Here is a 55,922-nt window from a genome sequence, read left to right on the forward strand (position 1 = left end):
CAGAAGCGCGCCGGACGCTTGAGCTACTTGATGGCAACGCGCCCGGCGCGCTTGCCAGACCTGAAACCGATGCCTATCAACCCCAAGGACTCTCGTTATGAACGAGGGACGACCGGGGGGCAGGTCAGCCATGCAACTCACCACGATCTCAGGAAAATCCCCGCTGGCTGGAGCAATCCGATACGCCCTCACCCGGATGGAACGCCTGCGCCCCTACCTCGACCACGGCATCCTTGAGTTGGACAACAACGCCGCCGAACGCGGCATGCGCGCTATTGCCTTGGGGCGGAAGAACTACCTCTTCGTTGGCTCCGAAGCAGGCGGCAAGGCCGCCGCCATCGCCTACACCCTGATCGAAACGGCCAAACTGAACGCCGTGGATCCACACGCCTGGCTCGCCGATACCCTCGCCCGCATCCCGGACTACAAGATCACCAAGGTCGACGACCTGCTGCCATGGCGCTGGAACGGGTAGCGGTCAGGCCGGACGCTTACGGCTCGTCTCTCCGGCATAGAAGTTAGGGGCGGGGTGGTCACGGCGATTAGGGCCTATCTTCGAAGGGGGGCCTCCCTAAACATTACCTTAACATGTAAATGGGGCCCGCCCGATGCCCTGCCGGTGTCCTCGTCAGTGAGCCCATGTCTACGCTCTCCCCGACCACCTCCCAAGGTAGCAGCCCCGTAGGTTGTTCTCAGGGAATGCCCCGACGAACCTGCACCCCGCCATGCACCCCAAGGCACTGTTCCAGATCACCTCTCCCATCCCCTGCGGTGCCCTGAACGGGGCCATAAGGGATGCCTAAAGTGCCCCGATACAGGCCCCATCGTCTACGCCTCTCCCTGAGGTCTCCCTCGTGGGGTCCGCCTAGGACCTCACCCCATCAAGGACCCCTCCATGAGCTACTTTCAGGACATGATCGCCCGCCAGCATGGCCCCCTTCAAGTCTATGGTCGGGATGCCCCCACGACCCCGGAAGGCTGGATCACCCCAAAGTGTTACAGCAGCCGTGCCTGTGAGCCGTCTTCGTTTCGAACTCCCGTGCCATTAATGCCCGAAATCAGCGTGAGGTAGTTGTCCCGCGATCCAAGCACCTCTTCCAGGAGGCCCCGACGTTTGAGCGACACATAAAGAGCCACCGAGCCCGCTTGGCAGTTGATGGATTTCTCAGGATTGAACGCAATGTCAGTAAATGCGTCATAGGCCATCACAGCCTCGGCCAGCTCACGCTGTAGATGTAGGGCGTTGATATAGACCCAGTCGTAGAAGGCGGTCAGGGGTTCCAGCGCCCAGTTCTGACCGGAGAAGCTGAATCGTATCAGGCGCCCAGAGCTTTGTAGCCTTGGATCACGTTTGGCATCCAACGGGCGCGCGTCCATCAGGTCCGTATAGGGACCGCCGTTCTCGAACACCTTTGATGCCTGAAACGCGCTTTCGACCGAGATTTCCCTTCCTCGACCGCGAGTGTGGAAGGTCAGGTTGAACGCGCTCAATTTCTCGCCTAGCGCATCTTCCGACGCACTCGATACCTCGAGAACCCGCGCGCCTGGCACTGCAATCCTGATTGCCTCATGCAGCGAGCGGATCGACATCTGCTTCCGTGATCTGGCCATTCCAGGGTGCCAGACGAAGTCCACGGGCATGACCCGAACCAGGACCGGTCCCTCCATAGTGCTTATGAATACTGGCCTTGTTGCCACTCTGCTCTCCAGCTCAATTCATACGAACATGTTTACGTGACGCAAAAAGACCCTTGCCGCGGCCCGCATGGAAGCTCTCGTGGTGCGCAAGATACGGCAGATGCCTAGCCTGTGCTTCCGCAGTCTCGAATGCGATCGCTTCGACAAGATCCGGTTCGATGGTCTCATAGACCATAACTTCAGCCTGAGGATCGGTGGGATCGTATGGACGCAGCCATGCATCACGGCCTCCTTCACCTGCGGCAAACATGTCGCGGAGAGCCTGAACGGATTTCATTTGCTCACGGGGTAGCCGGATCATTCGCGCATCGGCCGCGTTGTGGCTGTAGAACGCGCAATCCTTCTCCCACAGAACCCGGGGTGAGATCAGCAGGATTGCCCAATCTGCATCTGGCATGATCTGACGATACTTCCAAAACATGCGGTAGTTTGGGAAGGTAACCGATAAGGATGTTCCGTCAGTCTGTGCGTCGAAACGGTTGGTATCGTTACGGGTCGGGAGAAGCCCCTTCTTCTCGCAAGCGGTCATAGACATCAGGCCGTGCTGAAGGATGCCAAGCAGATTTTCGCATCGCGTGAAATGCACCAGGTGCGGAATGCGTAGCTCACGGGCAACGAGCTCAATTCTGGCCCGTTCGGTTGGCCGAACGGCATCGGTGACTTTATTAGAGCTGACCGCTCTGGGCTTCGCCGTGGGAGAATTTGCTTTCGATACGGAGCCGGTCACCTGCTCAAGGCTGTTGGAAGCTCCTGCCAATGCGCAGGAATCCGTCCGAACGGTAGTGGGGTGGGCTTCGTCCGCCATGCGGGTGACGGTGTCCAGAAGGGAGACGGTGGTGCGATTGGCAACGTGAAAAAGTCCCGATTTCCTGTTAGGTCCCTCGGAAGATCCTGTCGTAGGGCTGGCCGTGTGAGGGGCCTCCGGCGGCGAGAGCAATAAAAGGTGCTGGCTCAGAAGGTCGATCTGTGCCTTGATGAACGGCAGAAAGGGCTCGGAAGCTCGCTTATTGACTCCCTCCAGAAGTACAACGTCCTGACTGGCCCGTCGGTGAGTCTTTTCCAAGAAATCCAAGATATCCTTCAATTTCTGGATCCTGTCCTGGGCTACTAGCGGAGGCAGGCTGCTCCTTTGAACCGGCAGTAGTGACACACCAGAAAGTTCCAGCCCCTCCGGTTCACCCGATCCTATTATCTGCCTAACTTTTTCAAACTCTTCCGCAAATTCAGGATCAATCGCGATCCTCTTTTCCCTCTCGCCGCATTCCAGAACTACTTCAATGGAAATTCGAAGCCCATACAACTGGCGGCGGAAGTCTTCGTTCGTCTTTAGCTTTTCTATCTCCATCAATAACTTGGAGTTTGTTTCTTCCAGAAAACCTGGCTTTCTCATGGAAGGCTGCTGGATATCTCTACCGCCATCGTCTGGATGGGACAGAGATTTGGCCTCCAGAGCAACGCTGGCTGGTTTGGATGAGCTAATTGGAGCCCATGGAACCAAGGGCTGCTGCGTGGCCACAGGCACCTTTCCCGATCTTTCGGGATTCTTGCCGGTACTGCCCTGCTTGCCGAAAAGCGAAGACATGAGCCAAGCCGTACCCCAGGCGGTGGCTAGTTGGAGAAGGACCAGCCAGGTCGCCCAGGCGGCCAAGAAGGTGAATGCGGTCCAGACGAAGACAACTGCGGTCATAGCTTGTGCAGAATATATCCGCGCAACGATGATGGTGACGGCAACGAATATCTGCCAGCCAAGGACTGTCTCTATCATTATGATCTATGAAGATTTGATACCATTATCGTCGACCGGTCCCTTCTGTTCCTGGTTCACAACGCTAGCAATTTGCTTCGAGTTGGGCAAGCAAGCCGGCCGGCCAACGATGGGTGCAGCCGGATGCTCTTTCAGAAGGTGATGACGGGCACATTTCAGTACCCAGAAGTTAAAGGGCGGGCTGCCCCGTTGCCCCGGTTTCGGCATAGCTGACCCGTTGCGCGATGTTGACCGGCGCGACCCTGCCATGTTGCGCCAGGACGCGGGCGGCCTCTTCGGTGATCTTGGCTCGCGGGGGCTGTCACAGGGCGAAAGCAACGGGCCTTCGTGGCGAAGGTGAGGCAGGATCAGGCCGAGGTCGAAGCCGCGATAGCTGCCCGCAAGAATCGTTTTCCAGAAGTCCCTCCCAGCGCCCCCGGCAGTATAGGCTAAGACCTCGCGACAGGGTCGCTACGGGCCAACCCAAGCCCGCCGTGGGCCACCCACCCGAGACCTTAGAGGGCCGCTCCACGACTCTCTCCGGGCCTCTCAGGGGCATGCCCATCGTGCCCCGCCTCTCCCCGTCCCGATCTTTCCGAGAAGTCCCGCCAGCCTTGGCCGGGTCCCAGTTCCTTGATGCCCGCCCCTTGGTGGTTGTGGCGACCGGGCGGGGCTTCTCCGAGGGATCGTGCCGCAGACCTCGCCACAGAACGCGGCTTCACATCATCAAGGAATCCACCATGACCAACATCACCAACTACCTGCCCAACTCCGCCGACACCTCTCTCCTTCCGGTCCCGATCCCGGAGACGATCCCGGCAAGGTGTCGGAACGTGCCGTTCATGTCCTCGCTGGAACTTGCCGACATGACCGGCAAGCGCCACGACCACGTTCTACGGGACATTGAACGAGAACTGGAGAAGATCGGCGAAGCTCTCCCCAAATTTGGGGCCAGCTACCGCGACCGCAGCGGTAAGGTGAGTCCTTGCTACGTCCTGCCCGGAACCTATCTGCTGTTCATCGCATCGGCCTATGACGCCAAGTTGCGCTTTCAGATCATCCGCCACTGGGAAGCCCTGAACAACGGCACCGCACAGTCGGTCAAGGACGCCGCGAACCTCTATGCCAAGAAGTTGATCGAAGGGTCCCGCGCCGAGCGCCACGCCCGGATCGCCGCCGAGACAGCACGGTTTGTGGAGATGAACGACAGACTGCCGAACGCGGCAGAACGGTTCCTCCTCGGGAAGCCCTAAGCCCGCCAGACTCCACAGGACGCCCGCACAGGCCCCCTTCCACCTCTCGACGGGTTCGCCCATCAGGAACGGAAAGGTGCCATGTGCGGGGCTCTGATGAGTCCTGCGGGCCTTATCAGCCGAAGATGAAGGTGAACGGTTCGTTGCCGATTCTCCCGGTCCCGGTCCCCCGCGTCCCTGTGGAGACAAACTTGAAGGACCCACTCTGCCCATTGGTGCAGGTGAAGGTGCCTTCGCCGTTCCTGCTGGTCACATAGACGAAGTTACCCGAACACGAGCGCCCCTTGCTGCTAACAAGGGTCAGCGTCCCGCCGCCGTCTGCATAGCCTGTCGCCTGTCCGGTGAACGTCTCGGAGCCGGTTTCAGTCTGGCCCGTAACCGGGAGCGACATCGAGCAACCCGTCAGCACAAAACAGACCGCACCAAGGGCAAGAATAGGTTTCAGCAATTTCAAATCCTTCACTTTTTCGCTTTCGCCCATACAGTTAGAGGGACACGGGACTGCGAGTAAAGCCGGATTCGTTATGGCCGATACCTCTCTCAGTCGTCCTCGTCTTCGCTGACCGGCTTCGTGTCCGTCTCTGACAACGGAACGCCCAGCGCCTTCTTCATCGCCCGCGTGGTCATCCGCAGCTTTGCGACGCTGCCACCGTAGACCCGATCACCGACGCCACCGAGGGCATGGCCAAGGATCAGGTTCTGATCCAGTGACGACACCTCAGCCAGAATCAGGTTGTCCTTCATGTTGTGCCGCAGGGAGTGAACCACATGCTTGGGGTCCGTGGTCACAGCCCGGACATGCTTCATGATCGCCGCAGAGGCCGCATCTGCGCCCCGTGGGGTGCCATAGGCGGGGAGCAGCAGGTTGCCTTCGCGGGGCAGGGTCAGGGCTTCCTTGGCCGCCTCCAGCGCGTCTCCGACAAGCGGCACCGACCGCCGGGAACTCTCCGTCTTAAGCCGCCGGTTCTCGTGCCACGTCACGCGGATATGCGGGAACTCTCCGCCGGTCTCTACGTCCTCGACCCGAAGCCCCGACACCTCGGCTAGACGGCACCCCGTCCCCTCCAAGATACGCCAGATCAAGCCCAAGTCCCGCTTTGCATGGCCGACGATCCGCTGCCGCACCTGCCGCAGAATCTTTGGCGGGAAGGGGTCGCGCTTCTCCCCATCCGATGCCCGGCCCCGTTCGGTGCCCACCGACAGCTTGTTGAACGGGCTCTGGAAGGTGGCCGGTAACGGCATCTCGGTCGCGGCGAAGTTAATCACCGCCTTGAGGCCGTTCATGTCGCGCGCAACAGAGGCAGGGCTGATCTTCTGGCCGTTGTCCTTGATCCGGTCCAGCATGTGGTCGCGCACCTTGCGGGCGTCCTCTCGGGTCAGATCGACCAGCACGGGGTCGCAGCCCAGCGCGTCCTTCACATGTCCGATGATCCGGGCAATCTGCCCCTCGAATCTCTCGACCACCTCGGCAGGATCATCCCCCTTCGCCCTCTCGGCCAGATAGAGCCGCTTGGCGTCCTCCAGCGTGGCGGCAGGGGCGGGATACTTCTTCGGCCCGAGACGCAGCAGGTTGATCGCATGGGCCTCGACCGGCGGCACATCGACCGGCTGCCAATCGTCCTGCGGGTAGCTGTCCATCATGGCCTCACCCATCATGGCAAGTTCTTCCTCAGTCGCCCCGGCTGCGACCAGATCAGCACGACGACGCAGGGCCTCGGCATAGGCTTCCCTGTCCGATGCAACTGGGCTGACCGCACGGGCTGACCGGGCAATCGCGGCCTTAGCCTCGGCAATCTCCCTCTCCACCCGCGCATGATGCTTCGGCCACGCCACAAGGGCTTCCTTCTGGGAGTCGCCCAGCTTGGCCTTGAACTCGCGCTTGGTGATGACCGCCGCGACCTCTTTCGGGACCCTGCGCCGATACTGGTAGCTGCCCGATTTGGTGACTTCGACGTGCTTCAAGATGAGCCCCATGTGTGCCTCGCGTGTGCCGCTATGTGCACCGGAAGGGACAGCAAGTCACTCAACCTCTTGATATATTTCCAGTCTCTGGTGGGAAACTGGCTCCGGCGGTAGGGATCGAACCTACGACCAATTGATTAACAGTCAACTGCTCTACCGCTGAGCTACGCCGGAACACGGGGGGTCTATAGCAATGGGGTTTGGTGGCGGCAAGGGGGATTGCGACGGAAAGCGGGAAAAAACTTTTCGGCTGTCAGGGGGCGGTGAACCGGGTCTGCGCAGCGATGTCGCCTTCGGGGATGGCGAGCATTCTTTCTGACAGATCAATGAGATGGGCAAGGACGTTGCGGGCGGCGGCGGGCAAGAGGGCCGGTGCGGTGTCGGTATAGATCCGCGCCGCAAGCTCGGCGGCGGTGCCCGGCGCGCGGGCAAGTTCGGCGCGCACCTGTGCCTCGCGCGTGCGGCGGTGGGTGGCAAGCTCTGCCAGCCGCTGGCCCGGGTTTTCCACCGCCTCGCCATGGCCGGGCAGCATGCGCTGCCAGCGTCGCGCCGCCAGCTTGTCCAGCGAGGCCATATAGGCCCCCATGTCGCCATCGGGCGGTGAGACGAGCGAGGTGGCCCACCCCATCGCGTGATCGCCGGAAAACAGCAACCCCTCGCAGGCAAAGGCCAGATGCCCGCCCATATGGCCAGGGGTGTGCAGCGTCTCGATGGTGAAGCCGCCCAGCGTCAGGGCCTGCCCATCGGTAAGCCGGTGCTCGGGCGTGAAGCGGAGGTCCACCCCTTCGCCGCCGCCCTGCAGCCCCTCGGTTGCGAGACGCTGCATCAGGGGGGACCGGCCATCCCCGGCGGTGCCGAAGGCATGGACCGGCGCGCCGGTCAGCGCGGCAAGGCGCGGGACAAGGGCGGTGTGATCGAGATGGGCATGGCTGACAAGGATCGCCACGATCTCCTCGCCGGGGGCAAGCTGGCCCAGAAGGGCGGCCAGATGCGCCGGGTCGTCGGGGCCGGGGTCGATCACGGCCACCTGACCGCGCCCGACAAGCCAGCTGTTCGTTCCCGTTCCGGTCATGGGCGAGGCATTGGCCGCCCTGACATGCCGCAGCCAGTTCGCCATTGCCGGCCCTTTCGCTTCTTGCCTGTTGCCGCTAGTCTTAGCCCCATGCGCTTCAGGCTCAAGTCCCTTCTGCCTCGCGGCCTTTTCGGCCGGGCCGCCCTGATTCTGGTGGTGCCGGTGGTGGCGATCCAGCTGCTAGTCTCGGTGGTGTTCATCCAGCGCCATTTCGAAGGCGTGACGCGGCAGATGACGACCTCGATCCAGATCGAGATCAGCCATGTGCTGCGCATCGTGAACGAGGCCGCCGACATGGAAATGGCCCGGGGGCGGGCGGAGGAGCTGGGCAAGGCGCTGGAATTGCGCACGGTCCTGCCCGAGGGCAACGCCCCGCCGGCCGATATCCGGGGCTTCATCGACTGGTCGGGGCGCGAGGTGATCCTGACGCTGCGGGCCAAGATCCCCGAGCTGATGGCAGCCGACCTGATCTCGGGCGACAACGAGGTGCGGGCCTGGTTCCAGACCCGTCACGGCCCGATGCTGGTGGCGATCGACCGGCGCCGGTTGTCGGCGTCGAACCCGCATCAGCTGCTGGTGCTGATGGTCTTTGCCTCGGTGCTGATGACCGGTGTGGCCTATGTCTTCCTGCGCAACCAGCTGACGCCGATTGCCCGGATGGCGCGCGCCGCCGAGGCCTTTGGCAAGGGCGAAGTGCTGCCGTTCCGCCCGCGCGGGGCGACCGAGGTGCGGGCCGCGGGGCAGGCCTTCCTTGACATGCGGCTCAGGATCGAACGGCAGATCGAGGCGCGCACCCAGATGCTGTCGGGCGTCAGCCATGACCTGCGCACGCCTTTGACGCGGCTGAAGCTGGGGCTGTCCTTCCTGCCCGAAGATGACGAGGTCGAGGCGCTGAAGCGCGACGTGGCGCAGATGGAGCGGATGGTGGACGAGTTCCTGTCCTTCGCCCGCGGCGATGCGATGGAGGCGGCCGAAGAGGTGGACCCGGCGGCCTTTCTGGCGCAGGTGGTGGCTGATGCCGCGCGGGCCGGGCAGGTTGTGCAGCTCGGCGCGCTCGACTGGCCCGGAGGGCGGATGCGGCTCCGGCCGCAGGCGGTGCGGCGGGCGCTGGAGAACCTGCTTGGCAATGCCGCGCGCCATGGCGGCCGGGCGCTGGTCAGCCTGACCGCGAGCGAGCGGCTGGTGCGGATGGTGGTCGAGGATGACGGACCGGGCATCCCCGAGGCCGCGCGCGAGGCGGCGATGGAGCCATTCCGCCGGCTCGACGCGGCGCGCGACCCGAACCGGGGCGGCGGCGTGGGGCTGGGTCTGGCAATCGCCGCCGATGTGGCGCGCAGCCACGGAGGGGCCTTGCGGCTGGGCGAGAGCGAGGCCCTGGGCGGTCTGCGGGCGGAAGTGTCGCTGGCCCGCTGACGGCGTGCCGGGCTCGGCCAGCAGGCCGCCGGCGCAGGGGCGGGCGCCCTTGTGGGCCGGCCGGACAGGGATCGCCGGCAGCTCCCGTGCCAGCACAAGGGCAAGATCGCCGACTTGCTCCGGGTGAGCCTCGCCGTCGCGTGGCTTGCCTCCGGCGCCGGTCACGCCGGCGTCAAAGCGCCAGCGGACTGCCCATCGGATCCACGACCGGCCCGCCCGCGGCGCGGGCGTCCTCGGGGTCATGGGTGACAAGGATCACCGGCAGATCCTTTGCCAGCGCAAAGACCAGTTCGCGGATCTGCGCCCGCAGCGCCTGATCGAGCCGGGCAAAGGGCTCGTCGAGCAGGAGCGCCTCGGGTTCGGCCAGAAGCGTGCGCGCAAGCGCCACCCGCGCCCGCTGGCCGCCCGACAGCGTGGCCGGATCGCGCGGGCCATAGCCGGCAAGGCCGATGCGGGCCAGCATGCTGTCGATCCGGGCCATCCGCTCGGCCTTGCTTCCCCCCGCCCGCAGCCCGAAGCCGAGGTTTTGCGCCACCGACAGATGCGGGAACAGCACGTCGTCCTGATAGAGCAGGCCGATGCGGCGGTCCTGCGTGGCAAGGCCCATCACGGCGCGGCCGTTCAGGCTGACACGGCCGGTCACGGTGAATTCGGGCGGCAAGGCGCCGATCAGCGCGGCGAGCAGCGTTGACTTGCCGCTGCCCGAAGGGCCCATCACGCTCAGGACCTGACCGCGGGGGATATGGGCGGTCAGCCGTGCCATCGCGATGCCCGCGCGGTCGATCTGAAGGGCGTCGATCTGCAACCCGCTCATGGCGCGCGCCTCTCGGCCAGCAGGGCGCGGCGGTTGGCGAAGGCCAGCCGGGGCAGCGCCACGGCGAGCCCGAACCCCAGCGCCGGCAGCGCCATCTGCATCAGCGCGACTGCTCCGATCAGCCGGCGGTTGCCGCCCGAGGCCAGCGCCACGGCCTCGGTGGTCAGCGTTTCCACCCGTCCGCCGCCCAGCATCAGCGAGGGCAGGTATTGCCCGACCGACACTGCGATGCCGACGGCCAGCGCGGTCAGCAGCGGTGCCAGCAGCATCGGCAGGCGCAGCCGCCAGAAGATCCGGCCGGGCGAGGCGCCCATCGCCGCCGCCGTCAGTCCGATGCGGTCGTCCCAGGCCCGGAAGGCGGGGGCGAGCGACAACCAGACATAGGGCAGGACAAAGACCAGATGCGCGGCGGCGACGGTAGCGGCGCTGCCCTTGGCGCCAAGGACAAGGGCCAGCACCTGCAGCCCCGGCAGGAAGGCGATCTGTGGCAGGATGAGCGGCAGGTAGATCAGCCCTTCCAGCCGCAGGGGCCGGCCACGGCGGGTCTCGGCCTCCAGCGTCGCCAGCGTCAGGGCAAGGGCGGCGAGGCTTGCCGCAAGGGCGATGGCAAGCGTGGTCAGGCTGGTGGCCGTCAGATCGGGGGCGGCCTTGGCCCATGTCTTGAGGGTCAGGCTGTCGGGCAGGGCGGCGGGGAACGGCCACAGCCCGGCAAAGGACCACAGCGTCAGCCCCGCCATGCCCGCGCCAAGGCCAAGCGCGATGGTCAGCCCTGACGCGCGCGCCAGCGCCGCCATCGGAGCATCCAGCACCCGCCCGCGCCAGCCGCGCAGGGCCAGCCCCGGGACCAGCGGAGCGGCAAGCCGCTCGGCGCCAAGCCAGAGCGCAATCGCGGCGACGACCAGCGCCAGTTGCACCACCGCCCCGGCTGCGGCCGTCGGCAACCGGGCGAGGCGCGGGTCGGCCATCCAGTCGGCGACCTGCACCGCCAGCGGCGGCGGCAGCGACGGACCGAGGATCAACGCCATGTCGACATTGGTCATGCCATAGGCCAGCACCGCAAAGACCGGCAGGCGCAGGCTGCGGTAAAGCGCGGGGAAGGTGGCAAGCGCAAAGCCCATGGCGCGGCCATAGCCAAGGCCGGCGGCGATCTCGGCCCGGCGCGGGGCGTCGGTCTGCGGCAGCACGGAAAGCGCGATCAAGAGCAGGAAGGGCACTTCCTTGGTCACAAGCCCGGCGGTCAGGGCAAGGCCCATCGGGTCATTGAGGATCAGGAGATCCGGCGGGTCGGTCCAGCCCGTGGCCCAGGGCGACAGCGCCCGCGCGATCCAGCCCGAGGGCGCGATCAGGAAGGCCAGCCCCAGCGCCGCGGCGGCATGGGGCAGCGACAGGAGCGGCGACAGCGCCCGGCGCAGCATGGAAAAGCCGCGCGTGTCATGCAGGCAGCCGATGAGAAGTGCCGTGATGGCAAGGGAAAGGATCGTCGAGACCAGCCCGGTGCCAAGCGACAGCGCCATGGCGCGGGGCAGGCCGGGCCAGTCGACCAGGCTTTGAAATCCGCCCCCCGTCAGCGCTGGGGCGAGCGTGCCCGCAAGCCCCGCCGCAATCGGCAGGGCCAACCCCAGGCCGAGGGCCCAGGGGGCCAGCGCCAGGGGGCGGACGGTCAGGCTCACGGGGCCACGCCGTAGCGGCCGGCCCAGTCTTCGGCCACCTTGCCCATCCAGCTGGCATGCGGCTCCAGCAGCACCGGGCCAAGATCGGCGGGCGACAGGGTGGCGAGGCCGAGTTGCAGCGCGTCAAAGCGGGCGCGGTCCTCGGGGGCAAGGGCGGCAAGGTTCAGCACAGTCTGAAAGCCCAGCGTCGCGGGGTCTTGCGCGGCGGCCTGAATGGCGGGATCGAGGATCAGGTTGGCAATCACCTGCGCCCCGGCCTGATGGGCGGCGTTGAACGGGATGGCGACAAAGCTGGCATTGCCGATGGTGCCGCCGTCCAGCACGAAGGTCCGCACCGTGTCGGGCAGATGGCCGGCGGCGATCTCGGCACTTGCCCGGCCGGGGTTGAAGGCAAAGGAGATCAGCGTCTCGCCATCCGCCAGAAGCTGGCCGAGCGCCGGTTCGTTTTCGGGAAACGCCTTGGCCTCGCGCCAGAGCGCGGGGTGAATGGCATCGAGAAGCGCCCACAGCGGCGCGACCGCAGTGTCGTAGGTGGCCGCGTCCACCGGCGCCTGCAGGATCGCGGCATCGGGCAGGACGCCGTAAAGCACCTGTTTCAGGAAGGTGAGGCCCAGATAGTCCGGCGGTTGCGGATAGGTGAACCGGCCGGGATTGGCGAGGATCCAGGCCGCCAGCTCCGCGATGCTGCGCGGCGGTGCGGGCAGCTTGGCGCTGTCATATTCAAAGACGAACTGCGCCATGGCCCAGGGGGATTCGAAGCCCTCGGTCGGCAGGGTGAAATCGGTCACGGTGGCGGGCTTGCCCTGGGTGTCGACCAGCGGCCAGTTCGGCAGGTCGGTCGCAAAGGGGCCGTGCAGCAGACCCTCGGCCTTCATCGCGGCGAAATTCTCACCGTTGATCCAGATGAGATCGACCGCCCCGCCCGTCGTCTGGCCCGCATCGCGTTCGGCCAGAACCCGCGCCACGGCATCGGCGGTGGAGGCAAGCTTGACATGTTCCAGCGTCACGCCATGGCGGGCCTTGGCCTCGGCGCCGATGAAGGCGATGAAATCGTTGATCTTGGTGTCGCCGCCCCAGGCGTGCCAATAGACCGTCTGGCCCCTGGCCTCGGCCAGAACCGCGTCCCAGTCGGCGGCAAGGGCGAGGCGCGGCGCGGCGGCCATCAGCGCGAGCGAGGACAAAGCGGTCTTGCCAAAGGCGCGGCGGTTCATGGTAACCCCTGTTGGTAATGGTCTTTCCGCAGGGATAGGCGGGGCAAGGCCGGGCTGGCAAGCCGCGATACGCAAAAGTGAGGGGGAGCGATGCTGGATGCAAGGATCAGACCGCTGATCGACGGGCCGTTGAACCGGGCGGGGGCGGCGCTGGCCGACCGCGGCATTACGGCCAATGAGGTGACGGGCCTTGCGCTGTTCATGGGGCTTCTTGCAGCCGGGATGATCGCCGCAGGGGGGCCGGGGGTGCTGGCGCTGGTGCCACTGCTGATCGGGCGGCTGGCCGACGGGCTGGACGGCGCGGTGGCGCGGGCAAGCGAAAAGACCGATTTCGGCGGGCTGCTGGATATCGTCTGCGACTTCGCCTTCTACGCCGCGATCCCCCTGGCCTTTGCCCTGCGCGACGGCGGCAATGCTGTTGCGGCGGCCTTTCTGCTGGCCACCTTCTATATCAACGGCGCGTCGTTTCTGGGCTTTGCCGTGATGGCCGAAAAGCGCGGGATCGAGACCGCGGCGCAGGGGGAAAAGAGTCTTTACTATTCGGCGGGGCTGCTGGAGGGCACCGAAACCATCGGCTTTTTCGTGGCGCTGTGTCTTTGGCCCGAGGCGTTCCGGCCGCTTGCCGTGATCTTTGGCGCGCTGTGCCTTTTCACCACCGGGGCGCGGTTGGCGCTGGCGTGGCGGGTGTTGCGGTAGGAACCCTCCGGCCGCGGCCCCCCGACCCCGACCTCTCCCCGCGGAGGGGGAGGGGTGGCGCGTGGCGGGTACGGGCGGGTCTTGCGACTTCGGCCTCTGGTCCGGGGCGATCCGGCGCTGGCGGCAGCGGCGGGCTTTGCGGAAGTGGCGGCGCGACCCCCCACCCCCGGCCCCTCCCCACAGAGGGGGAGGGGAGGTGATCGGGACCCGGCGCCGGCGCGTCAGGAATGGGCGGCTCCCTCCCCCTTCGTGGGGAGGGAGGGGGTGGGGGGCGAGGCCCTCGGTGACCGCGCGCCCTTGCAGCCCCCGGCGCGCGACACTAAGACTCTGGCAAGTATCCGGCGATAAAGCTTCGAACACGAGACAGGCAGGTTTGACATGAGAGATCCGGTTTCCACCTTCTACAACTTCATCATCCCGACCGTTGAAGAAACCAACGCCCGGGGCTCGATCCGCTACGATATCTTCTCGCGCCTGCTGAAAGAGCGGATCATCTTCGTCGCGGGCCCCGTGCATGACGAGATGGCGACGATCATCGTGGCGCAGCTCCTGTTCCTTGAGGCGGAGAACCCCTCGAAGGAAATCTCGATGTATATCAACAGCCCCGGCGGCGTGGTGACCTCCGGCATGTCGATCTACGACACCATGCAATACATCAAGCCCAAGGTCTCGACGGTCTGCATCGGGCAGGCCGCCTCGATGGGCTCGCTCCTCCTCACCGCCGGCGAAAAGGGCATGCGCTTCTCGCTGCCGAACAGCCGGATTATGGTCCACCAGCCTTCGGGCGGCTATCAGGGTCAGGCGACCGACATCCTGATTCACGCGCGGGAAACCGAGCGGCTGAAGCAGCGGCTGAACGAGGTCTATGTCAAGCATACCGGCAATGACTATGACTCGGTGGTCAAGGCGCTGGAACGCGACAATTTCATGTCCGCCGACGAGGCCCGCGACTGGGGTCTGATCGACGAGATCGTCGCCCCGCGCGACAAGTCCGACGCCCCGGCGTGATGACAGCGCCTCCCCCCGGGGCCGCTATCCTTGGGGGGATTTCTGGTTGTGAAGGCCCAGGGCTTGGCCTAGACTTCACATGACAGCCCGGTGACGGGAATTTGCAGAGGATACCCATGGCGACGAACTCGGGCAGCGACAGCAAGAACACGCTTTACTGTTCCTTCTGCGGCAAAAGCCAGCATGAGGTGCGCAAGCTGATTGCAGGCCCCACCGTGTTCATCTGCGATGAATGCGTGGAACTCTGCATGGACATCATCCGGGAAGAGACCAAGGCCACGGGGCTGAAATCCAGCGATGGCGTTCCGACGCCGCGCGACATCTGCAAGGTGCTGGACGACTATGTGATCGGGCAGGAACATGCCAAGCGCGTGCTGTCGGTCGCGGTTCACAACCATTACAAGCGGCTCAATCATTCCTCGAAGACCGATATCGAGCTGTCGAAGTCGAACATCCTGCTGATCGGCCCGACCGGATGCGGCAAGACCCTGCTGGCCCAGACGCTGGCGCGGATTCTCGACGTGCCCTTCACCATGGCCGACGCCACCACGCTGACCGAAGCCGGCTATGTCGGCGAGGATGTGGAGAACATCATCCTCAAGCTGTTGCAGGCCAGCGAATACAACGTCGAGCGGGCGCAGCGCGGCATCGTCTATATCGACGAGGTCGACAAGATCACCCGCAAGTCGGACAACCCCTCGATCACCCGCGACGTGTCGGGCGAGGGCGTGCAGCAGGCGCTGCTGAAGATCATGGAAGGCACTGTCGCTTCGGTGCCGCCGCAGGGCGGGCGCAAGCATCCGCAGCAGGAATTCCTGCAGGTGGACACCACGAACATCCTGTTCATCTGCGGCGGGGCTTTCGCGGGTCTGGAAAAGATCATTGCGCATCGCAACAAGGGCTCGGGCATCGGCTTTGGCGCCGAGGTGAAAGACCCCGATGCGCGCGGCGCGGGGGAGCTGTTCAAGGAGCTGGAGCCGGAAGACCTGCTGAAATTCGGCCTGATCCCGGAATTCGTCGGCCGTCTGCCGGTGATTGCCACGCTGACCGATCTGGATGAGGCGGCGCTGATCATCATCCTGACCGAGCCGAAGAACGCGCTGGTGAAGCAATACCAGCGCCTCTTTGAGATCGAGGGCGTCAAGCTGACCTTCACCACCGATGCGCTCTCGGCCATCGCCAAGCGCGCCATCAAGCGCAAGACCGGCGCGCGCGGCCTGCGGTCGATCATGGAGGATATCCTGCTGGACACCATGTTCGAACTGCCGGGCATGGAAGGCGTCGAGGAAGTGGTGGTCAACGAGGAAGCGGTGAACAACGGCGCCAAACCGCTGATCGTGCACACCGAGGCCAAGAAGAAAGAACCGGCTGCGGCGGGCTGAGGCCCGGACCCGCGCGGCAAAAGGGGCAGGCCTTCGGGCCTGCCTTTTGCGTTTCGGGAGTTACCAGTGCGGGCGCCATCAAGCGTTCCTTGCTTGTCGGCAAGCCGTGCTGGGTGGCAGACTTTGCCGGCCGACGATCTGCGAGGGGCACTATGGACGACCAAGGGAAAACCCCTGACCTGCCGAAAGGCGCCGATCTTCTGGCCGAGGGGCGGCGGCTGACGCAGGACTGGACGGTGGGGCCCTCGGCGTTTCTCACCCATAACGGCGTGACCTCGGAACTGGACTACAAGCGGCAGGCGATGGCGGCGGGGCGGATCATGTGCCATGCCCAGATCGGCTGGCGCGAGCCGGCGCGCTCGATTGCCGCCTATGCCCGGATCTGGGAGGCAAGCGCGGCGCAGGGCCACCGGGTTGACCGCTACGGCCTGTGCCTTGACTGGTCGATGGCCCTGCCGCGCGCGCTGCGCGACAGGGGGATGCGCGGCACGGGCATGATCCTGCGCGGGGTGGAGGATTTCGTGGCGCTGGCCAATGCCGCGCCGGTGGCGGCGCATTTCGGCGATTTCGTGCTGGGCTTTCCGGCAGCGCTGGAGAACACGCAAGCCGCGCTGGCGGCGGGGGCGACGGCGATTGGCAATCTCGGGCAGTATTTCACCTTCCGCGTGCCGGGCCATGACGACGATGTCGAGGCGACGGCGGCGACCGTCACCGCGCTTGGCCTGATCGCGGCGCAGGCCCAGCCGGTCATGGTGCATTCCAACATCGACGACGGTTTTGCCGCGCAGTTCACCGATCTGGCCAATGCGCTGGGGATGATTCTGGTCGAGCGCGACATCGTGCAGGGTCTCGTCGGGGCGCCGATCGGCCATGCCTTCGGCCACCATTTCAGCGATCCTCTGGCCCGCATGGCCTTTCAGCGCGCGCTGGCAGAAGAAGGCGCCAGCCCCGGCACCATGGTTTACGGCAATACTACCAGTTACCGGGGTAGCCCGGCGCAGAACTGGGCCTCGCTCGCCAGCTATCTGATGGTCGATGCGCTGGGCCAGCGGCTGACGCCCTCGGGCCATGCCATCAACCCGGTGCCGGTGACGGAAAACGAGCGCATCCCGGATGTCGAGGAGGTGATCGAGGCGCAGGTGTTTGCCGGGCGGCTGATCGAGCAATCGGCGGGGTTTCCGCCGATGATCTCGGGCGAGTTGGTCGGCACCCTGACCGCCCGCCTGCGCGAAGGCGCCGCGCGGTTCCGCGCCGCGCTCTGGGCCGGGCTTGCGGCAGAGGGCATTGATTGCACGGATGTTTTCGCGGTGCTGCTGGCCTTGCGGCGCATGGGCGGGCGGCGGATCGAGACGGCCTATGGCGCGGGGCCGCCCGACCCTGCGGCACCCGGGGGCCGGGCGCCCGTGGTGGCCGCGACCATCCTTTCAGAGATTGCCGAGATGGCCCATGCGGCGCTCGGGGCCGCCGATCCGGCCCTGATCCCGGCGGTGCGCGGCCTGCGGGTGCTGGTGGCGACGACGGACGTGCATGAGCATGGCCGCATGGTGATCGAGGCGATGCTGAAGGGTCTCGGGGCCGAGGCGCTGGATGGCGGCACTTCGGTCGATCCTGGCCCGCTGGCGGCGCTGGCGGCGCGCGAGCGGCCGGATGCGATTGCGCTGTCGACCTACAATGGCGTCGCCCTGGGCTATTTCCGGGCGCTGAAGGCGGCCTTGGCGGCAGAGGGATTGCATATCCCGGTGCTGATCGGCGGGCGGCTGAACCAGATCCCGGAGGGGTCAAACTCCTCGCTGCCGATGGACGTGGCCGATACGCTGGCCGCCGAGGGCGCAAGGGTCTGCCGGGCGGCGGGCGATCTTGTCGCGGCGCTGGCCCGCGCATCGGCCAGGGGGGCGGGCAATCGGCCCTAGACCCGGCAAACCCGCCTGCTATAAGGGGCCAAACAGCCCGTGAGGTTCCCGATGAACTTTCTTCTGCGCCTTCTGACCTGGTGGAACGGCCAGACCCTTGGCACCCAGCTTTTCACCGCCCGCAAGGGGGTGAAGGTCGGCGAGGACGATCAGGGCAACGTGTTCTACCAGACCCGCGACGGCAAGCGGCGCTGGGTGATCTACAACGGCGAGAGCGAGGCAAGCCGCGTCTCGCCCGACTGGCACGGCTGGCTGCACTTCACCTGGAATGAGCCGCCGACCAAGGCGCCGCTGGCGCACAAGGTTTGGGAAAAGCCGCATCAGGAGAACCTGACCGGCACGCAGGCCGCCTATGCGCCCCCCGGCTCGATCCGGGCCGGTGCGCCGCTGGCGCGCGCCGATTACGAGGCATGGCAGCCCGAATAATGGCTGAAAATCGCGCAGAAGTGCTGGCAGGGGCTGCGGTTCTGGCCGCCGCCTTGGGCTTTCTCGGCTGGTCGCTGGGCGGTGACCGGCTGGCCGTCGGCGCGGGGAGCTATACGCTCACCGCCTCGTTCCGTTCGGTCGAGGGCATTCGGGCCGGGTCCGATGTGCGGCTGGCGGGGGTCAAGGTCGGCACCATCACCGCGCTCAGGCTGAACCCCGAGACCTTCTATGCCGATGCGGTGATTTCGGTCGATTCCAAGCTGCAATTGCCGACCGATTCCGCCATCCTGATTTCTTCCGAGGGCCTGCTTGGCGGCAATTTCGTCGAGCTGGTGCCGGGCGGAGCCGAAGAGATCCTCGCTCCCGGAGAGGAGATCGAGGATACGCAAGGGGCGGTCAGCCTGTTGAACCTCTTGATGAAGTGGATCGGCGGGTCGGAGGCGGAGTCGGATACAACCGGGGCGGCAACCGAATGAAACGGCTGACTTTTCTGCTTTGCCTTCTTGCCGCGCCCGCGCTGGCGCAAGAGATGGCCGACGCCCCCGGCGCGCAACTGCGCATCCTGGACAAGCTGACTGGCGAGGTCCAGGACGTCACGCTGGGACGCGGGCAGTCCATGGTCACGGGGCGGCTGACGGTGCAGCTTGATGCCTGCCGCTCGCCGGCCGACAACACCGTGGCCGAAGCCGACGCACATCTGACGATTCTTGACGCCGCCTCGCCGGATCCGGTCTTTGCCGGCTGGATGCTGGCCACTGCGCCGGCGCTGTCGGCGCTGGATCACCCGCGCTATGATGTCTGGGTGTTGCGCTGCGACGTGCCCGATCTGGCGCTGCCCACGGTCGAAGAGGCGGCCGCGCCCGAAGTCGAGCCCCCTGTTGAGGGCGAAGCGCCGGTCGAGGGCGACGGCGGCTGACCCTCGGGCGGATCGAACTCAGCCGTCAGCTGCAAGGCGGCCTGCAACTGCCGGTGATAGGCGGCGCGCGAAATTTCCTGCGCGCCGAGGCTGGCCAGATGCGGGGTGAGGAACTGGGTGTCGAACAGCCGGAACCCGCCCGCCCGCAACCGGAAGACCAGATGGGCAAGCGCGACCTTCGAGGCATCGGGAACCCGTGAAAACATCGACTCGCCAAAGAACGCCGCCCCCAATGTGACGCCGTAAACCCCGCCCACCAGCGCGCCCTCTTGCCAGACTTCAAGGCTGTGGGCATGGCCCATGGCGTGCAACTCTTGGTAAAGCTTCAGGATTTCGGCGTTGATCCAGGTTTCCGGCCGGTCGGCGCAGCCCGCCACTACGCCGGAGAAATCGCGGTCGGTGGTGATGGTGAACCGTCCCTGCCTGAGGGTGCGGGCAAGGCTGCGCGAGATGTGGAAGCCCTCCAGCGGAAAGACGCCGCGGCGGCGCGGGTCGATCCAGTGGATCTCGGCGCTGTCACGGGTTTCGGCCATGGGAAACACCCCCATGGCATAGGCGCGCAGCAAAAGCTCGGGGGTGATGCGAAGGGTCGGGTCGGACATGGGGCGATGCAAGAGCGTTTCGGCGGGCTTTGTCAAACCCCCCTGCGGCAGAAAGACGGCCAGAAAAGGCGAAGGGCGCCCGAAGGCGCCCCCCGAACATCAGGATACCGTCATTTCGAGAACTGGCTCTCCAGCCATTTTTCCAGCCAGTGAATGTTGTATTCCCCGGTCTGGATGTCCGGCTCGGCCAGAAGCATGTGGAAAAGCGGGATCGAGGTGTCGATGCCGTCGATGATGATTTCGCCCAGAGCGCGCTTCAGGCGGGCCAGGGCCTCGGGCCGGTCGCGGCCATGCACGATCAGCTTGCCGATCAGGCTGTCGTAATAGGGCGGGATGCGGTAGCCGTCATACAGCGCCGAGTCCATCCGCACCCCAAGACCCCCCGGGGCATGGTACTGCGTCACCTTGCCGGGGCAGGGCGAGAAGTTCGGGATCTTTTCGGCATTGATCCGCACTTCGATGCAGTGACCGTTGATCTCAAGGTCATCCTGCCCGAACGACATCTCCATGCCCGAGGCGACCCGGATCTGCTCGCGCACCAGATCCACCCCGAAGATGCCTTCGGTGACGGGGTGTTCCACCTGCAAGCGGGTGTTCATCTCGATGAAATAGAACTCGCCGTCCTCATAGAGGAACTCGATGGTGCCGGCGCCGATATAGTTGATCGCGGCCACGGCATCGGCGCAGGTCTTGCCGATTTTCGCCCGCATCGCGGGCGTGATGCAGGGGCCGGGGGCCTCTTCGAACACCTTCTGGTGGCGGCGCTGCAACGAGCAGTCGCGCTCGCCCAGATGCACCGCCTTGCCGCGGCCGTCGCCAAAGACCTGAATCTCGATATGGCGCGGTTTCTGCAGGTATTTCTCGATATAGACTTCATCGTTGCCGAAGGCCGATTTCGCCTCGGCCCGCGCGGTGCGGAAGGCGATTTCCAGCTCTTCGGGCGATTTCGCCACCTTCATGCCGCGTCCGCCGCCGCCGGCGGTGGCCTTGATGATGACCGGATACTTGATCTCGGCGGCCACTTTCAGCGCGGTCTCGAAATCCGGCACGCCGCCGTCTGACCCCGGCACTACCGGAATGCCAAGGTTTTTCGCGGTGTCCTTGGCGGTGATCTTGTCGCCCATGATGCGGATGTGTTCCGCCGAGGGTCCGATGAAGGTGATGCCGTGATCTTCCAGCGCCTGCGCGAAGCTGGCGTTTTCGCTAAGGAAGCCATAGCCCGGATGCACCGCCTGCGCGCCGGTGATCTCGCAGGCCGAGATGATCGCGGCCTTGGAAAGGTAGCTTTCGGAACTGGGCGCCGGGCCGATGCAGACGCTTTCGTCGGCCATCCGCACATGCATGGCGTCGGCATCGGCCGTCGAATGCACCGCGACCGACTTGATCCCCATCTCGCGGCAGGCGCGGATCACGCGGAGGGCGATCTCGCCCCGGTTGGCGATCAGGATTTTGTCGAACATGGGCTTACTCGATGATCATCAAGGGCGCGCCATATTCCACCGGATGCCCGTCGGTGACGAGAATCCGCTTCACCGTGCCGGATTTCGGCGCGGGAATGTGGTTCATGGTCTTCATCGCCTCGATGATGAGCACGGTCTGGCCTTCGGTGACGGTGGCGCCGACGGTGACGAAGGCGGAGGCACCCGGTTCGGGCGACAGATAGCAGGTGCCGACCATCGGCGAGGTCACGGCGCCGGGGTGCTGGGCGGGGTCCTCATGGGCAACCGGCGCGGCAGCAGCAGCCGGGGCGGCAGCGGGGGCATGGGCCACCGGGGCGGCATGCACCACCGGCGCGGGCGCCATCTGCACTACGGTCGCCTGCTTGACGACGCGCACATCAAGGCTGTCATCTTCGCCATATTCGCGCTTGACGGAAAGCTCGGTCAGTTCATTCTTGTTCAGAAGTTCTGCCAGCGCCGAGATGAAGGCCACATCGGCCTCAGACGTGTTCTTGCTCATGCCGTCCTCTGTTGACGTGTCGGGGCCTTGCTTGGGCCGCCCTTGGATCAGCCGTCGTTATAGGGCTTCGGGGCGGGGGAAGGAAGCCCCGAATGGGTTCGGCCCAATCTGGTGCCGCTAGCATTTTACCATTTGATAAAAAAATCGACCTGTGGCAGCCTGATGCCATAAAAGCCAAGCCAATGGGAGGTTCCACCTTGTCCAACAGCCCGCTGACCCCCGGAGTCGTTGCCGGACGTCTGCCCGCCGCGACCCTTGCCGGCAATTTCTCCGATCACGAGCCCGCGCTTGACCGTCACGAAGCGCGGGTGGCGGCCGATCGCTGCTACTTCTGCCACGACGCGCCCTGCATGACGGCCTGTCCGACCGGAATCGACATTCCGCTGTTCATCCGCCAGATCGCCACCGGCACGCCCGAGGCGGCGGCAAAGACCATCTTCGGCCAGAACATTCTTGGCGGCATGTGCGCGCGCGTCTGCCCGACCGAGACGCTGTGCGAGGAGGTCTGCGTGCGCGAGACCGCCGAGGGCAAGCCGGTGGAGATCGGCCGGCTGCAACGCTTTGCCACCGATACGCTGATGGCGAAGGGCGCGCATCCCTTCACCCGCGCGCCGGCGACCGGCAAGACGGTGGCGGTGGTCGGGGCGGGGCCGGCGGGGCTGGCCTGCGCGCACCGGCTGGCGATGAAGGGGCATGAGGTGGTGATCCATGACGCCCGCCCCAAGGCCGGGGGGCTGAACGAATACGGCATCGCCAGCTACAAGGCGACGGATGACTTTGCCGCGCGCGAGGTGGACTGGCTGTTGAAGATCGGCGGCATCACGGTGAAAACCGGCACCGCGCTGGGGCGCGATGTGTCGCTGGCCGAACTGCAAAAGAACTATGACGCGGTGTTTCTGGGCATGGGTCTGGCCGGGGTGAATGCCCTGCGCTGCCCCGGCGAGGACGGGCCGAACGTGCGCACCGCCGTCGACTTCATTGCCGAACTGCGCCAGCAGCCGGACCGGGCGAAGCTCGCCATCGGCCGCGACGTGGTGGTGATCGGCGGCGGCATGACGGCGGTGGATGCGGCGGTGCAGTCGAAACTCCTCGGGGCCGAGACTGTCACCATCGTCTATCGCCGGGGGCAAGAGAAGATGAGCGCCTCGGGCCATGAGCAGGAACACGCCACCAGCGCCGGGGTGCGGATCGTCACCCATGCCGCGCCGGTCGCGGTGCGCGGCAACGAAGTGGAGTTCGCCTATACCGCCGAAGGGCTGGGCGGGCTTGAACTGACACAGGAAACCTTCCGCCTGCGGGCGGACCAGTTGTTCAAGGCCATCGGCCAGACCCTTGCCGGCGCACCGGAGGGGCTGAGGCTGGAGGGCGGCAAGATTGCGGTCGATGCCACCGGCGCGACCAGCCTCAAGGGCATCTGGGCGGGGGGCGACTGTGCGACGGGGGGCGAGGATCTGACCGTCACCGGCGTCAAGCAGGGCCGCGATGCGGCGGAAAGCATTCATGCGGCATTGATGGGCTAAGGGGGAAACATCATGGCAAATCTGCAATCGAATTTCGTCGGCATCAAATCCCCCAACCCGTTCTGGCTGGCTTCGGCGCCGCCGACCGACAAGAAGGTGAACGTCGAGCGCGCGTTTGAGGCGGGCTGGGGCGGGGTGGTGTGGAAGACCCTCGGCTCCGAAGGCCCGCCGGTCGTCAACGTCAACGGCCCGCGCTATGGCGCGATCTGGGGGGCGGACCGCCGGCTTCTGGGGCTGAACAACATCGAACTCATCACCGACCGCCCGCTGCAAGTGAACCTGCAGGAGATCAAGGAGGTCAAGCGCAAGTGGAAGGACCGCGCGCTGGTCATTTCGCTGATGGTGCCCTGCGACGAGGAGTCGTGGAAAGACATCCTGCACCGCATCGAGGACACCGAGGCCGACGGGGTGGAACTGAACTTCGGCTGTCCGCATGGCATGGCCGAACGCGGCATGGGCTCGGCGGTGGGGCAGGTGCCGGAATATATCGAGATGGTCACGCGCTGGGTGAAGCAATATTCGCGCATGCCCTGCATCGTGAAGCTGACGCCGAACATCACCGATGTCAGGAAGCCCGCCGAAGCGGCCAAACGCGGCGGCGCCGATGCGGTCAGTCTCATCAACACCATCAACTCGATCACCTCGGTCAATCTCGACAGCTTCAGCCCCGAGCCGATGATCGACGGCAAGGGCACCCATGGCGGCTATTGCGGCCCGGCGGTGAAGCCGATCGCGATGAACATGGTGGCCGAGATTGCCCGCAGCCCGGCCACCGCAGGCCTGCCGATTTCCGGCATCGGCGGCATCACCACCTGGCGCGACGCGGCCGAATTCATGGCGCTTGGCGCGGGCAACGTGCAGGTCTGCACCGCGGCGATGACCTATGGCTTCAAGATCGTGCAGGAGATGATCTCGGGCCTGTCGCAATACATTGACGACAAGGGCTTTGCCGGCACTGCCGATCTGGTGGGCCGCGCGGTGCCGAATGTCACCGACTGGCAGTATCTGAACCTGAACTACGTCACCAAGGCCGTGATCAATCAGGATGACTGCATCAAGTGCGGCCGCTGCTTTGCGGCTTGCGAGGACACCAGCCATCAGGCGATTGCGATGTCCGAGGACCGCACCTTCACGGTCAAAGATGACGAATGCGTCGCCTGCAACCTTTGCGTCAACGTCTGCCCGGTGGACAATTGCATCACCATGAAGACCCTGCCGAAAGGCGCGCTGGACGAGCGCACCGGCCGCACGGTGGGCGACTACGCCAACTGGACGACGCATCCGAACAATCCGTCGGCACGGGCGGCGGAGTAAGACCTTTCGCCCTCCCCGGTCAAGGCCGGGGAGGGGGCTAGGAAAAAGCGCAAGCCATGTTAACCTTTTCGGCATTTGGCCCGCTCTGGCGGGTCGCATGACGAGGGGGGCGGACATGGCTTTGATTTCAGGAACGAACCTGCCGGATATTCTGACCGGCACCATCGAAAACGACACGCTGCGCGGCCTGCTGGCCGACGATGTGCTTTATGGCTTTGACGGCAATGACGTGCTGGAAGGCGGCGCAGGCGAGGATTTCCTTTATGGCGGCTCGGGCTGGGATATCGCCAGCTATGCCAATGCGACGGCGGGGCTGACGCTGAACCTCGTGGAGCCGGCGTTTTCCACCGGCGATGCGGCGGGGGATGTGACGATCTCGATCGAGGAATACCTGCTGACCGGCTTCAACGACATCGCCATCGGCAGCGCGCGGGCCGATGTGATCCGCGGCGGTGCGGGCAAGGATCTGTTGCAGGGCGGGGCCGGCAATGACACGCTGTCGGGCGATGGCGGGGCCGATACTCTGATGGGTGGGGCAGGGGCCGACCGACTGCAAGGCGGAGCCGGCGTCGACGTGGCCTCCTACCTCGACGCCGATCTGGCGGTGGTGATCAACCTTGGCACGCTGGCCTTTTCGGGCGGAGCGGCAGGGGACACGCTGGTTTCAATCGAGCGGTTGGTGCTGTCGAGCCTTGCCGATGCGGTGACGCTGGCCGGGGCGGTCGGCCATGTCGAGGGCGGGGCGGGCAACGATACCGTGCTGGGCCGGAACGGGGCGGATTCGCTCTTTGGCGGCGCGGGCGTCGACATCCTTGAGGGCCTCGGCGGCGATGACCTGCTCAGCGCGGACGGTCACGCCAGCGGCGGCGCTGCCCAGTTCTTCGAACAGCTGCTCGGCGGTGCGGGCAATGACACGCTTCTTGGCGGTGTGGGCGGGGCGATCCTGATGGGCGATGCCGGCAATGACCAGTTGCGCGGCGAAGGCGGCAATGACGCGCTGATCGGCGGCTTTGGCGCCGACACGCTGAACGGCGGCGCCGGGATCGACAGCGTGTCCTATGACGAGGAGGCGACGGTCAACATGGCCGATCAGACCGGCAATGCCGGGGCGGCGCTTGGCGATCGGCTGATCTCGATCGAAGCGTTGACGCTGGCGGGCGGCGGCACCTACATCGGCGGCACGCAGGCGGTCAGGGTCGATGGTTCGGGAGGCAGTCTTGCCGCCTTTGCCGGGGCGGGGGCCGAAACGTTCGTCAATGTGCAGGTCGTCGATTACGGCAACGCCACGACGGGTATCACCTTCGCCTGCGTTGCCGGCACCATCCCCCTTGTCGGCGGCGGTGGCGCGGCGGGCGACGTGCTGGAGGGGGCGCCGCAAGAGCTTGTGCTGTCAGGCTTTGACGATGAGGTGGATCTGACCGGCTCACTTCTTGCCACTTTCAATGCCACCACGGGCGACGGCGACGATCGCATTGTTCTGGACTCGCAGTTCGGCGAATTCGTGACCGGCAATGGCAATGACAGCATCCTCGGCGGCGCCGGCACCTCGACATTCGATCTTGGCGAGGGCAGCGATTTCGTCAGTCTGGGGGGCGTCGGGGCGAGCTTTACCATTCAGGGAGGCGCGGGCGCGGACAGCATTTCGGCCGGCCTGTTCGACAGTGCCATGATCGATGGCGGTTCCGGCGATGATACGCTCGACGCCACTGGCGGCTCGGCGACGCTGACGGGCGGCATCGGCAACGACAACCTCACGTTGATCTCAGCCAATGCCCTGGCCGGATTGCCCTTGGCCGATGGCGGCGCGGGCAATGACTCGATCACCGGCACCGCCTTTGTCGGCAGCTTTCTTGGCGGCGAGGGCAATGACATCCTGACTGTCACGGCGCTTCTGGTCTCGGCGGGCCGGGTCATCGTCGATGGCGGGGCAGGCAATGACATCATCACGCTGGACAGTGACGCGCCCGACTCGGTGCTGCCGGCCGAAGCGACCGAAGTGCGGGGCGGGGCGGGGGATGACACTATCAACGGGCTGTTCAGCGCGCTGGGGCTGGCCTTTGAACATTTCGTCTTTGAAACCGGCTGGGGGATCGACGAACTGAACGGCTTCGAGATGGCCTCGGACGATCGGATCGTGTTTGACGGCATCACCGGGCTGGATGCCGGCACGTTGGCTGTCACCGAAAACCTTGCCGGCAACACGGTGCTGTCCTTTGACGGCAACAGCGTCGAAATCGTCGGGCTGGCACTGTCCGCTTTCGACATCGGGAGGGTCGATTTCCTCTGACTGGCCGCCGCAATTGTCCGGCTGCGGGTGGCTAGGAATTTGCCAATCCCGTGCTAATCTTTCAGCATTTGGACCGGGTGGCCCGGCGGATTTCAGGGGCCCGCCCGCACAGGGGGAACATCGTCATGGCCTTGATTACCGGGACCGACCTGCCGGACATTCTGACTGGCACGGTCGACAGCGACACCCTTCGCGGACTGTTGTCCGATGACATTCTTTATGGCTTTGATGGCCACGATCTGCTGGAGGGCGGCGCCGGCGACGACACGCTGAACGGCGGATCGGGCAATGACACGCTGGACGGCGGCGCGGGCGAGGATTTCTTCTATGGCGGCTCGGGCATCGACACGCTGAGCTATCGCAGCGGCGCCGCGGGGCTGACGCTGAACCTTGTGGACCCGTCGCTGTCGACGGGCGAGGCGACAGGCGATTTCTTCTTTTCGATCGAACAGTTCGTGCTGACCGGCTTCAACGACATCGCCCTTGGCGGCAGGCTCTCCGACAACATCCGCGGCGGCGGCGGCAATGACTTCCTGTCGGGTGGCGGCAATGCCGACTTGCTGTTCGGCGATGCCGGGGTCGACACGCTGGAGGGCGGGGCCGGCGCCGATGTTCTCGACGGCGGGGCGGGGTTCGATCTGGCTTCTTATGCCGGGGCCAACGCGGCGCTTGCGCTGAACCTTGTTGACGGCCTGCTGAACGGCGAGGCGGAGGGCGACCAGTGGATCGCCATCGAGGGCCTGCGGCTTTCGGCCTTTGGCGATCTGGTGATGCTGGCTGGCACCATCGCCCATGTCGAAGGTGGCGCGGGCAACGACACGCTGACAGGCGCGGCGCTGGGCGATGCGCTATATGGCGGCGCCGGAGAAGACCGGTTGCAGGGGCTGGCGGGCAATGACCGGCTTTACGGCGGCATTCTCACTCCGGGTTTCAGCGCCGAACTTGATCAGCTTTATGGCGGCCTTGGCAATGACTCGCTGTATGGCGGTCTGGGCAACGGCATGCTGGACGGCGGCGAGGGCCGGGACCTGCTGCGCGGCGAGGCGGGCGATGACACGCTGGTCGGTGGGGCCGGGGCCGATGTGCTGAACGGCGGCACCGGCAATGACCGGGTGATCTACACCAGCCTAGTGCGGCTTGACATGACCGACCGCACGCTTTCCACGGGCGATGCGCTGAACGACCGGCTGATCGACGTCGAACATGTGGTGTTTCAGGCGCAGGGCCTGCACGACTATGTCGGCAGCGCGCAGGCGATGACGGTGGAGGCCGGGCTTGGCGCCAGCGTGAACGCGCTTGCCGGCACCGGGGTTGAAACCTTCATCGGCATGGCGCTGGTCGATTTCAGCGCCATGGCAGCGGGCGTGGCGTTCAGCGCTGCGGTGGACGGTGTGCTGCATGAAACCGGCGTGCTGTCGGGGGATACCTTGCAGAACTGCGACCGGCTGATCTTCACGGACTTCGCCGATCAGGTGACGCTGACCTCGCGGGACGGGGTGACATTCCTCGCCGATTTTGCCGGAGGCGCTGACAGCCTCACGCTGACCGGCTTCGGAATGAGGTTCGACGTCGACACCGGCACTGGCGATGACACGGTTTCGGGGGCGTCGATGGAGGCCGATCTCGTGCTGGGCGAGGGGGATGATCTTGTGGATGTCATCAGTTGGTTCGGCCACTACTACGGTGCGCATGTCTATGGTGGGCTTGGCAGCGACGAAATCCATCTCAGCAATTTCGGCCTGACGTTCGTTGACGCCGGTGACGGCGATGATCTGGTGGATGTGGATGTCATCAGCGCAACCAGTCAGATATCGGTTCTGGCCGGGGCTGGCAATGACGAGATCACCGGCTCCTCCTTCTTCGGCAGCTATTTCGGTGGCGAGGGTGATGACCTGATGAACATCTTCTGTCTTGTCATTGCGGGCGGTAGCTGCGGCGTCGATGGCGGGGCTGGCGATGACATTATCAACATGACCGGCATCACGGTGGATTCCCAGATTACTGGCCCGACGGTCACGGTGATCGGGGGCGCCGGGAACGACACGATCAACGGGCTGTCCTCCACCCCGATCACGCATGAGGTGTTCGAGTTCGGGTTCGACTGGGGGAATGACATGCTGGTCGGGTTCGATGCGGCTTTGGGCGACCGGATTCTGTTCCGGTCCGTTGGCGGGTTGGAGGAATCCACGCTGGACGTGACGGGCGACACCAGCCACACCCTGCTGACGTATCTGGACAGCACCATCTACATCGAAAACCTGAACGTCGCTGATTTCAACTTCGGCCTCGTCCAATTCGTGACCTAAGCGCCGGGCGGGGCTGGCAGGCGGGGCGCGAACGTGGTCCAAGGAACCGGCGTTTCCCCTGACGAGGCAGCCATGGCTCCGGCCTATTCCCTTCTCGACCTTGCGCCGATCCCCGAGGGCGGCACGGCCGCCGATGCGCTGGCCCATGCCGCCGATCTGGCGCGTCATGCCGAAGCCCTTGGCTACACCCGTTACTGGCTGGCCGAGCATCACAACATGCCCGGCATCGCCAGTGCCGCGACGGCGGTGGTGATCGGCCATGTCGCGGCGGCGACGCGGACCATCCGCGTCGGGGCCGGCGGCATCATGCTGCCGAACCACGCGCCCCTGCAGGTGGCCGAAGCCTTCGGCACCTTGGCGACGCTCTATCCGGGGCGGATCGACCTTGGCCTTGGCCGTGCGCCGGGTACCGACATGGCCACCGCCCGCGCGCTGCGCCGGCATCTGGAGGCCTCGGACCGCTTCCCTGACGACGTCGCCGAACTTCTGGCCTATCTCGGCCCCGCCCGGCCCGAGGCGCGGGTGCGCGCCATTCCGGGCGAGGGCTGCGGCGTGCCGGTCTGGATCCTCGGCTCCAGCCTCTATGGTGCGCAGCTCGCGGCCTATCTCGGCCTGCCCTATGCCTTCGCCAGCCATTTCGCCCCGGCGCAGCTGGAGGAGGCGGCGGAGATCTACCGCACCACATTCCGGCCCTCGGCGATGGCCGAAGCGCCCCGTTTCATGATGGCGGTCGGGCTGGCCGCGGCCGAGACCGACGCCGAGGCCCGGCTGCTCCGCTCCTCGCAGGTGCTGGCCTTTGCCCGGCTGCGGATGGGCCGGCCCGGAAAACTGCCGCGCCCGACCGCGGATCTGTCCGAAATTCCCGACGGGATGCGGCAGGAGATCGAGGCGGCGCTCGCCTGCGCCGCGGTCGGCAGCCCGGCGACGGTGCGGACGCAGCTTGGCGCGCTGATCGACCGCTTCCAGCCCGACGAGATCCTGCTGACCGGGGCGATCCACGACCACGGCGCGCGCAAGCGCAGCTTTGAAATCGCCGCGAAGGTGCTGGGCGAGCTGACACCGCCGGTCAGGGCTTGACGGGGCCAGGCCCGTCGCATCAACTGGCGGGAGAGTAATCCGATCTGGAGAATTGATTGAAAACCTTGTGTTTTGTGGCATTTGCCGCCAGTGCGTTTCCCGCGGCGGTGGAAACAGTGTGGGATTGCAGATTTCCCGACAAGGCCCAGGGCCAGAATATCGTGACCGGGCAGGTGCTGATCCGCCAGGAGGCCGGTGCGGCAGAGGCCAGCGTGAACAGTCCGCTGATCGAGGCCTTGCACGGCAAGCCGATCGCGGCGCGGATCATGATCGACAAGCCCGAGCAGTTTCTGGCGGGCTGGGAGTTCAAGCTGAAGAACGCCCGCAACCAGCACACCCGGATGAAATACCGGCTGAACATCGTGCGGGGCGGGGCGCAGGCCAGCCTGTCGGCCCAGCCGCTGGGCTATGACAACAGCTTTTCCAACTCGGGCCGTTGCACGAAGGTCCAGGGCTGAAGCGGGGACGGGGGCGGGGGCAGCGAAGCGCCCGCCGGCCGGTCAGAGGCTGGCGAGAATCCGCGCGGCCTCGGCCTGCGGGTCCAGAAGCTTGCTGCGGTCTTCGCCGGGGAAAAAGCGGGCGCGGGTGGCGGTCGGCATCGGGCCGGGGGCGGCGATGACCACGCGGGGGCCGTGCCTGGCGCTCTCGGCCTGCCAGCTTTGCGCCAGCGCGATCTGCGCCGCCTTGGTCGCGCCATAGGCGCCGAAGAATTTCTCGCCACCGCGCGGATCGTCAAGGAACAGCGCCGTGCCCCTGCCTTCCAGCAACAGGGGCTCCATCAGCGGAATGAGGCTGCCGGTGGCGCGGACATTGGTGGCGACGGATTTGTCCCAGTCCTTCATGTCGATCGACCCGGCCGGCGACAGCGGCGCCACATGCACCGCGGCATGGACCCAAAGCTGCAACCCGCCCCAACGATCATGGATGGAGCGGCAGAGGTGGCGCATGGCGTCTTCGTTGGTCACATCCATCGGCGCCAGCGTCAGATTGCCCGCGCCGGGCAGGCCAAGGGTTTTCACCCGGTCGTCCAGCTCCTCCAGCCCGCCCACGGTGCGGGCGACCGCCACCACGTCCCAGCCCTTCTGCGCCAGCTGTTCGGCCATGGCCGCGCCAAGGCCGCGCGAGGCGCCGGTGATAAGGGCGAGTTTGTCGGACATCGGGGTCTCCGTGGCTGGCCTGCCCCGGGGGTTTCACACCCCCGGACCCCCGTGGGATATTTGAGAACAGATGAAGGGGCAAGGGGCGGGGATCAGGCTTTGCGCGCGCGAGCTGCGACAAGTTCGGCAGCCCGTGCGGCGAGGATGGCGGTCAGCAGCGCATCGGGCAGGGGCGTGTCGGGCGAAAACAGCACGCCGGATTTCGAGGTCTTGAACGGGGCGCAGTCGATCTGCGGGATCACGCTGCCGGAATGCGGGTAAAGCCCGAGGTGATGGGTGAAGGCGGCATAGCCCACCACCATGCGGCCCTTTGCTCCCGGCTGGCGGAAGCCGGGCATGGCGTAGGACAGGCATTCGACATGGTCGGGCAGAAGCGCCCGCAATCGGGCGCGCAGCGCAGTCAGGGCGGCGGCGAAGGCAGGGCTTTGGGCGGCGATATAGGCGTCGACCTCGGCCCGACCTGTCATTCGGCGGCCTTCATCTCGAAGCCTTCGGCGATCTTGTCGGCCGGGGCCACCGGGTAATCGCCCGAGAAGCAGGCGTCGCAGAACTTCGGCGCCTTCGGATCACGCCCCGCCGCCTCGCCGGCGGCGCGGTAAAGCCCGTCGAGCGAGATGAACTTCAGGCTGTCCACCCCGATCCAGTCGCGCATCTCGTCTTCGGTCATCGTCGCGGCGAGGAGTTTCGCGCGTTCCGGCGTGTCGACGCCGTAAAAGCACGGCCAGGCGGTCGGGGGCGAGGCGATGCGGAAGTGGACCTCGGCGGCACCGGCTTCAAGGATCATGTCCTTGATCTTGCGCGAGGTGGTGCCGCGCACCACCGAGTCGTCGACAAGGATCACCCGCTTGCCCTTGATGAGCGCGCGGTTGACGTTCAGCTTCAGCCGCACGCCCATGTTGCGGATCTGCTCGGTGGGTTCGATGAAGGTGCGGCCCATATACTGGTTGCGGATGATCCCCATGGCATAGGGGATGCCGCTTTCCTGGCTGTAGCCGATGGCGGCCGGGGTGCCAGAATCGGGCACCGGGCAGACGAGATCGGCCTCGACCGGGGCTTCGCGCGCCAGTTCCACGCCGATCTGGCGGCGGGTCTCATAGACCGAGCGGCCGCCGATGATGCTGTCGGGGCGCGAGAAATACACCTGTTCGAAGATGCAGAACCGGCTGGCGGCGGGGGCGAAGGGGCGCGAGGAATTCACCTTGCCGTCTTCGATCACCACCATCTCGCCCGGCTCGATCTCGCGCACGAAGTCCGCGCCGATGATGTCGAGCGCGCAGGTCTCGGACGCCAGCGCCCAGGCGTTGTCGCCAAGCCGGCCCAGCACCAGCGGGCGCACGCCCAAGGGGTCGCGCACGCCGATGAGCTTGGTGCGGGTCATGGCGACGATGGCGAAGGCACCCTCGACGCGGCGCAGCGCGTCCTTGATGCGCTCGGCCAGGGTCTTCTGGATCGAGCGCGCCATCAGGTGGATGATGCATTCGCTGTCCGAGGAGGACTGGAAGATCGAGCCGCGTTCGATCAGCTCGCGGCGCAGGGCGGCGGCGTTGGTGAGGTTGCCGTTATGGGCAATCGCCGCGCCGCCCATCGAGAACTCGCCGAAGAAGGGCTGCACGTCGCGGATTGCAGTCGCGCCTTTTGAGCCGGCGGTGGAATAGCGCACATGGCCGATGGCCAGCGGGCCGGGCAGGTCTTTCATCACCTCGGCCTTGGTGAAATTGTCGCGCACATAGCCAAAGCGGCGGACCGAGTTGAAGCCCTGTTCCGGGTCATGGGCGACGATGCCGCCGGCCTCTTGCCCGCGGTGTTGCAGGGCGTGCAGGCCAAGGGCGACGAAATTGGCAGCGTCATTCACGCCGACCACGCCGAAGATGCCGCACTCTTCCTTCAGCTTGTCCCCGTCAAAATTTGGGTCATCGAGCGGGGAAAACGGGTGGGCGGGGAAGCGGCGCATGGGCTCTCCGAATCCTGAGGGGGCAGTTGCGCCCCATTTAGGCCGAATGTGCCCGACTGTCACCCCCAAAGCCGCCGCATCGCGGCATTGTGCGCGCTGACGGACCCGCGCGCTCAGTTCGAGGGCGCGGTCTCCGCCGGGGCGGTGGCCTCGGGCGTGCCGGCCTCGGGGTCGGCGCAGGCCTTGGTCAGGGTGTTGTAGCGCGACAGGATCCAGCCCGGCGCGTCATCGGGAACGGCGGCGTCGATATTGGCCTGGAACGAAGCGAAGACCTTGGCCGAGCGCGAATTGTCCACCATGGCAACCGTGTTGTCGGCCACGGCCCGGTCATAGACCAGGAGCGCCACGCCGACGAGGATGATGCCGCGCAACACGCCAAAGGCAAAGCCAAGGCCCTGATCCAGCCCGCCAAGCGCGGTGGCCTGCACTGCCGAGGACAAGAGCGGCGTGAAGAGCGAGGCAAGGATCAGCCCGACTGCCAGCACGGCACCAAAGGCCACGATGATCGACAATTCGCAGCTGTCCTTCAGGAATTCGCCGACCACCGGGATTTCCTTGACCAGCGGCTGCGCGCTTTCGGCAAAGACGAAGGCGAGGATGGCCGCGCCGATCCAGCCGGCAATCGCCATGGCCTCGCGCACGAAGCCGCGCGAATAGGCGAGGATCGCCGAAAGCACGATCACGACCGCGACCACGCCGTCGATCAAGGTAAAGCCTTCCATCCGTCACTCCTTTGTGCGTCAGCCTGCGCCGAACATCTCTCCGACAAAGGCGGTAAGGTCGGGCATGTCCCGCACGCTCATGCCTTCCACCGCGGCCAGCTTGGAACGACTGGGCGCAATCGCCTGTGAGAAACCAAGTTTTGCCGCTTCTTTCAACCGGTTTTCGGTCTGCCCCACCGGACGCAGCGCGCCGGACAGGGAAATTTCGCCGAAAAGCACGCATTCGGCCGGGATCGCCACATCCTCGCGCGCCGAAACCAGCGCGGCGGCCAGCGCCAGGTCGGCGGCCGGTTCGGTGATCCGCATGCCGCCGGCGACGTTCAGAAACACGTCAAGCCCGGTGAAGGGAATGCCGCAGCGCGCCTCCAGCACGGCAAGGATGGTGGAGAGCCGGCCCGAATCCAGCCCGACCACGGTGCGGCGCGGGGTGCCAAGGGGGGAGGGCGCGACCAGCGCCTGAATCTCGGTCAGCACGGGCCTTGTGCCCTCGATGCCGGCGAACACGGCGCTGCCGGGGCTGGGCTGGCCGCGTTCTGACAGGAACAGCGCCGAGGGGTTCAGCACCTGGGCCAACCCGCCGCCGGTCATCTCGAAGACGCCGATCTCGTCGGCCGGGCCGAAGCGGTTCTTCACTGCGCGCAGGATGCGGAACTGGTGGCCGCGCTCGCCTTCGAAATACAGCACGGTGTCGACCATATGCTCGACCACGCGGGGGCCGGCGATCTGGCCGTCCTTGGTCACATGGCCGACGATGATGATCGCAACGCCGCGTTTCTTGGCGAAAGTCACCAGCTCATGCGCGGCGCCCCGGACCTGACTGACTGAGCCGGGCGCGGCTTCGATATTGTCGAGCCACATGGTCTGGATCGAATCGATGATGGCAAGGCCGGGGCGTTCGGTCTCGAGCGTGGTCAGGATGTCGCGCAGGTTGGTTTCCGCGCCAAGGGCGACGGGCGCGTTCGCCAGCCCCAGCCGCTGGGCTCGCATCCGCACCTGCGCGCTGGCCTCCTCTCCCGAGATATAGAGGCATTTCAGACCCTTGCGGGCGAAACTTGCAGCGGCTTGCAACAGCAGCGTCGACTTGCCGATCCCCGGATCACCGCCGACTAGGATCGCCGAGGCCGGCACCAGACCGCCGCCCAGCACCCGGTCCAGCTCGTCGATGCCCGAGGAGGCGCGCGGCGGCGGGGCTTCTTCGGTGGCAAGGTCGGTGAGGGCGATGGTGCGGCCCTTGCCGCCCAAGGCCTTGGGGCCGGCCGAGAGCGGCGCTTCCTCGATGATGGAATTCCACGCCCCGCAGGCGTCACAGCGCCCGGCCCATTTGCGATGCGCCGCCCCGCAGGACGAACAGGTGAAGGAGGGGCCGGCTTTGCTCATGGCCCCTTCCTGCCGCGAAAGCCCGGCCGCGGCAAGCCTTTACCCGTGGCCGCGATGCGACAGCAGGAGCGAGGCCAGAATGCAGCCGGTGAAAAGATAAAGCCCCCAGGCGGTTTCAAGCGTCACCAGCCCGGCGCCTTTCACCAGCACGATATAGATGGCGAGCAGAAACACATCGGCCATGGCCAGCTTGCCCAGCACCTGCAGCGCCGGCAAGGTGCGCGGCAGCATCAGGCCGAAATCCACCAGCGCCAGCCCGATCACCTTGGCGATGGGGGCAAAGACCGCCAGAAAGGTGACCACCAGCGCCAGCGCCGCATCGGTCTCCCACAGCGATTGCAGCCCGGTGAGGACCGAGATTTCCTCCATCCCGAAGATCGGCAGCACCGCCGCCCGCATCAGGGGCGCAAACCAGGCGACAGGGAACAGGATCAGGAGCGAGAGGTTCAGATAGCGCATGGCCCGACCTCGCCGGTTGCGCAAGCCAAAGTCAAGCGCGGTTGCTGTCCCGGTTCCGGCAGCCCCGCACCTTCGGCGCGCGGCACTCTGCCGGAGTGAAGGCATGGCCAGGCGCCGGCCGGACTTGGGGCGATGGCAGGGGAACCGGCCTCAGCGAATGGCGGCAATCGGCCCTTCGGCCCGGCCATGGATGAACTGCTGCAGATAGGGGTCGGGCGCGTTGTCCATCTCGGCCACCGGGCCGGTCCACTGGATCACCCCGTCATGCAGCATCGCCACCCGGTCGGCGATGGCGCGGACCGAGGACATGTCATGGGTGATGGTGATGGCGGTCGCGCCCATCTCGGTCACGATCTCGCGGATCAGATCGTTGATGACGCCGGCCATGATCGGATCCAGCCCGGTGGTCGGTTCGTCGAAGAAGATGATCTCGGGCTGGGCAGCTATGGCGCGGGCAAGGCCAACGCGCTTTTGCATGCCGCCGGACAGCTCGGCCGGGAACAGATCGGCGGTTTCCGGCGTCAGGCCGACCCGGCGCAGCTTTTCGACCGCAATCGCGCGCGCCTCGGCCTTGGGCCGCTTCAAGGGGCCGCGCAGCAGGCGGAAGGCGACATTTTCCCAGACCCGCAGGCTGTCGAACAGTGCCCCGCCCTGAAACAGCATGCCGAACCGCGCCAGAAAGGCCTCGCGCTCGGCCGTGCGGACATCCTGCCCATCAAGCGTGATGAGCCCCTGATCGGGCTGCACGAGGCCAAGAATGCATTTCAGCAGCACGGATTTCCCGGTGCCGGACCCGCCGATGACCACCATCGACTGACCCTTGGGCACGACAAGATCAACGCCGGTCAGCACCTGCTTCGGGCCAAAGGCCTTGGTCACATGGGAAAGCGCAATCATGATCCGAACATCACCGAAGTCAGCAGGAAGTTGGCGGCGAGAATCAGGATCGAGGCGGCGGCGACGGCGGTCTTGGTGGCTTGACCCACCCCCATCGCGCCGCGCCCCGAGGCCATGCCGTGATAGCAGCCGATCAGCGTGGCGATGCAGCCAAACACCGCGCCCTTGATGAGCGAGGAGACCACATCGGCGCTTTCCAGAAAATCCAGCGTGTTCTGGATATAGGTCGCCTTGTTGAAGCCAAGCTGCCCCGTGGCCACCAGAAAGCCGCCCATGATGCCGATGATGTCGCCGACGGCAACCAGCAGCGGCACCGTCAGCGTCCCTGCAAGAACGCGCGGAACCGTCAGGTATTTCAACGGGTTGGTAGACAAGGTTACCAGGGCGTCGATCTGCTCTGTCACCTTCATCGTGGCGATTTCGGCGGCGATGGAGGAGGTGACGCGCGCCGCGATCATCAGGCCGACCAGCACGGGGCCCAGTTCGCGCACCATGCCGATGGCGACGATCTGCGGCACCACCGCCTCGGCGTTGAACCGCTGGCCGCCGGCGTAGATCTGCAAGGCCAGCGCACCGCCGGTGAAGATCGCAGTCAGCCCGACCACCGGCAGCGACAGCCAGCCGACATGCAGGAGCGCGGCAAGGAACTCGCGGGTGTAGAACGGCGGGCGCACCAGGCTTGCCAGCGTCTGGACGGCATAGAGCGCCACCCGGCCAAAGGCGGCCAGAACCGCCAGAACCGGACGGCCGAGGGCCGCGAGAAAGCCTGTCACGCGCCGCCCTCGACATAGCGCCGCGAATAGCGGGCGCCGAGATGGGTCAGGATTTCATAGCCGATGGTGCCGGCGCTGTCGGCCAGATCGTCAACGCCCTGATGCGGCCCGAGAATGTCGAGATAGCGCGGAATCTCGGTCAGATGGCTGATGTCGGCGGTGATGAGATCCATCGACACCCGACCGACCAGCGGGCAGGGGGTGGAGCCATCCCAGAGGATCGCGGCGTTTGACAGCGTCCGCATCAACCCGTCGGCGTAGCCCGCGGCCAGCGTGGCGATGACCGAGGGCCGCTCTGCCACCCAGGCGCAGGAATAGCCCACCGGCTCGCCGGCGGCGACCTCGCGGGTCTGGATGATCGGCAGCGACAGCGTGGTGACCGGCAGCGCCGCCTCATAGGGCCGCCCGCCATAAAGCCCGACGCCGGGACGGGTCAGGTCGAAGTGATAGCGCGGACCAAGCAGGATGCCGCCGGTCGCCGCAAAGGAGCGCGGCACGCCGCTGCCGTCGGTCATGGCATGGAACCGCGCCAGTTGATGTTCGTTCAGCGGATGATCCGGGTCATCGGCGCAGGCGAGATGCGACATCAGAAGCTCGGGCCCGGCGTCCAGCACATAGGGCGCGACTGCCTCCCACTCCATCTCGTCCATGCCGAGCCGGTTCATCCCGGTGTTGAGCTGAACGCCAAAGGCGTGGCCGGGCAGGGCCTCCAGATGCCGCGTGACCTGATCGAGGCTGTTCAGCATCGGTGTCAGGTCAAGATCGCCGATCATGTCGGTGTCGCCCGCCATGTGGCCCGACAGGATGTTGATCTGCGGACCGGGGCCCAGCGCCTGCCGGACGACGGCGCCTTCCTCGGCGGCGGCGACGAAGAAGCGCCGGGCGCCGGCGCGGGCCAGCGCCTGCGCGACCCGTTTGGCGCCAAGGCCATAGGCGTCGGCCTTGATGACGGCGGCGGTCTGCACGCCCGAGGCCGAAGCCCGGTCAAGCGCGCGCCAGTTGGCGGCAATGGCGTCGAGATCAATGGTGAGGTGTGCTGTGGACATGGGCAGGGGTTTTGACAGGCGGGGCTGTAGGGTCAAGAGAAATTTCAAATACGGGGGCCGCCTCGGGGGGCATCGAGCCCCCGCTCGGCGGCGTTGCCACGGTAAGACCGGATGGCGCGGGCGATTTGCCGCCGCGGATGCCTCCGGCGGGGATATTTTGACCACGTTGAAGGCGCAGGCCCGACAGGGGGGCCGCGGTCAGAACCCGACGTCGCGGTGGCCGTCGCTCTGGTAGTCGCGCGCCAGATTGCCGAAGCGGGTGAACCTGCCCTCGAACGACAGCTCCACCGTGCCGATCGGGCCGTGGCGCTGCTTGCCGATGATGACTTCGGCGGTGCCATGCACCCGGTTCATCTTGTCGAGCCATTCGGGAAAGCGCGGATCGTCTTCCGGCGGCTTCAGCCGTTCGTGATAGTATTCGTCGCGGTAGACGAACATCACCACATCGGCGTCCTGCTCGATCGAGCCCGATTCGCGCAGGTCGGAGAGTTGCGGGCGCTTGTCGTCGCGGCTTTCCACGGTCCGGCTCAGCTGCGACAGCGCGATCACCGGGATGTTCAGTTCCTTGGCGATGGCCTTCAGCCCCTGGGTGATTTCCGACACTTCCTGCACCCGGTTTTCGCCCTTTGACGACGAACCTTTCAGCAGTTGCAGGTAGTCGATCACCAGGCAATCGAGGCCATGGGTGCGCTTCAGGCGGCGCGCACGGGCGGCGACCTGCGAAATCGGCAAGGCGGGCGTGTCGTCGATGTACAAGGGGCAGGATTCCAGCGCCTTGGCGGCATCGACGAAGCGGCGGAATTCGTGTTCTTCCATGTTGCCGCGGCGGATCTGTTCGGAGGGGACTTCCGAGGCTTCCGACAGGATACGGGCGGCGAGTTGCTCGGCGCTCATTTCAAGGCTGAAGAACCCGACGACGCCGCCTTCGACCGCGCCGTCGCCACCGTCATGGGTGCGGCCGCGCTTGTAGGCCTTGGCGATGTTGAAGGCGACGTTGGTCGCAAGCGAGGTCTTGCCCATCGACGGGCGTCCGGCGAGGATCAGCAGGTCGGAAGGGTGCAGCCCGCCAAGCTTCTTGTCGAGGTCGATCAGCCCGGTGGAAATCCCCGACAGCCCGCCGCCGCGCTGGTAGGCGGCATTGGCGGTGTTCACCGCCTCGACTGCCGCCTTCAGGAAGGACTGGAAGCCGCGTTCGGCCACGCCCTGTTCGCCGAGCTTGTAAAGCGCCTGTTCGGCTTCGGTGATCTGCTCGCGCGGCTCGGAGGCGAGGTCAACCTTGGCGGCCTTGGCCGAGATGTCGCGGCCCAGCGAAATGAGTTCGCGCCGCACCGCCAGATCATAGATCATCTGGGCATAGTCGCGCGCGGCAAAGGCCGAAATCGCCGCACCGGCGAGACGGACGAGATAGGCCGGCCCGCCCAGTTCCTTCAGGCCCTCGTCATCCTCGAAGAATGGCTTCAGCGTGACGGGCGAGGCCAGCGCGTTCTTCTGGATGCGCGCCGAGGCCTTTTCGAAGATGCGGGCATGGACCGGGTCGAAGAAATGCTCGGCCTTCACCAGCGCGGCGATGCGGTCATAGACATCGTTGTTGGTCAGGATCGCGCCGAGAAGCTGCTGCTCGGCTTCGATGTTGTGGGGCAGGGCCTCGGGTTCGGCATTGGGATGGGCAGAGATCGGCAGGCGGGCGACGTCGTTCATGGGGATCCTCGGGCTGCGCCTGTGTTATCCGCATCGGACCGGTCAAGGCAATCGGCTCAAAAGCCTGTGGACAAGCCGGCGCCGGCCTCGGGGTCATGGTGGTGGCGCGCGGCAAGCCTACCACATCTTGTGGCCGAAGGGGGGAACTTCCGGCGCCGCGCGATTCGAGCCGGGCTTGTCCCCAATTCATCCACAGCGCTGTCCCGGAGGGTGTCCACCGGGCATTTGCGCCGCTGTGCCGCCGTCGCGCAGGGGGTTATCTGGCGCGCGCTGCCTGCCAGGCGCGGGGATCGTTCAGGAACGCCTCAACCTCGGTCAGGGTCTTTTCGTCAAACGAGCCTTGGGCGCGGGCCTCGGCCAGCACGTCCCACCAGGTGCACAGGTGATGCAGCGCGACGCCGTGGTCGGCCAACCGCTGGGTGGTTTCGGGGAAGATGCCGTAGTAGAAGATCACCGCGGTATGGGCGCAAGTCGCCCCGGTCTCGCGGATCGCATCGACGAAGGACAGTTTCGAGCCGCCGTCGGTGGTCAGATCCTCGACCAGTAGCACGCGCTGGCCCTCGGTCATCGCCCCTTCGATGCGGGCGTTGCGGCCATAGCCCTTGGGTTTCTTGCGGACATAGGTCATCGGCAGCGCCATGCGCTCGGCCACCAGCGCGGCAAAGGGGATGCCGGCCGTCTCGCCGCCGGCGATGTTGTCAAAGGCCTCGAAGCCCGCGTTGCGCATCACCGTGACGGTCAGGAAATCCATCAGCGCCGAGCGGATGCGCGGAAAGGAGATCAGCTTGCGGCAGTCGATGTAGGTCGGCGAGGGCAGGCCCGAGGCCAGCGTGAAGGGCGTTTCGGCGTTGAAATGCACCGCCTTGATTTCCAGAAGCGCGCGGGCGGTCAGGCGGGCGATTTCTTCTGCGGGCGGGAAGGCAGTGGGGATCATGGCAGCTCTCTTTCGGGTAAGGCTTTCATACTGGCTCAAATATCCCCCGCGGAGCGTCCGGCCTTGGCCGCAGGAGCCTCCGGCGGGGATATTTGGGCCAGTGCGAAATCAGCTTTCCACATGCCAATGCACGGGGAAGCCGGGGTTGAAGACGGTGACAGGGCCGACCTCGGTCAGGATCTTTTCCGGGAAGGCTTGCGGCAGTTCGTGTTTCACCAGCCGGAGCGTCGTGTCATTGGCCGGCAGGCGGTAGAAGGCCGGGCCATGGAGCGAGGCGAAGCCCTCCAGCCGGTCGAGCGCGCCGTCCTCCTCGAAGACATGGGCGAGAAGCGCCATGGTGTTGGTCGCGGTGAAGCAGCCGGCGCAGCCGCAGGCATGTTCCTTCAGCGCGTCGACATGCGGGGCGGAATCGGTGCCGAGGAAGAAGCAGGTCTCGCCGCCCGTCGCCGCCCGGCGCAGGGCCAGCCGGTGATGTTCGCGCTTGGCGACCGGCAGGCAGTAGTAATGCGGCTTGATGCCGCCGACGAGGATGTGGTTGCGGTTGATGATCAGGTGATGCGTGGTGATCGTCGCGCCCAGATTGGGGCCGCCGGCGCGGGCATAATCGGCGCCTTCCTCGGTCGTGATATGTTCCATCACCACCCGCAATTCGGGCAGGCGGCGGCGCAAGGGATCGAGCACAGAGTCGATGAACACCGCCTCGCGGTCGAAGATGTCGACCTCTGCCGTCACCACTTCGCCGTGGGTGCACAAGGGCAGGCCGATCTCGGCCATCTTTTCCAGAACCGGCATGACGCGGGCAATGTCGCGCACCCCGCCGTGCGAATTGGTCGTGGCGCCGGCCGGATACAGCTTGACCGCCTTCACAAGGCCTGAGGCATGGGCGGCGGCGACATCGGCCGGGTCGGTGTCTTCGGTCAGGTAAAGCGTCATCAGCGGTTCGAACACCGCGCCTGCGGGCAGGGCGGCGAGGATGCGCTCGCGGTAGGCGGCGGCATGGGCCGCGGTCACCACCGGCGGCACCAGGTTCGGCATGATGATGGCGCGGGCGAAATGCCGGGTGGTTTCCGGCAAGACGGCGCGCAGCATGGCGCCATCGCGCAGGTGCAGGTGCCAGTCGTCGGGGCGGCGGAGGGTCAGGCTTTGTGTCATGGCCAAAGCCCTTAAGCCAAAGCCGGATCGCTTTCCAGCCCGTTGCCATGGCAGGGCGCGATTGCGACCAATTTCCCCCTTTCGCCGGGCGCCCGGAGCAGGGCAATCTGGCCGCAGCGCAACCGGAGAGCCCTGCCCATGTTCCTGCCCAGCCCTTTCGACTATTGGCGTGCCTCGCTTGAGGCGGGGCAGATCCTTGTCGAATCGCAGATGGTCATCGGCCTGCGGCTGGCGGGCTTTGCCGGCTGCTGGCCGATCGGGCAGGGCGAGGCGGGCCGGATGATCGGCGAGAAGCTGACGGCGGGGGTGCTGGCGGGACAGGCGGCCATGCGCGCCGGCCTTGCCGGGGGCAGCCCGGCCGAGATCGCGCTGGCGGCGATGCAGCCGGTGCGGCGGCGCACCCGGGCCAATGCCCGCCGCCTGTCGCAACGGGCGGGGGCGGCGTGAGAGCGGCGGCGGCCTTTGGCACTGTGGACCACCCTGCAGTGCTGGCGTGACGCCGCGCGGCAAACCGGGGTGCCGAGCGGCGAGGTGATCTGGTCCGGATTGCCCGTGCGCTACGGCTGCAGCGCCGTCATGCCTGCCCTTCGCCCGTCAGCTTGGCCAGACGCCGCGCGAAATGCGGGGCCTTCAACCGCCGCGTGACCGAGCGGCAGATCGCGATGGCGCGATCGCGCTTGCGGGCGTTCTCGACCCGGTCGAGCAGCGAGCGCAGATAGGGCGAGAACGCCCGGCGCTTGCGCCAGGCAAGGGCAAAGGCCTGTCGGGTCAGCTTGCCATCCATCGCCAGATCAATGAGCTGCGCCAGGATGCCCATGTTCCGCAGCCCCCATTCGATGCGCTCGCCCATCAGGGGGGCATTCAGCCGCGTCACCCAGGGCGCGCGGAACAGCGCCGCATGCATCGCCTCTTCGCGCAGGGTCAGATCGTGGATCACCACGACATTGCCCGCCCCTTCCAGCATGTCCGGCGCATAGCCATAGCGCGAGGTGAAATCCAGCCGCCGCGCCGCCAGATCGCGGCGGTCCCAGGCAACCTCGGGGCCGGCCAGCGTGGCGCGCGGGCTGATCGCCAGAACCTGCGCTCCCGGCGCGGTGACGGCAAAGGCGCAGGCCGCGTGGCCGCCATGGCCATGGCCATAGAACAGCACCCGGTCGAAATCCTCGAAGAAGGCGTCATCGACCAGGCGGTCGAAATGGCGGTAGACTGTCTCGTCGCGATAATGGCTGTCGCCGTCGGCGATCAGGCACAGATGCGACCAGCCCCGTTCCCGCGCAAAGCCATGACCCCAGGGCATGCCAGCCTCGCTGGACAGAATCGGGTCCAGCTGTTCGAAGGTGACGAAAAGCGTGGTGCCGGCATCTTCGAACAGCGCCCAGTGCCGGGCGCCCAGCGCTTCGAAATGCCCTTCCTCGGCGGTCAGGTCTTCCAGCCGTTCGAACAGGGCCGCACGCGCAGCACTGACAGCCGTTTCAGAAGAGGAATCAATATCGGTCATCTTGAAACTTTCCGGCAGGGCCAGAGGCGGTGGCCTGAAGCGCGACAACACGTCCCGCCTTGCCGATATTGTCCCGCGCAGGCGCGGTGGAAGCAAGGCAGGATCGTGGCGCTTTGTTCCGATCCGGTAAACAGTCGGCGGCGATCGTTTCCAGCGGGATTAGGCCCCGGCTCAGCCCGGCCCTCTCGCCGGCGCCGGGCGCTGATGGGCCAAGAGGGCCGCCGCCGCTGCCCGGTCCAGCGCCTGCGACGGCGGGCACATCAGGAGCCGCCCGAACAGCGCCCGCCAGGACTCTTCGGCCATCAGCGCGGCAAAGCGGTCCTGCCGCCAGCGGACGGCGCCGGCGTGCAAGGCGCCCAGCACCGGATCGGCATGCAGGCCGTCGCGCAGGGCGCTGCTGTCGAGCGCCAGAATCGTCCGGTCCTCTGCCGCGCAGAGATTGCGTTCCACCCAATAGCCCATGTCAAAGCCCGAAGCCTCGCGGTTGGCCCGGCCGCGGTCGCATTTGACCAGATAGCTTTGCATCGCGCCAAGCGCGTAATGGTTGAGCTGCACCAGCCCGTAATTCGGACGGGTGTAGTCGGAAAAGATCCGCTGGCCTGCCGCCAGATCGGCAATTTCGCGGCCCGAGCCGTCAAACCAGCGCGCCGGAACGCCGGGCGCCGGGCTGCGCGGGCGATGCACGCCGAGCTTGCGCCAGCGCCCGTCATTGCGAAACAGCGTCTTGAACAGCTGCGCCCGCCAGGGCCAGGCCAGGGTTTCCGGCGCGGCGCGGGTGAAGGTCTGCGTGACCGGCTGATCGGCGAACTCGATCACGCCGGCATTGCCGAACATCCGCCAGGTAAGCGTGATGGCATCGGCCTCCGGCAGGGCGGCCAGCAGGGCGCCCAGCGTGCGGTCGCCGGCATGGATGTTCACGAATTCGTCGATGTCACAAAACAGCACCCAGTCGGCGGCGGCCTTCAGCGGATGCTGCTCGGCGGCCTTCAGCAGCGCCCATTGCGGGCCTTCGGCATGCGGTCCGTCGTTGCGGACATGGGTAAGCCAGCCCAGCGCCTGCAGGCGGTCAAGCATCGCGTCGGTGCCGTCGCTGCAGTCGTTGGAATAGACAAGAAAATCGGTGAAGCCCACGGCGCGGTGATGGGCCAGCCATTCGATCAGGAAGGCCCCTTCGTTCTTGACCCCGAGGATCGCCAGCGCTTTCATCCTGACCCTTTCGCGCCAGAGGAAGGTTCAGGAGCCTCCGGCGGGGATATTTGCGCCAGTATGAAAGGCCAAGGGAAGGGGAAATCGCACCCCCTTCCTTAGTCGCATGCCGCGTTGGACGCGCTTGACCGGGCCAGACCGGGCCGCCAACGTGGGCAGGCTTTGAGGGAGGCCCCGTGATGACCGATCTGCCCGGCTCGATTGACGCTGTCGAGGCGTTGCTGGAAGGGCAGGGCTATGTCGGCTCGCGCGCGCTGGCGACCGTGGTGTTTCTGGCCCTGCGGCTGGGCAAGCCGCTGTTTCTGGAAGGCGAGGCCGGGGTCGGCAAGACCGAGATCGCCAAGGTGCTGGCGGCGGGTCTTGGCCGCCGGCTGATCCGGCTGCAATGCCATGAGGGGCTGGATGCGGGCGCGGCGGTGTCGGAATGGAATTTCGCCGCCCAGATGATCGCCATCCGGGCGGGCGAGGCGGGCGGGCGGGCGGGGGTGTTTTCCGAGGAATTCCTGATCGAGCGTCCGCTCTTGGCGGCGATGCGGCCGCAGCCGGGCGGAGCGCCGGTCTTGCTCATCGACGAGCTGGACCGCGCCGACGAGCCGTTCGAGGCCTTCCTGCTGGAGGCGCTGTCGGATTTTCAGGTCACGATCCCCGAACTTGGCACAGTGAAGGCCCCCGCGCCGCCGATCGTCATCCTGACTTCGAACCGCACGCGCGAGGTGCATGACGCGCTGAAACGGCGCTGCCTTTACCATTGGGTCGATTACCCGGCCTTTGACCGCGAGCTTGCCATCCTGAAATCCCGCGTGCCGGACGCCGCCGCAGCCCTGACGCGCGAGGTGGTGGCCTTTGTCCAGGCCCTGCGCGGCGCCGATCTGTTCAAGCGCCCCGGCGTGGCCGAGACCATCGACTGGGCAAAATGCCTTCTGGCGCTGGACGTCATCGCGCTGTCGCCCGAGGTGATTGCCGATACGCTGGGGGCGATCCTGAAATATCAGGACGACATCCAGAAGCTGAACGGGCTGGAAGCGACGAAAATCCTGAACGAGGTGAAAAAGGCGCTGACGTGACCGCTGAGCTGCCTCAGACCCTGCCGGAAACCGGGCGGTTGGCGGAAAACATCGCCCATTTCGCCCGCGCCCTGCGCCGGGCGGGTCTGCCCGTGGGGCCGGGCCGGGTGGCCGATGCCATCCGGGCCGTGGCGGCGGCGGGTTTTGCCGAGCGTGAGGATTTCTACTGGACGCTGCACGCCGTTTTCGTCAGCCGCCCCGAGCAGCGCAGGATTTTTCACCAGTGCTTCCGGCTTTACTGGCGCGATCCGCAGTTTCTGGAACAGATGATGTCTTTCCTGCTGCCAAGTCTGAAAGGCGTGCAGGACGAGCGTCGGGCCGAGCCGGCCGAGAAGCGCGCGGCGCAAGCGCTTCTGGGCGAGGCGCGGCCCGAGCCGCCGCCCCTGCCGCCGGGACTGGAGGAGGAGGACCCCGGCATCGAGATCGACGCCAGCGCCACGCAATCGGCCGAGGAGCGGCTGAGGACGCTCGATTTCGAGCAGATGTCGGTGGAGGAGATCGCCGAGGCCAGGCGCATGCTGGCGCGGCTGACCTTGCCGGTGAAGCCGCTTCTGTCGCGGCGGATGAAGGCGGCGGTCAATGGCCACCGGATCGACCCGCGCGCCACTATCCGCGCGGCGCTGCGCCATGGCGGCGAGGTGACCGAGCTGCGCATGCAAAAGCCGCGCCCGCGCTGGCCCAATCTGGTGGTGCTGTGCGACATCTCGGGGTCGATGAGCCAGTATTCGCGCATGGTGCTGCATTTCCTGCATGCGGTGGCCAATCAGCGCGGGCAGGGCTGGGCGCGGGTGCATGGTTTCACCTTTGGCACTCGGCTGACCAACATCACCCGGCACCTGCGCACCCGCGATGTCGATTCCGCTTTGGCCGCCGCCGGGGCGCAGGCGCAGGATTGGTCGGGCGGCACGCGAATCGGGGCGTCGCTTGCCACCTTCAACCGCGACTGGTCGCGACGCGTGCTGGGGCAGGGGGCGGTGGTGCTTCTCATCACCGATGGGCTGGACCGCGACGATGCCGGGCTTTTGGCCAAGGAAATCGAGCGGTTGCACCTGTCATGCCGCCGCCTGATCTGGCTTAATCCGCTGTTGCGCTGGGAGGGATTTGCCCCGAAAGCGGCGGGAATCCGGGCCATGTTGCCCCATGTCGACAGCTTTCGCGCCGGTCATTCGGTGGCCTCGCTGGAGGCGCTGGGCCGGGTGATCTCGGACTCTGACGAGGGCGGCGAAAAGGCCCGGCTGATGCGGCTGTTGGCAGATAACCGCCTGTGAACGCAGGCTTGTTATCGCCTATCGCGGGGTTTTCGGTTCGCATTGGGGGGACCGGTCCTTCAAACTGGCCCGGATTTGGAATCGCTCGGCGGGTTTGCCCCGCCTGAAAGGATCAAGATGAAACGCTTGCTCACCTCAACCGCGGCGCTGTCGATTGCGCTCACTCCCCTGCACGGCTGGCCCGTGATGGCCCAGACCCTGAATGACAAGGGGGCGGTCGTGGCCGAGGACGGCACGATCCTGTGCAAACCGACCAAGAAGAAGCCCTGCAAACTGGAGGATTACCTGCCCGGCGGCGTGGCTGCCACGCAGGACGGCACTTTGGACGAAGATCCGGCCATGACCCAGGATCCGGCAATGACCCAGGATCCGGCCATGACGACGGAGCAAGACGCCGAGGGCGCCGCTGACACCGAAGCCACCAAGGCCGAGAAGAAGGCCAAGCGCGAGGCCCGCAAGGCTGCTGCGGCCGCAGCAGAGGCCGAGGCCCAACAGGCCGCCGAGGATCAGGCTGCAGCGGAGGCTGAGGCGCAGCAGGCCGCCGAAGCGCAGGCCGCGGCGGAGGCTGAGGCCCAGAAAGCCGCTGACGAGCAGGCCGCGGCAGAGGCTGAGGCCCAGCAGGCCGCCGAGGAGCAGGCCGCAGCAGAGGCCGAGGCCCAGCAGGCCGCCGAAGCGCAGGCCGCGGCGGAGGCTGAGGCCCAGAAAGCCGCTGACGAGCAGGCCGCTGCGCAAGCCGAGGCGCAGAAGGCCGCCGAGGAACAGGCGACCGGGCAGGCGCCTGCCGTTGCGGCGGATGAGGCCAGCCCCGAGGCGGTGATCCAGGATCCCGCCGCGCAGCCGAAGAAGAAAAAGAAGCGTCCTGCGGTGGAAAAGACCGCCGAGGAAATCGCCGCCGAAGCCGCAGCGCTGGAAGCCGCGCAACAGGAGATCGTCGTGGACTCCTCGGGCGAAATCATCGACGCCGCCGCCGGACTGAAGACCGAGCCGGTTCAGGTCAATCCGGACGCCGTGCCGGTCGAAGCCCCGCAGGTTTCGCAAACCGAGGTCGAGACCCTGAGCGAGATTCTGACCGAGCCCGAGGCGATCGACCCGACCGCGCTTGGCGCGGCGGCAGCGCTGGCGGGCCAGCAGAGCGAACAGGACGCGTCGGGGCAGACCACGCAGGAACAGGTGCCGGTGGCCGAGGCCCCGGTCTCGCCCGAGGCGGTGCAAAGCGTCATCACCGTGCTGACCGAGGACGACACCCGCAGCTCCTCGCAGGAATTCGCCGCGGCCCCGGTGCAGGTTGCGCCGGGCAAGAAGGACCGGCTGTCGGATCTGGAGAAGGTCGGGCTTTTCGCGCTGGGCGCCTTGGCGATCGGCGCCATCATCAAGGGCGTGAACGACCGCGAGGACCGGCAGGTGGTGTCGAACACTGGCGACCGGGTGGTGGTTCTGAATCCCGACGGCAGCTATTCGCTCTACAAGGATGACGACACCGTGTTGCGCCGGCCGGGCTCCACCGTGCGGACCGAGACCTTCCGCGACGGCTCGACCCGCACCATTGTCGAACGCACGGACGGCTCGCAGGTTGTCACCATCCGCGACGCCACTGGCCGGGTGCTGCGCCGCGCCGCCTATGACCGCTATGGCCGCGAGATGGTGCTGATCGACGATCTGGCCGAGGAAGAGCCCGTCATCGTGTCGCGCCTGCCGCCGCCGGTCGAGCGGGTGAACATTTCGTCGAAAGACGAGAACGCCGCGCTGAAGGCCCGGCTTGCCGCCCGCGATGTGGCCAAGCTTGGCCGCAAGTTCAGCCTGCGGCAGGTGCGCGAGATTGCCGAGGTGCGGGCGCTGGCCGCGACCATTGATGCCGGCAACGTGACCTTCGACACCGGCTCGGCGGCGATCAAGGCCGGGCAGGCCGAGGCGCTGGCCGATCTTGGCGGCCTGATGCAGGATCTGCTGGCCGAAAATCCCGCCGAAGTGTTCCTGATCGAAGGCCATACCGATGCCGTGGGCCGGGCGGCGATGAACCTTGCCCTGTCGGACCGCCGGGCGGAATCGGTGGCGCTGGCGCTGACCGAGTATTTCCAGATTCCGCCGGAAAACATGGTGGTGCAGGGCTATGGCGAGACCGAACTTCTGGTCCCGACCGAGGCCGACGAACGCCGCAACCGCCGCGTGGCGGTGCGCCTCATCACCCCCCTGCTGCGCACGGCGGCGAAGGTCGAATGAGCGCCGGGCCGGAGCGGATCGTCGCAGACAGATAAAGGAATGCAGGCCCCGGAGAGATCCGGGGCCTTTGACTGCTGGCCCTTGCCCCCCACCCCCGGCCCCTCCCCACCGAGGGGGAGGGGAGAGGGACTGCGGCCGGGGTGGGGTCGCTGTGCGTCTCTCTTGCGCTTGCCGCGAAGGGGCGGCCGTGGCGCTTGGAGATGCGCCACGGGCGGCTGGGGGGCGCGTGTTCTGGCGATCTCCGGCGGCGCCCCCAACCCCCGGCCCCTCCCCACGGAAGGGGAGGGGAGAGGCCCTGCGGCTGGGGTGGGGTCGCTGTGCGTCTCTTTCGCGCTTGCTGCGCAGTGACAGGCTGTGGCGCTTGGATGCGTGCCACGGGCGGTTGGGGGGGGGCGTTTTCTGGCGATCTCCGATGGCGCCCGCCACTCCCGGCCGCTCCCCACGGACGGGGAGGGGAGAGGCCCTGCGGTTGGAGTGGGGTCGCTGGGTCTCTCTCTCTCGCGCGCTTGCTGCGAAGGGGCGGGCCGTGGCGCTTGGAGATGCGCCACGGGCGGCTGCGGGGAGCGGGTGTTCCAGCGACCTCCGGGGGCGCCCCCACCCCCAGCCCCTCCCCACGCAGGGGGAGGGGAGAGGCCCTGCGGCTGGGGTGGGGTCGCTGTGCGTTTCTCTCGCGCTTGCTGGGCAGTGGCGGGCATCGGCGCCTGGAGATGTGCCATGGGCGGAGTTGGGCGGGTGTTCCGGCGATCTCCGGGGCGCCCCCACCCCCGGCACCTCCACGCGGAGGGGGAGGGGACTTTGCGGTTGGAGTGGGGTCGCTCTGCACCCGTCTCGCGCTTGCTGTGCAGTGGCGGGCCGTGGCGCTTGGAGGCGTGCCACGGGCCGCCGGGGAGCGGGTGTTCCGGCGCTCTCCGGGGGCGCCGCCACTCCCGGCCTCTCCCCACGGAGGGGAGAGGGCCACTGGGCCGCCGGTCCGCTCTGCTCCGTCCCCGGCGACGGTGCGGCAAATCCCGCTTCCAACCCCGCGACCTTTGGACAATGGTAAGGCAGGGCGGAGCGGGCGCATGATGGGCGTTCAAGGAGGAGCCATGGACCACGACCAGATCCCTGAAATCGCGCTGGACTGGCACCGGGCGGGGCGCAAGGCGGCGCTGGCCACTGTGGTTGAGACCTGGGGCTCGGCGCCGCGCCAGCCGGGCAGCCAGCTGGCGATCTCGGGCGAGGGGCAGATCATGGGGTCGGTCTCGGGCGGCTGCGTCGAAGGCGCGGTGGTCACCGAGGCGCTCGAGGCGATGGCGGATGGCCAATCGCGGCTGCTGACCTTTGGGGTCAGCGACGAGACGGCGTTTTCGGTGGGGCTGGCCTGCGGCGGCACGATCCGGGTGCTGGTGGAGCCGGTGGGCCGCGCCCTGCCCGAAGCGCTGCTGGCCGATCTGGTCGCGGCGCGCGCGGCCAAGCATCCCGTCGCCTATGCCGTGCATCCGACGAGCGGGGTGCGTGCGCTTTACCGCCCCGGGCAAGATGGCGCCGCCGATCTGCGGCTGCGCTCGGACAAGGCGGGGATGGAGGAGGACGGCCGCTTCATCGCGCCGCACAACCCGGCGCTGCGGCTGATCGTGGTCGGCGCGGTGCATATCGCCCAGCCCTTGCTGACCATCGCCCGGGCCTGCGGCTATGCCCCGACGCTCATCGACCCGCGCGACACCTTTGGCGCGGCCGAACGCTTTCCCGGCGAGACTGTGCTGGATGACTGGCCCGACGAGGCGCTGGCGGCCCTTGCCCCCGACGCCCGCACCGCCATCGTCACGCTGACCCATGACCCCAAGCTCGACGATCCGGCGATCCGGCTGGCGCTCCGCTCGCCCGCCTTCTACCTTGGCTGCCTCGGCTCGAAAAAGACCCATGCCAAACGGGTGGAGCGGCTGCAGGCGGCCGGGTTTGCCGAAGCGGAGATCGCCCGCATCCATGCGCCGGTCGGGCTGGACATCGGCGCCCGGACTCCGGCGGAAATTGCGGTCTCGATCATGGCCCAGATCACCGCCACCCTGCGGACGGGCGCATGAGGTTCGGCGCCGTCCCCCTGACCGAGGCGCTGGGCGCGATCCTTGCGCATTCCCACGGCGAGGGCGAGGAGCGGTTGCGCAAGGGCCGGGTGCTGGTGGCCGAAGACCTCGCCGCCCTTGCCGCCGCAGGGGTGACGCAGGTCACGGTGGCCCGGCTCGACCCCGGTGACATGGACGAGAACACCGCGGCGGGCGGGCTTGCCGCGGCGCTGGTACCCGATCCGGACGGGCAGGGGCTGGCACTTGCTCCGGCCTTCACCGGGCGGGTGAACCTGAACGCCAAGGGGCCGGGGGTGGTGGTGCTGGACGCCGCGGCCATCCATGCGCTGAACCGGGTGGATCCGGCAATCACGCTTGCCACCCTGCCGCCGCTGTGCCGCGTGACCAGAGGCACGCTGGTCGGCACAGTCAAGATCATCAGCTATTCGGTCGCGGGGGCGGCGCTGCAACAGGCCGCGGCGCTGGCCCGCGCCGCCATCCGGGTGCAGCCGGTCATCCTGCGCGATGCCGGGCTCTTGCTGACGGCGGTGCCGGGGCAGGACCCCAAGCTGAATGCCAAGGCCCGCAAGGTGATCGAGGCGCGGCTCGCGGCCCTGGGCATGACACTGGCCGCGTGCCGCGAGGTCGCCCATGACGAGACCGCCATCGCCACCGCGCTGCAGGACCTGCCCGGCGACATGGCGCTGATCCTGACCGGCAGCGCCACCTCCGACCTGCACGACACCGCGCCGCAGGGCCTGCGCCGCGCCGGCGGAGAGGTTTGCCGCTTTGGCATGCCGGTCGATCCCGGCAACCTGCTGTTTGTCGGCCATCTCGCGGGCCGGCCGGTGGTGGGCCTGCCCGGCTGCGCCCGCTCTCCGGCGCTGAACGGCGCGGACTGGGTGCTGGAGCGGCTGGCCTGTGGTCTGGCTGTCGGGGATGAGGAGATTGCCGCCATGGGGGTGGGCGGGCTTTTGAAGGAAATCCCCAGCCGGCCGCAGCTGCGCGAGGGGCGATAGGCGGCCCGTTTCGTGCCAGGATGGCGCGCGCGGCGTCAGCGCGGGGCAGCGGGAATGGCATGCCGGTCGATCCCGGCAACCTGCTGTTTGTCGGCCATCTCGCGGGCCGGCCTGTGGCCTTGCCGTGGGCGACGAGGAAATTGCCGCCATGGGGGTGGGCGGGCTTTTGAAGGAAATCCCCAGCCGGCCGCAGTTGCGCGAGGGGCGATAGGCGCGTCGTTTCGTGCTAGGATGGCGCGCGCGGCAAACGGTCTGGAGGCGGAGGATGGCGATCGTTCGGGCTTTGCTTCTGGCAGTCTTCGCGGCACTTGGCGCTCCGCTCGGGGCCGGGGTCGCGGGGCAGGAGGATCCGGCCTTTGCCGCCGCTGTCACTGACTGGCTGGCGGGCAGGGAGGAACCGGCGCTGCAGGCGCTGGCGGCGCAGGCGCAGGCCGGCAATTCCGCCGCCCGCATCCTGCTGACGCTGATCGACACCACCCCGGCCTATCACGGCGACTGGCTGGCGGGCCTGCCCCGTGATCGCCGCATCGCACTGATGCGGGCGCCGGGCGGGCTGTCGGGGCAGAACTGGATCGACGGCGAAGCCGATCCGCTGGCCCGCGCCTGGGTCGCCCTGCGCGACGGCAATGCCACTGCCGCCCTGGTGCTGGAGTTTGCCCGGCTGGGCGAGGGCCGCGCGGCGCATATGGCGGCGCGGCAGCTTTTCATCCGCGAGAAGCGCGGCTTCGGCGCGATTGCCGATGACCCGGCCTTTCCCGCCAGCCTGATGCCGCTGGCAATCCGCGACTGGCAGCGCGATGATCCTGCCCGCGCGACCGAAGCCCTGGCGGCGCTGGGGGCGGGCCACCCGGGCCGGCCCCTCGTGGGCGCGGGCAAACCCACGCCAGAGGCGCTGCTGGCATGGGCGCAGGCCGCGCCCGCGACGGCACGGCTGCTGACCACGCTGCGGCAGCTTTGCCCGGCAAGCCCGACTCCGGCCGAGGATCTCGCCGCCTATCTGGCGCAATCCGGCGGCTTCTGGGCGCTGGCCTGGATCGGCCCGCCCGCGGAAAGCCTGATCGACCCGAACCGCTATGCCCAAAGCCCGAAGGCGGCAGAGGTGATGCGGCACCTCTTGCGCTCCGGGGCGCTGGCTGACCCGGAGGCGGTGGCGGCCAGCGCCTGCCTGCAGGGCTTGCTCGGCCAATGAAAAAGGGGCCTCGCGGCCCCTTGTCCCTGATGCGGACAGCGCGCGCTTACTTCGGCGCGACCATCATCACCATCTGCCGGCCTTCCAGCTTGGGCATGGATTCGATCTTGCCCGCCTCGGCCACATCGGCGGCCACGCGGTTCAGGAGTTCCAGACCCAGCTCCTGGTGCGCCATTTCGCGGCCCCGGAAGCGCAGGGTGACCTTCACCTTGTCGCCCTCGCCAAGGAATTTCAGCACCGAGCGCATCTTCACGTCATAGTCATGCGTGTCGGTGCCGGGACGGAACTTGATTTCCTTGATCTCGATGATGTGCTGCTTCTTGCGGGCCTCGGCCTCGCGCTTCTGCGTCTCGTATTTGAACTTGCCGAAGTCCATGATCTTGCAGACCGGCGGTTCGGCATTCGGCGAGATTTCCACCAGATCGAGCCCGGCTTCCTCGGCCATTGCCATGGCACGGGCGGGGGTGACCACGCCGACATTCTCGCCATCCGCCCCGATCAGGCGGATTTCCGGGGCGCGGATGCGCTCATTGATGCGCGGTCCGGTTTCGCGTTGCGGCGGGGCATTGTGGGGGCGGCGGGCTATGGTCGTGGTCCTTGTCCAGTTGATCTGTGCGCGCGCAATCTATGCGTTGGGCGGGCGGGCTTCAACCGGAAAACCGTTGCAAACCGGGCAGTCGTTCCTCGGCGTTGCTGCACTGCCGCAGGCAGACCCTTTTCAAGTGCAGGCTATTCTGCCATACGAACCCCATCCGAAAGTTTCGGTCATGGGAGTAAGTGACATGAACAAGAACGTCCTCATCGGCCTCGTGCTGATCCTCGCCGTCGCTGGCGGCTACTACCAATTCTCCTACAAGCCCGCGCAGGAAGCAGCCGAAGCTGCTGCTGCCGAAGCCAAGGCCGCGGAAGAAGCTGCTGCCAAGGCCGCTGAAGACGCCGCCAAGGCTGCCGAGGAAGCTGCCGCCAAGGCCGCCGCGGACGCCGCCGCTGCTGCGGAAGCCGCTGCTGCTGCCACCACTGAAGCTGCAGGCGACGCTGCTGCCGCCACCACTGAAGCTGCCGGCGACGCTGCCGCCGCTGCGACCGACGCCGCGGCTGATGCCGCTGCCGTCCTTGACCCGGCCGCCTTCGACGCCGCCAAGGTCACCGCGCTGATCGACGCCTCGGCGCTGGACGACGCGACCAAGGCCACCCTGAAGGCCGGCGTTGACGCCGCTGCCGCCGACCCGGCCAAAGTGGCCGAGGCCGTCGCTGCCGTGAAAGCCGCTCTGGGCATGTAATCGCCTGAAAGGGCAGGACAAAACCGCCGTGGAGCGATCCACGGCGGTTTTTTCTTGGGCTCAGCGTGACAACCGGCCCTCATGGTCAATGGCGCTGAGCCCCTCCCAGCGCCAGAGCACCAGATTGCGCGCGCTGTGGGCGCCTTCGGCATAGGATGGCGCGATCATGCCGTGATAGCCCAGGGCGATCAGCCGCTCGCAAGCCGCTTGCAGGGGAGTGATGCCTTGGGCGGCCATCACCAGCCGCCAGTCCGGCGCGGCCAGATCGGCCGGGGCCAGTCCCACCGCTGCCAGCTGGGTCGGGTCGCAGGCATCAAGGCAGGGGCCGACCTGCCCGTCATAGGCCACCAGAACGACAGGTTCGAACGGGCGCCCGGCCTGATTGGCCTCGTTCACCGCACCAACAGGCGTCAGCGCGGTGTAAAGCGCGGCGCGGCCTTTGCGGTTGAACCGCCCGCCATGCAGCGCCGCACCGGCACCCGAAAGGGGATCGCGGGCGTAGACCGGGTTCAGCGCGCGATAGACCGGCAAGCGGGGCAGGACGGCAGGATCAGGCAAAGCCGCCCGCATCCACGGCGTCAAGATAGTCCATCACCAACTGCGCCCGGCCCTCGGCCACCAGCGCGGCACAGGTCTTGCCGGCAAAGCCCGGCAGGGGCTGGCTGCGATACCAGGCATAGGCCACCAGATCGCCGCCAAACCGCGGTGACAGCCGGTTCAGGATTTCCACCATCTC

General features: G+C 66.7%; 50 protein-coding genes, 1 tRNA gene and 3 pseudogenes (1 of these 54 running past the window's edge). 25 read left to right on the plus strand and 29 right to left on the minus strand.

All coding sequences use genetic code 11. The features are described from left to right. Window positions 1-133: 133 nt before the first annotated feature. Window positions 134-475 (plus strand): annotated as a pseudogene (locus G4Z14_RS00005) (IS66 family transposase); the annotation flags it as partial. A gap of 521 nt (window positions 476-996) precedes the next feature. On the opposite strand, the gene G4Z14_RS00010 reads toward G4Z14_RS00005, so the two are convergent. Together G4Z14_RS00010 and G4Z14_RS00015 are read right to left on the minus strand one after the other, a co-directional pair. Next, entirely contained in the window at window positions 997-1,698 is a 702-nt protein-coding gene (locus G4Z14_RS00010; RefSeq protein ID WP_164622697.1) for a DarT1-associated NADAR antitoxin family protein, read from the minus strand. Window positions 1,699-1,711: 13 nt separating this feature from the next. Beyond that, window positions 1,712-3,385, minus strand: a complete 1,674-nt coding sequence (locus G4Z14_RS00015; protein WP_164622698.1) for a DarT ssDNA thymidine ADP-ribosyltransferase family protein — start codon at window positions 3,383-3,385, stop codon at window positions 1,712-1,714. Between the two features lie 797 nt (window positions 3,386-4,182). Here G4Z14_RS00015 and G4Z14_RS00020 point away from each other — a divergent pair. Continuing rightward, on the plus strand, window positions 4,183-4,695 hold the full coding sequence (locus tag G4Z14_RS00020) for a Rha family transcriptional regulator (RefSeq protein WP_164622699.1): 513 nt from the start codon (window positions 4,183-4,185) through the stop codon (window positions 4,693-4,695). A 115-nt stretch (window positions 4,696-4,810) separates the two neighbouring features. Here G4Z14_RS00020 and G4Z14_RS00025 read toward each other — a convergent pair whose 3' ends face one another. The 4 genes from G4Z14_RS00025 to G4Z14_RS00040 all read right to left on the minus strand — a co-directional run bounded on the left by G4Z14_RS00025 (window position 4,811) and on the right by G4Z14_RS00040 (window position 7,774). After that, window positions 4,811-5,176: a hypothetical protein gene (locus G4Z14_RS00025; RefSeq protein ID WP_164622700.1), complete on the minus strand. Its 366-nt coding sequence runs from the start codon at window positions 5,174-5,176 to the stop codon at window positions 4,811-4,813. Window positions 5,177-5,235: 59 nt separating this feature from the next. Further along, window positions 5,236-6,657 (minus strand): tyrosine-type recombinase/integrase, encoded by a 1,422-nt coding sequence (locus G4Z14_RS00030; RefSeq protein WP_164622701.1) that lies wholly within the window; start codon window positions 6,655-6,657, stop codon window positions 5,236-5,238. Window positions 6,658-6,756: 99 nt separating this feature from the next. Beyond that, window positions 6,757-6,831 (minus strand) — tRNA-Asn (locus G4Z14_RS00035). Window positions 6,832-6,910: 79 nt separating this feature from the next. Then, a complete protein-coding gene (locus tag G4Z14_RS00040) occupies window positions 6,911-7,774 on the minus strand; it encodes an MBL fold metallo-hydrolase (RefSeq protein ID WP_227751445.1) in 864 nt (287 codons plus the stop codon). A gap of 45 nt (window positions 7,775-7,819) precedes the next feature. Between G4Z14_RS00040 and G4Z14_RS00045 the strand changes: the two genes are divergently transcribed. Beyond that, entirely contained in the window at window positions 7,820-9,142 is a 1,323-nt protein-coding gene (locus G4Z14_RS00045) for an ATP-binding protein (protein WP_164622702.1), read from the plus strand. Between the two features lie 172 nt (window positions 9,143-9,314). On the opposite strand, the gene G4Z14_RS00050 is transcribed toward G4Z14_RS00045, so the two are convergent. The 3 genes from G4Z14_RS00050 to G4Z14_RS00060 are packed head-to-tail and all read right to left on the minus strand — an operon-like array spanning window position 9,315 to window position 12,789. Continuing rightward, window positions 9,315-9,956 (minus strand): ATP-binding cassette domain-containing protein, encoded by a 642-nt coding sequence (locus G4Z14_RS00050; protein ID WP_164622703.1) that lies wholly within the window; start codon window positions 9,954-9,956, stop codon window positions 9,315-9,317. After that, window positions 9,953-11,626: an ABC transporter permease gene (locus G4Z14_RS00055; protein ID WP_321572985.1), complete on the minus strand. Its 1,674-nt coding sequence runs from the start codon at window positions 11,624-11,626 to the stop codon at window positions 9,953-9,955. The genes G4Z14_RS00050 and G4Z14_RS00055 overlap by 4 nt, the downstream gene beginning before the upstream one ends. Continuing rightward, window positions 11,623-12,789 carry an ABC transporter substrate-binding protein gene (locus tag G4Z14_RS00060; protein ID WP_407703787.1) on the minus strand — a complete coding sequence of 389 codons (1,167 nt, stop codon included), beginning with the start codon at window positions 12,787-12,789 and terminating at the stop codon, window positions 11,623-11,625. Before G4Z14_RS00060 ends, G4Z14_RS00055 begins: the two co-directional genes overlap by 4 nt. A gap of 138 nt (window positions 12,790-12,927) precedes the next feature. Between G4Z14_RS00060 and G4Z14_RS00065 the strand changes: the two genes are divergently transcribed. The 7 genes and pseudogenes from G4Z14_RS00065 to G4Z14_RS00095 all read left to right on the plus strand — a co-directional run. Then, window positions 12,928-13,533 (plus strand): CDP-alcohol phosphatidyltransferase family protein, encoded by a 606-nt coding sequence (locus G4Z14_RS00065; protein WP_164622704.1) that lies wholly within the window; start codon window positions 12,928-12,930, stop codon window positions 13,531-13,533. 378 nt (window positions 13,534-13,911) lie between these two features. Continuing rightward, entirely contained in the window at window positions 13,912-14,541 is a 630-nt protein-coding gene (locus G4Z14_RS00070; protein WP_164622705.1) for an ATP-dependent Clp protease proteolytic subunit, read from the plus strand. Window positions 14,542-14,657: 116 nt separating this feature from the next. Beyond that, complete coding sequence (gene clpX / locus G4Z14_RS00075; RefSeq protein WP_164622706.1) at window positions 14,658-15,923, plus strand: ATP-dependent Clp protease ATP-binding subunit ClpX; 1,266 nt, start codon at window positions 14,658-14,660, stop codon at window positions 15,921-15,923. Between the two features lie 152 nt (window positions 15,924-16,075). Beyond that, complete coding sequence (locus tag G4Z14_RS00080) at window positions 16,076-17,833, plus strand: cobalamin-dependent protein (RefSeq protein ID WP_164622707.1); 1,758 nt, start codon at window positions 16,076-16,078, stop codon at window positions 17,831-17,833. A gap of 51 nt (window positions 17,834-17,884) precedes the next feature. After that, window positions 17,885-18,259 carry an NADH:ubiquinone oxidoreductase subunit NDUFA12 gene (locus tag G4Z14_RS00085; protein ID WP_164622708.1) on the plus strand — a complete coding sequence of 125 codons (375 nt, stop codon included), beginning with the start codon at window positions 17,885-17,887 and terminating at the stop codon, window positions 18,257-18,259. Continuing rightward, window positions 18,259-18,735 carry an outer membrane lipid asymmetry maintenance protein MlaD gene (mlaD, locus tag G4Z14_RS00090; protein WP_164622709.1) on the plus strand — a complete coding sequence of 159 codons (477 nt, stop codon included), beginning with the start codon at window positions 18,259-18,261 and terminating at the stop codon, window positions 18,733-18,735. Before G4Z14_RS00085 ends, mlaD begins: the two co-directional genes overlap by 1 nt. Window positions 18,736-18,788: 53 nt before the next feature. After that, window positions 18,789-19,013, plus strand: a pseudogene (locus G4Z14_RS00095) (DUF2155 domain-containing protein); the annotation flags it as partial. Window positions 19,014-19,048: 35 nt separating this feature from the next. On the opposite strand, the gene aat reads toward G4Z14_RS00095, so the two are convergent. The 3 genes from aat to accB form a co-directional block, all read right to left on the minus strand. Further along, complete coding sequence (gene aat / locus G4Z14_RS00100) at window positions 19,049-19,777, minus strand: leucyl/phenylalanyl-tRNA--protein transferase (RefSeq protein ID WP_164622710.1); 729 nt, start codon at window positions 19,775-19,777, stop codon at window positions 19,049-19,051. Between the two features lie 110 nt (window positions 19,778-19,887). Continuing rightward, window positions 19,888-21,237 (minus strand): acetyl-CoA carboxylase biotin carboxylase subunit, encoded by a 1,350-nt coding sequence (gene accC / locus G4Z14_RS00105; RefSeq protein ID WP_164622711.1) that lies wholly within the window; start codon window positions 21,235-21,237, stop codon window positions 19,888-19,890. 4 nt (window positions 21,238-21,241) lie between these two features. Next, window positions 21,242-21,736 carry an acetyl-CoA carboxylase biotin carboxyl carrier protein gene (gene accB, locus G4Z14_RS00110; protein WP_164622712.1) on the minus strand — a complete coding sequence of 165 codons (495 nt, stop codon included), beginning with the start codon at window positions 21,734-21,736 and terminating at the stop codon, window positions 21,242-21,244. A gap of 182 nt (window positions 21,737-21,918) precedes the next feature. On the opposite strand from accB, the gene G4Z14_RS00115 reads away from it, so the two are divergent. The 6 genes from G4Z14_RS00115 to G4Z14_RS00140 all read left to right on the plus strand — a co-directional run bounded on the left by G4Z14_RS00115 (window position 21,919) and on the right by G4Z14_RS00140 (window position 30,698). Next, the gene (locus G4Z14_RS00115; protein WP_164622713.1) at window positions 21,919-23,256 is read left to right on the plus strand and encodes an NAD(P)-dependent oxidoreductase; all 1,338 of its coding nucleotides are present in this window, start codon (window positions 21,919-21,921) and stop codon (window positions 23,254-23,256) included. A gap of 12 nt (window positions 23,257-23,268) precedes the next feature. After that, window positions 23,269-24,570, plus strand: a complete 1,302-nt coding sequence (gene preA, locus G4Z14_RS00120) for an NAD-dependent dihydropyrimidine dehydrogenase subunit PreA (protein WP_164622714.1) — start codon at window positions 23,269-23,271, stop codon at window positions 24,568-24,570. Window positions 24,571-24,685: 115 nt separating this feature from the next. Continuing rightward, window positions 24,686-26,857, plus strand: a complete 2,172-nt coding sequence (locus tag G4Z14_RS00125) for a calcium-binding protein (protein ID WP_164622715.1) — start codon at window positions 24,686-24,688, stop codon at window positions 26,855-26,857. Between the two features lie 125 nt (window positions 26,858-26,982). Beyond that, complete coding sequence (locus G4Z14_RS00130) at window positions 26,983-29,163, plus strand: calcium-binding protein (protein ID WP_164622716.1); 2,181 nt, start codon at window positions 26,983-26,985, stop codon at window positions 29,161-29,163. 72 nt (window positions 29,164-29,235) lie between these two features. Continuing rightward, entirely contained in the window at window positions 29,236-30,240 is a 1,005-nt protein-coding gene (locus G4Z14_RS00135) for an LLM class flavin-dependent oxidoreductase (RefSeq protein WP_164623468.1), read from the plus strand. Window positions 30,241-30,356: 116 nt separating this feature from the next. Further along, the gene (locus tag G4Z14_RS00140; protein ID WP_164622717.1) at window positions 30,357-30,698 is read left to right on the plus strand and encodes a hypothetical protein; all 342 of its coding nucleotides are present in this window, start codon (window positions 30,357-30,359) and stop codon (window positions 30,696-30,698) included. 42 nt (window positions 30,699-30,740) lie between these two features. Here the strand turns inward: G4Z14_RS00140 and G4Z14_RS00145 are convergent, their stop codons facing one another. From G4Z14_RS00145 to pyrC, 12 genes are all read right to left on the minus strand, one after another. Continuing rightward, the gene (locus G4Z14_RS00145) at window positions 30,741-31,397 is read right to left on the minus strand and encodes an SDR family NAD(P)-dependent oxidoreductase (RefSeq protein ID WP_164622718.1); all 657 of its coding nucleotides are present in this window, start codon (window positions 31,395-31,397) and stop codon (window positions 30,741-30,743) included. A 92-nt stretch (window positions 31,398-31,489) separates the two neighbouring features. Further along, window positions 31,490-31,864, minus strand: coding sequence for an iron chaperone (locus G4Z14_RS00150; protein ID WP_164622719.1), 375 nt, complete (start codon window positions 31,862-31,864; stop codon window positions 31,490-31,492). After that, window positions 31,861-33,348: an amidophosphoribosyltransferase gene (gene purF, locus G4Z14_RS00155; RefSeq protein WP_164622720.1), complete on the minus strand. Its 1,488-nt coding sequence runs from the start codon at window positions 33,346-33,348 to the stop codon at window positions 31,861-31,863. Before purF ends, G4Z14_RS00150 begins: the two co-directional genes overlap by 4 nt. Before the next feature lie 113 nt (window positions 33,349-33,461). Then, window positions 33,462-34,070, minus strand: coding sequence for a CvpA family protein (locus G4Z14_RS00160; RefSeq protein WP_164622721.1), 609 nt, complete (start codon window positions 34,068-34,070; stop codon window positions 33,462-33,464). Between the two features lie 18 nt (window positions 34,071-34,088). Further along, entirely contained in the window at window positions 34,089-35,447 is a 1,359-nt protein-coding gene (radA, locus tag G4Z14_RS00165; protein WP_164622722.1) for a DNA repair protein RadA, read from the minus strand. Window positions 35,448-35,486: 39 nt separating this feature from the next. After that, window positions 35,487-35,906 carry a paraquat-inducible protein A gene (locus G4Z14_RS00170; RefSeq protein WP_164622723.1) on the minus strand — a complete coding sequence of 140 codons (420 nt, stop codon included), beginning with the start codon at window positions 35,904-35,906 and terminating at the stop codon, window positions 35,487-35,489. Between the two features lie 150 nt (window positions 35,907-36,056). Beyond that, on the minus strand, window positions 36,057-36,803 hold the full coding sequence (locus tag G4Z14_RS00175) for an ABC transporter ATP-binding protein (RefSeq protein ID WP_164622724.1): 747 nt from the start codon (window positions 36,801-36,803) through the stop codon (window positions 36,057-36,059). Continuing rightward, window positions 36,800-37,576, minus strand: coding sequence for an MlaE family ABC transporter permease (locus tag G4Z14_RS00180; protein ID WP_164622725.1), 777 nt, complete (start codon window positions 37,574-37,576; stop codon window positions 36,800-36,802). Before G4Z14_RS00180 ends, G4Z14_RS00175 begins: the two co-directional genes overlap by 4 nt. Then, window positions 37,573-38,622: an alanine racemase gene (gene alr, locus G4Z14_RS00185; protein ID WP_164622726.1), complete on the minus strand. Its 1,050-nt coding sequence runs from the start codon at window positions 38,620-38,622 to the stop codon at window positions 37,573-37,575. The genes G4Z14_RS00180 and alr overlap by 4 nt, the downstream gene beginning before the upstream one ends. A 198-nt stretch (window positions 38,623-38,820) precedes the next feature. Next, window positions 38,821-40,320 carry a replicative DNA helicase gene (locus G4Z14_RS00190; RefSeq protein ID WP_164622727.1) on the minus strand — a complete coding sequence of 500 codons (1,500 nt, stop codon included), beginning with the start codon at window positions 40,318-40,320 and terminating at the stop codon, window positions 38,821-38,823. A 256-nt stretch (window positions 40,321-40,576) separates the two neighbouring features. Continuing rightward, entirely contained in the window at window positions 40,577-41,254 is a 678-nt protein-coding gene (locus tag G4Z14_RS00195; RefSeq protein WP_164622728.1) for an orotate phosphoribosyltransferase, read from the minus strand. A gap of 108 nt (window positions 41,255-41,362) precedes the next feature. After that, complete coding sequence (gene pyrC, locus G4Z14_RS00200; protein ID WP_164622729.1) at window positions 41,363-42,406, minus strand: dihydroorotase; 1,044 nt, start codon at window positions 42,404-42,406, stop codon at window positions 41,363-41,365. Window positions 42,407-42,544: 138 nt separating this feature from the next. Here pyrC and G4Z14_RS00205 point away from each other — a divergent pair, with 138 nt between their 5' ends. Further along, a complete protein-coding gene (locus G4Z14_RS00205; protein ID WP_164622730.1) occupies window positions 42,545-42,853 on the plus strand; it encodes an antifreeze protein in 309 nt (102 codons plus the stop codon). Window positions 42,854-42,980: 127 nt separating this feature from the next. On the opposite strand, the gene G4Z14_RS00210 is transcribed toward G4Z14_RS00205, so the two are convergent. Both G4Z14_RS00210 and G4Z14_RS00215 read right to left on the minus strand, forming a co-directional pair. After that, window positions 42,981-43,904, minus strand: a complete 924-nt coding sequence (locus G4Z14_RS00210; protein ID WP_164622731.1) for a phosphoadenosine phosphosulfate reductase — start codon at window positions 43,902-43,904, stop codon at window positions 42,981-42,983. Between the two features lie 171 nt (window positions 43,905-44,075). Next, window positions 44,076-45,110, minus strand: coding sequence for a glycosyltransferase family 2 protein (locus tag G4Z14_RS00215; protein ID WP_164622732.1), 1,035 nt, complete (start codon window positions 45,108-45,110; stop codon window positions 44,076-44,078). 179 nt (window positions 45,111-45,289) lie between these two features. Here G4Z14_RS00215 and G4Z14_RS00220 point away from each other — a divergent pair, with 179 nt between their 5' ends. The 7 genes and pseudogenes from G4Z14_RS00220 (at window position 45,290) to G4Z14_RS00250 (ending at window position 53,906) form a co-directional block, all read left to right on the plus strand. Then, on the plus strand, window positions 45,290-46,174 hold the full coding sequence (locus G4Z14_RS00220) for an AAA family ATPase (RefSeq protein ID WP_164622733.1): 885 nt from the start codon (window positions 45,290-45,292) through the stop codon (window positions 46,172-46,174). After that, window positions 46,171-47,442: a vWA domain-containing protein gene (locus tag G4Z14_RS00225; RefSeq protein ID WP_164622734.1), complete on the plus strand. Its 1,272-nt coding sequence runs from the start codon at window positions 46,171-46,173 to the stop codon at window positions 47,440-47,442. Before G4Z14_RS00220 ends, G4Z14_RS00225 begins: the two co-directional genes overlap by 4 nt. Before the next feature lie 117 nt (window positions 47,443-47,559). Then, window positions 47,560-49,659, plus strand: coding sequence for an OmpA family protein (locus G4Z14_RS00230; RefSeq protein WP_164622735.1), 2,100 nt, complete (start codon window positions 47,560-47,562; stop codon window positions 49,657-49,659). Window positions 49,660-50,744: 1,085 nt separating this feature from the next. After that, window positions 50,745-51,719: an XdhC family protein gene (locus G4Z14_RS00235; protein WP_164622736.1), complete on the plus strand. Its 975-nt coding sequence runs from the start codon at window positions 50,745-50,747 to the stop codon at window positions 51,717-51,719. Next, complete coding sequence (locus G4Z14_RS00240) at window positions 51,716-52,717, plus strand: molybdopterin-binding protein (protein WP_164622737.1); 1,002 nt, start codon at window positions 51,716-51,718, stop codon at window positions 52,715-52,717. The genes G4Z14_RS00235 and G4Z14_RS00240 overlap by 4 nt, the downstream gene beginning before the upstream one ends. Before the next feature lie 2 nt (window positions 52,718-52,719). After that, window positions 52,720-52,928: pseudogene (locus tag G4Z14_RS00245) on the plus strand (molybdopterin-binding protein); the annotation flags it as partial. A gap of 54 nt (window positions 52,929-52,982) precedes the next feature. Then, complete coding sequence (locus tag G4Z14_RS00250) at window positions 52,983-53,906, plus strand: hypothetical protein (RefSeq protein WP_164622738.1); 924 nt, start codon at window positions 52,983-52,985, stop codon at window positions 53,904-53,906. Window positions 53,907-53,952: 46 nt separating this feature from the next. Here G4Z14_RS00250 and infC read toward each other — a convergent pair whose 3' ends face one another. Next, window positions 53,953-54,531 (minus strand): translation initiation factor IF-3, encoded by a 579-nt coding sequence (gene infC / locus G4Z14_RS00255; RefSeq protein WP_456119839.1) that lies wholly within the window; start codon window positions 54,529-54,531, stop codon window positions 53,953-53,955. 157 nt (window positions 54,532-54,688) lie between these two features. Between infC and G4Z14_RS00260 the strand changes: the two genes are divergently transcribed. After that, complete coding sequence (locus tag G4Z14_RS00260) at window positions 54,689-55,186, plus strand: hypothetical protein (protein ID WP_164622739.1); 498 nt, start codon at window positions 54,689-54,691, stop codon at window positions 55,184-55,186. Between the two features lie 60 nt (window positions 55,187-55,246). Here G4Z14_RS00260 and G4Z14_RS00265 read toward each other — a convergent pair whose 3' ends face one another. After that, window positions 55,247-55,717: an RES family NAD+ phosphorylase gene (locus tag G4Z14_RS00265; RefSeq protein ID WP_227751447.1), complete on the minus strand. Its 471-nt coding sequence runs from the start codon at window positions 55,715-55,717 to the stop codon at window positions 55,247-55,249. 19 nt (window positions 55,718-55,736) lie between these two features. Continuing rightward, window positions 55,737-55,922, minus strand: the 3' portion of a protein-coding gene (locus G4Z14_RS00270; protein WP_164622740.1) for an antitoxin Xre/MbcA/ParS toxin-binding domain-containing protein. The gene runs 165 nt beyond the window's last position; the window shows 186 of its 351 coding nt (coding positions 166-351); its start codon lies beyond the right edge, outside the window; the stop codon is at window positions 55,737-55,739.

It is taken from the genome of Tabrizicola oligotrophica (assembly GCF_011008935.1).
GTDB lineage: Bacteria > Pseudomonadota > Alphaproteobacteria > Rhodobacterales > Rhodobacteraceae > Tabrizicola_A > Tabrizicola_A oligotrophica.

Coding starts and splice junctions, on each gene's coding strand:
- G4Z14_RS00015 (WP_164622698.1), bottom strand. CDS start 3,385: ATGACCGCAGTTGTCTTCGTCTGGACCGCATTCACCTTCTTGGCCGCC.
- G4Z14_RS00020 (WP_164622699.1), top strand. CDS start 4,183: ATGACCAACATCACCAACTACCTGCCCAACTCCGCCGACACCTCTCTC.
- G4Z14_RS00025 (WP_164622700.1), bottom strand. CDS start 5,176: ATGGGCGAAAGCGAAAAAGTGAAGGATTTGAAATTGCTGAAACCTATT.
- G4Z14_RS00040 (WP_227751445.1), bottom strand. CDS start 7,774: ATGGCGAACTGGCTGCGGCATGTCAGGGCGGCCAATGCCTCGCCCATG.
- G4Z14_RS00045 (WP_164622702.1), top strand. CDS start 7,820: ATGCGCTTCAGGCTCAAGTCCCTTCTGCCTCGCGGCCTTTTCGGCCGG.
- G4Z14_RS00050 (WP_164622703.1), bottom strand. CDS start 9,956: ATGAGCGGGTTGCAGATCGACGCCCTTCAGATCGACCGCGCGGGCATC.
- G4Z14_RS00060 (WP_407703787.1), bottom strand. CDS start 12,789: ATGGCCGCCGCGCCGCGCCTCGCCCTTGCCGCCGACTGGGACGCGGTT.
- G4Z14_RS00065 (WP_164622704.1), top strand. CDS start 12,928: ATGCTGGATGCAAGGATCAGACCGCTGATCGACGGGCCGTTGAACCGG.
- G4Z14_RS00070 (WP_164622705.1), top strand. CDS start 13,912: ATGAGAGATCCGGTTTCCACCTTCTACAACTTCATCATCCCGACCGTT.
- clpX (WP_164622706.1), top strand. CDS start 14,658: ATGGCGACGAACTCGGGCAGCGACAGCAAGAACACGCTTTACTGTTCC.
- G4Z14_RS00080 (WP_164622707.1), top strand. CDS start 16,076: ATGGACGACCAAGGGAAAACCCCTGACCTGCCGAAAGGCGCCGATCTT.
- G4Z14_RS00085 (WP_164622708.1), top strand. CDS start 17,885: ATGAACTTTCTTCTGCGCCTTCTGACCTGGTGGAACGGCCAGACCCTT.
- mlaD (WP_164622709.1), top strand. CDS start 18,259: ATGGCTGAAAATCGCGCAGAAGTGCTGGCAGGGGCTGCGGTTCTGGCC.
- aat (WP_164622710.1), bottom strand. CDS start 19,777: ATGTCCGACCCGACCCTTCGCATCACCCCCGAGCTTTTGCTGCGCGCC.
- accC (WP_164622711.1), bottom strand. CDS start 21,237: ATGTTCGACAAAATCCTGATCGCCAACCGGGGCGAGATCGCCCTCCGC.
- accB (WP_164622712.1), bottom strand. CDS start 21,736: ATGAGCAAGAACACGTCTGAGGCCGATGTGGCCTTCATCTCGGCGCTG.
- G4Z14_RS00115 (WP_164622713.1), top strand. CDS start 21,919: ATGGGAGGTTCCACCTTGTCCAACAGCCCGCTGACCCCCGGAGTCGTT.
- preA (WP_164622714.1), top strand. CDS start 23,269: ATGGCAAATCTGCAATCGAATTTCGTCGGCATCAAATCCCCCAACCCG.
- G4Z14_RS00125 (WP_164622715.1), top strand. CDS start 24,686: ATGGCTTTGATTTCAGGAACGAACCTGCCGGATATTCTGACCGGCACC.
- G4Z14_RS00130 (WP_164622716.1), top strand. CDS start 26,983: ATGGCCTTGATTACCGGGACCGACCTGCCGGACATTCTGACTGGCACG.
- G4Z14_RS00135 (WP_164623468.1), top strand. CDS start 29,236: ATGGCTCCGGCCTATTCCCTTCTCGACCTTGCGCCGATCCCCGAGGGC.
- G4Z14_RS00145 (WP_164622718.1), bottom strand. CDS start 31,397: ATGTCCGACAAACTCGCCCTTATCACCGGCGCCTCGCGCGGCCTTGGC.
- G4Z14_RS00150 (WP_164622719.1), bottom strand. CDS start 31,864: ATGACAGGTCGGGCCGAGGTCGACGCCTATATCGCCGCCCAAAGCCCT.
- purF (WP_164622720.1), bottom strand. CDS start 33,348: ATGCGCCGCTTCCCCGCCCACCCGTTTTCCCCGCTCGATGACCCAAAT.
- G4Z14_RS00160 (WP_164622721.1), bottom strand. CDS start 34,070: ATGGAAGGCTTTACCTTGATCGACGGCGTGGTCGCGGTCGTGATCGTG.
- radA (WP_164622722.1), bottom strand. CDS start 35,447: ATGAGCAAAGCCGGCCCCTCCTTCACCTGTTCGTCCTGCGGGGCGGCG.
- G4Z14_RS00170 (WP_164622723.1), bottom strand. CDS start 35,906: ATGCGCTATCTGAACCTCTCGCTCCTGATCCTGTTCCCTGTCGCCTGG.
- G4Z14_RS00175 (WP_164622724.1), bottom strand. CDS start 36,803: ATGATTGCGCTTTCCCATGTGACCAAGGCCTTTGGCCCGAAGCAGGTG.
- alr (WP_164622726.1), bottom strand. CDS start 38,622: ATGTCCACAGCACACCTCACCATTGATCTCGACGCCATTGCCGCCAAC.
- G4Z14_RS00190 (WP_164622727.1), bottom strand. CDS start 40,320: ATGAACGACGTCGCCCGCCTGCCGATCTCTGCCCATCCCAATGCCGAA.
- G4Z14_RS00195 (WP_164622728.1), bottom strand. CDS start 41,254: ATGATCCCCACTGCCTTCCCGCCCGCAGAAGAAATCGCCCGCCTGACC.
- pyrC (WP_164622729.1), bottom strand. CDS start 42,406: ATGACACAAAGCCTGACCCTCCGCCGCCCCGACGACTGGCACCTGCAC.
- G4Z14_RS00205 (WP_164622730.1), top strand. CDS start 42,545: ATGTTCCTGCCCAGCCCTTTCGACTATTGGCGTGCCTCGCTTGAGGCG.
- G4Z14_RS00210 (WP_164622731.1), bottom strand. CDS start 43,904: ATGACCGATATTGATTCCTCTTCTGAAACGGCTGTCAGTGCTGCGCGT.
- G4Z14_RS00215 (WP_164622732.1), bottom strand. CDS start 45,110: ATGAAAGCGCTGGCGATCCTCGGGGTCAAGAACGAAGGGGCCTTCCTG.
- G4Z14_RS00220 (WP_164622733.1), top strand. CDS start 45,290: ATGACCGATCTGCCCGGCTCGATTGACGCTGTCGAGGCGTTGCTGGAA.
- G4Z14_RS00230 (WP_164622735.1), top strand. CDS start 47,560: ATGAAACGCTTGCTCACCTCAACCGCGGCGCTGTCGATTGCGCTCACT.
- G4Z14_RS00235 (WP_164622736.1), top strand. CDS start 50,745: ATGGACCACGACCAGATCCCTGAAATCGCGCTGGACTGGCACCGGGCG.
- G4Z14_RS00240 (WP_164622737.1), top strand. CDS start 51,716: ATGAGGTTCGGCGCCGTCCCCCTGACCGAGGCGCTGGGCGCGATCCTT.
- G4Z14_RS00250 (WP_164622738.1), top strand. CDS start 52,983: ATGGCGATCGTTCGGGCTTTGCTTCTGGCAGTCTTCGCGGCACTTGGC.
- G4Z14_RS00260 (WP_164622739.1), top strand. CDS start 54,689: ATGAACAAGAACGTCCTCATCGGCCTCGTGCTGATCCTCGCCGTCGCT.